Consider the following 57,671-nt stretch of genomic DNA (forward strand, 5'->3'; position numbering starts at 1 on the left):
CTATAAAGCAGAGAACAATGCCGCCCAATACGGACTAATCGCTAGTCAAAAGATCGCCGATAAGACGACGTTATATGGTCTGGCTGGTTTCGGATCAGGCTATCGGAACTATGAAGTGGGGTTAGGCTATGCATTGACTCCAAAATTGGACTTCAATCTGCTGTATCGGGATATGAAAGCCGATGAGCTTGGTAGCCCTTCAATCGCTGCACGTGTGAAAGGTCTTGGAGCTGGCTTGACCTATACTTTTTAAACAAAAGAAAAATCGCTAAGGCGATCTTGGTACGGGAGTAATGTTTTAGCGCAAAGCGCGCAATGAGCGCTAGCGGCGCGAAGGTGTTTCCGCTTTGTGTCGCTAGCGCGCTTCGCGTTCTTAGCGCTAACGTACTCCAAAATTATAGTTTCTAAACAAATAAATGCGGCTTCCATCTTTAGATGGAAGCCGCTTCATCATAACTATGTTACTTGCTAATAGCGTTAACTTTGCGCGCCAGGCGGGATTTTTTCCTCGCCGCGGCGTTTTTATGAAGAACGCCTTTGGAGGCCGCTTTGTCAATGACACTGGACGCTTTCTTAAGGAGGTCTTGTGCGTCAGTTGTGGAAGGGTTTGCAGTTGCTTCGTTCACTTTACGGGCGGCGGTGCGAACCGCAGACTTCACAGACGTATTCTGAGCCTTCCGCAGGGCGTCGGTAATTACGCTGCGTTCAGATGATTTAATATTCGGCAAGTATTTCACCTCCTTAGAAGATGTTACCTAAAATATTTTAGCACGCGATAACGTAAATTGCAAGCTTGTTTTCTCCATTCTACTAGAGTTATCGCTGAAGACGCAAGCAGGAAATTTTTGCTGGTCATGGAATTGTCAAACTAATAGCCTATTACGCCTGAAAGTGACAAGTATAGACAACTAAGGAAGGGAGAGGAACGCATTGCGTTATCTAAAGTTAATTCTTTGTATTTGGACGGTGCTTTTCTGCCTAACCGGCTTTGCCCATGCGTCAGATGTCTATCGACAGGGCGACAAAGCGCCGGAAATTGCCACTGTTCAGTTGAAACTGCGGGGAATGGGTTATCATGTCGGTAATCCTGACGGTTTTTTCTCATGGAGATTCGCTCAGGCAGTGAAGGCGTATCAACGCAGTCAAGGCATTAAGGCAGACGGTGTGATTGACGCTTTGACCTATTACCGGATCATGGACAAGCCGTTTCCGAAGCCCTCGGTTGAGCCGCCAGACAAACAGGCAGCAGCGATTATTGCTACAGCCAAGCGCTATATCGGCGTCCCATACCGCTTCGGCGGGGTTACTCCTAAGGGCTTTGACTGTTCAGGCTATATACAGTTCGTATTTAATCAGCATGACAAAAAACTGCCGCGGGCGGCTGATGTGCAATATAAAGCCGGTAAGTTCGTGTTGCGCAGCCAACTACAGCCCGGAGACCTGGTTTTCTTTACTACCTATGAGGCAGGTCCCTCGCACAACGGTATCTATGTAGGTAATGGGCAGTTCATCCACGCCTCGTCCAGTCGCGGCGTCATGATTAGCAAACTAGACGATTCATATTGGAAACCGCGCTATCACGGGTCGCGCCGCGTGCTGTAACGCGTATTGGCGCTTGTGCGCGGGTTAGTATAGGCGGCTGTCTTGCCGGACAAGCTAGAGGTAATCATAACGGCAGGAGTTGAAGCAGTTTGCAAAAAGTACTGGCCCCACGCACTGACTTAGCGCTTGAAGCTAGAGAGATGCTTTCCCGCCAAACGCGAGAAGATATCCCTGGTGTCAAAGTAGAGACCATTGATGATGACGATATTGTCATCACCCGCGTGCATATAACAACCCCTGAGGCGGAACAGATTATGGGCAAGCGGCAAGGACGCTATGTGACCATCGAAGCCCCCGGGCTCCGCTACAAGAATACGCCATTGCAAGAAGACGTGATGCAGCATCTGGCTGAAGAATTTGCCGAATTGACTGGCTTGGCGCAGAATGCCACGATCTTAATCGTAGGACTGGGCAACTGGAATGTGACACCTGATGCGCTGGGGCCAAAGGTTGTTGATAAGGTGGTAGTGACTCGCCATCTGCAATCGATGATCTCGCCAGAGTTAAAAGGCGGCGTGCGTTCCGTTTGCGCTATCTCGCCTGGCGTGCTCGGTATTACCGGCATGGAAACGTCTGATATCATTGCAGGCATTACCGCAAGAATTAAGCCAGACTTAGTGGTCGCCATTGATGCGCTGGCTGCAGCGTCGACACAACGGGTCGTGACCACGATTCAATTATCCAATACGGGTATCAATCCTGGCTCAGGAGTGGGCAATAAACGGTTTGGCTTAAATCAAGAGTCGTTGGGTGTGCCGGTGGTGGCTATCGGGATTCCGACCGTGGTTCACGCTTCGACAATTGCTATGGATACCATCGACACCCTGCACCAGCACGCCGCCTTCGCTCGTTATTTTAAGAGCATGGAAAACCTAACCGACAGCGACAGACAAACCATTATCCGGCAAGTGTTGCCTGATACGCTGGGTGATTTGATGGTCACCCCCAAGGAAGTGGATCGCTTGATTGATGACATGTCCATTGTCGTCGCCGGCGGCATCAATCAAGCGCTGCACCCGAATATCGACTACGAAAATATTCACATGTACATACATTAATAAAACCATCTCATATGCCGGTCCAAGTGACCGGCATACTTTATGTAAAAAACCTATTCCCGACCGTTCAGACCGTTGAGAAATGTCCAGATGCTAGGCGAGACGAGCACGTGACTGGCCGCGTACTGGAAGTACGCAGAAGGAACGCACAGGAACAACAACGCAGATGGGCGTTTATCAACGGTCTGATACCGGCATAACTTTATGACTCCCCTCATATACATTCTATTGCAAAGAATGGACGGCCGTACTAACGGTCTGACGGGAGGCAGCAAATGATACCGACGCGCTGGCAGCGTCTGATGAAACAGCAGATAATTACCAGGCTGAGCCCAGGAGTAGCCGTTTTTCTGGCGGCCGTGCTGCTGACAGCAGCAATTTGGGTCGGGGTAAGCAGCCGAGAGGTTGTACCGGTAAGTGTTCCTGTTGCATCAGACAAGCCTGTTTTTTCACTATTTTTCCCGAAATGGAGCGATGTGTTAGTTGGTGGAATACCTCGTCTGACACAAGTGGTTAACGGCCAGCAGCCTGCGAAGCCTGTGGCAACGTTTTCTTGGCAGCAATGGCTGCGGGCGGCGATAAAAAGCTTAACTCATGTAGATGTTGGGGACATGCGCAGTGTTTTACGCAACCAAATTCCGTTGTTATCGGCGGTCAAAGCACCTGGGATAAAGGGGAGCAGCCAAATCAAGCGACCGATCCTGCAGTTTAAGCCGAAAACGGTATCGCCAGTCACTAAACCACTGGTGGCGATTTATCATACCCATACCTCTGAATCATTTGTGCCTACCACCGGAGTCACTCACCGACGCGGTGGGCAAGTTGGCGAAATTGTTGCCGTCGGTGAGGCGCTAGTTCAGCAACTCAACAAATATCAGGTGCAGGCGGTTCATAGCAAGCAGGTTCATGACTTTCCGAGTTTCATGAAAGCCTATGGTCCCTCAGAACTGACTGCCAAGAAATTGCTGGCAGATCATCCAAGCGTTCAAATTGTTCTCGATATTCACCGCGATGCGGAAACACGCGAGAACTCACTGGCTGAGGTCAATGGAGTATCGGTCGCGAGAATCGCCGCCATTGTCGCGGTTGGCCAAGAAGATTTGGTTCAGCCGCATTGGCAGAAGAATCTTGCCTTTGCCAAGCAAATTGATGACAAGATGAATGCCTACTTTCCCGGCTTATCACGGGGTATTCAGACTGTTGAGTGGCGTTACAACCAGCACCTGCACGAGCGGGCGTTGTTGTTTGAGGTTGGCAGCCAGGAAACCAGTCAGGAAGAAGCAGAGCGAGCGATGGAAATTCTCGGCGGTATCTTGGTAGAAATATTATCAGAGAACAAAAATTTTGGCGTCCAATGAATGAATAGCCGCGTTTGTCAGCCATACTAGTAGGTACAGAATACGTACTATGTGGAGGCAAGATGCTGGTCCGTCTAGAACCTCGCGAGTGGCTGATGATTGGCCACGGTGTGTTAGCCTTGTTTGCCTGTATTGTGGCAGGATCAATTATTGTAGAAATCCAGCTCAACCAACTGACCTATTGGCTGGATTTTGTGCAAGTTTTTAACTTGAGGCGAGTGGCTGAGGGAGCCTATCTTGCCTATGTGCTGGGGACAGAATACTATATAAAGGCAGCTTGGCAGGTCGGGACGATCGCTGCTACCAGCAGGTCGCTTGATGTGACTCTGCTGGGCTTTGGCGTGAACTTGCCGACACAGGTGAGCTTTGACGCCTCGCTAGCGCTAGATTTCGTCCAAACCGCCTGGAAACAGGGGCTTGAATATGCTTATGTCGGCAAACGGTATTTGTCTGAATGCTGGGCAGACTATAGGCCGTATTTACGGTTGTTATTGCAGCAGGTTAAGTAGAATTACCAGCCTTCGACAACTGTCGTCAGTGATAAAGCTTGCGAGTCTGGAGCGGCAAGTGATATAATAAATAAATACGAATTATTCTTGCTGTGACGGAGGTCTCTAGTGGATACGTCTCGAATTCGAAATTTTTCTATCATTGCTCATATTGACCATGGCAAATCGACGCTTGCCGACAGGCTGTTAGAATACACAGGCACGCTATCTGCTCGCGAGATGGACGAACAGGTTCTCGATAAGATGGACCTTGAGCGCGAACGCGGTATTACGATCAAAGCCAAAGCGGTTCGCCTGACCTACACAGCCAAAGATGGCGAGACATATATGCTCAACCTCATTGACACACCAGGACACGTTGACTTTACCTATGAAGTATCGCGTAGCCTGGCTGCTTGTGAGGGTGCTTTGCTTGTCATTGACGCAGCGCAAGGCATTGAGGCGCAGACACTGGCGAACGTGTATCTGGCGCTCGAACATAATCTGGAGATTATCCCGGTCATTAATAAGATCGACTTACCCAGCGCCGATCCGGAAAAGGTTAAACATGAGGTTGAAGAAGTCATTGGCCTCGATGCGTCTGATGCTGTGCTGGTCAGCGCCAAATCCGGCTTCGGAATCGAAGATGTGCTGGAGGCTATTGTCAAAAAAGTCCCGCCGCCTCAGGGCAAGGCTGATGCGCCGCTAAAAGCGCTGATTTTTGATTCCCATTTTGATGCCTACAAAGGTGTCATTGTCTATGTGCGGGTGATGCAGGGCCGGCTTACGCAGGGCTCGCTGATCCGGATGATGGCAACTGAGAAAAAATTTGATGTGACAGAGGTCGGTATTTTCCGGCCCTATATGGCGAGCATTGATGAGCTATTACCAGGTGAAGTCGGCTTTATTGCCGCCAGCATCAAAAATGTAAAAGACACCCAAGTTGGCGATACTGTTACCGACCTGAACAATCCGGCTGCTGAACCGCTGCCTGGTTATCGGAAAGTCACGCCAATGGTGTATTGCGGTCTCTATCCGGTCGAAAGTGTTGATTATGAAACTTTGCGCGATGCGCTGGATAAATTGAAACTCAACGATGGGTCACTAAGCTATGAGCCAGAGACCTCTGTGGCGTTAGGCTTCGGCTTCCGTTGCGGCTTTTTGGGTTTATTGCATATGGATATTGTGCAGGAACGGCTGGAGCGGGAATATAACCTAAGTTTGATCACCACCGCCCCGAACGTAATCTATCGTATCCACAAAACAGATGGCACTGTTTTTGATATCGAGAACCCGTCGAAGATGCCGACACCGCAGGAAATTGATCATGTGGAAGAACCATATGTCAAGGCCACAGTGATCGTTCCTAATGAATATGTCGGCGCGGTCATGGAACTGTCGCAAGAGAAGCGCGGCGAGTACAAAGATATGAAATATCTTGATGTCACGCGGGTGATGCTGGTCTACAACCTGCCGTTAAGTGAGATCATCTATGATTATTTCGATAAACTCAAATCTTCGACTCGCGGCTATGCTTCACTCGATTATGAGTTGATTGGCTACCGCGAGTCCAGCCTAGTCAAGCTTGATATTTTGTTGAATGGCGAAGCTGTTGACGCACTCAGTGTCATTGTACACCGTGATCGCGCTGCATTCCGGGGTCGTCAATTAGCGGAAAAGCTGAGAGGCATCATCCCCCGGCAAATGTTTGAAATTCCGATTCAAGCGGCAATCGGTAACAAAGTCATTGCTCGCGAAACTGTCCGCGCCATGCGCAAAGACGTTTTAGCCAAATGTTATGGCGGTGACATCACTCGTAAACGTAAACTGCTCGAAAAGCAAAAAGAGGGCAAGAAACGTATGAAACAAGTGGGTAATGTTGAATTGCCGCAGGAAGCGTTCATGGCTGTCCTGAAAATGGATTGAGCGCGGAGGCTGTATGAAGATTGCCGTGTATATCCATATCCCCTTTTGCCAGCAGAAATGCTGCTATTGTGATTTTGTGTCTTATGCCGGTGCTCAAGCCTTGCAGCAACCATACATCGCCGCTCTCTGCCGTGAAATTGCCGGCAGGGGCGGCGTTTTCGCGAAAATCGGCATAACCATCAACAGTATTTTTGTCGGCGGCGGCACGCCGACTTGCTTGTCAGCAACTTTGCTGTCCGAGCTATTTACCTGTATAAAACAAAGCCTACCATTAACTGCGACCGCAGAATGGAGTGTCGAAGCTAACCCAGGAACAGTAGACGAACGCAAGCTTACTATTTTGTTGGAGGCTGGCGTTAATCGGCTGAGTCTTGGCGTGCAGGCCTTTGATGACCGTCTGCTGCATACAATCGGTAGAATTCATCGCTCAGTTGAGGCCGTGCAGGCAGTTCGCCTGGCGCGGCAAGTCGGCTTCACCAATCTAAATCTTGACCTAATGCATGGTCTGCCCGGACAAACATTGGCCGCGTATCAGGAAAGTCTGGCAACTGCTGTCGAGCTCGGCGTAGAGCATATCTCAGCTTATAGCCTGATTGTTGAAGAGGACACTCCGCTGGCTGGACAACTGGAGCGTGGGGAACTTCGCCTGCCTGACGAGGAAACCGATTCTGCCATGTTTGAGCTCAGCCACGATTACCTGCCGGCGCACGGCTATGAACACTACGAAATATCAAACTACGCACGCGCTAGCAAGCGCTGTCAGCATAATTTGGCGTATTGGCAATACCAACCGTATGTTGGCTTCGGCGCCGCCGCCTGCTCGTTTGACGGCAAGGTGCGTGCTACCAACACAGCAGATGTTCAGCAGTATATCGAACAGATTGCTGGCGGCCAGTCTCCGGTGGCTGATTCAGAAGAGCTTAGCCGGGAGACGATGCTGGCAGAGTATACGTTTTTGGCACTTCGAACAACCGACGGTGTGAATGAAACCGACTTTGCGACAAGGTTTTCAATTGATTTTCGCGCATATTACCGCAATATCCTGACGAATCTAATGGAAGAAGGGCTAATTGCTGACACCGCTAAAGGAATCCGGCTGACAAGGCAAGGACTTCGCTTTGGCAACCGTGTTTTTGCGTCATTTCTGCCTTGATTTTCGCGGAAGCTTCTTGACAGCAGCATAAACTAATGGTATTTTTTTAATAGGTGTTAGCACTCAGTGTGATAGAGTGCTAACAAACAAAGAGGTGATTCGTGTGCTTGACGAACGGAAACGCAAGATACTGCAAGCGATCATTGAGGATTATATCTATACGGCGGAGCCAGTCGGCTCACGAACGATCGCTAGAAAATATGAACTTGGTATCAGTCCGGCCACGATTCGTAACGAGATGGCCGATTTGGAGTTTTCCGGCTTTCTTGAGCAGCCTCATACATCAGCTGGTCGCATACCTTCAGCTAAAGGCTATCGATTTTACGTAGATTGTCTATTATCTCCCCACCATATTTCTGAAAATGATGTGACCATGATCAATAGCTGGTTTCAGTCTAAGGCGCGTCGGTTGGAGGAAGTGTTTCAGGAAACCGCGAAAGTGCTATCCCGCATGACACGAAACATCTCACTGGTTTCCGCGCCGCAATCAGCCAATAGCATCTTTAAATATCTGCAATTTCTGCCGTTTGACTCACACCGGGTAGTGGTGGTTGTTGTCACAGATTCAGGCTTGATTGAAAATAAATTGTTAGAAATTCCGGAAGGCACCTCGCTGGTCGATTTGCAGCGTATCGCAGAGGTGTTAAATAATTCGCTGTCCGGCTTATCGTTTGACAAGATACACACTCCATTACTGGCGGAAATTAAACAACTGGTTGTGCCTGATCCTATTTTAGTCGGCAACGCGCTCGAGATTGTCCGCCAGGCGCTGACTACAGATAAAAATAAGAAGGTATACCTTGGCGGAACCACTCAACTGCTTAGTCAACCTGAGTTCCGCGATGTGGAAAAGGTTAAGGGTTTATTGACCGTATTGGAAGAAGAAAAAGTACTGCACGATATTCTTGACCCAGGCAGCAACGACGGTGTGCTGGTCACTATCGGCGGTGAAAATAAATATTCAGGAATTCAGGACTGCAGCATGGTGCAGGCGACCTATCGAGCTGACGGACAGGTAATCGGGACAATTGCGATTTTGGGTCCGACGCGCATGGAATACGCACGGATCATGTCTGTGCTTGACTTTATGCATGGTCACTTGGGAGAGATACTGAAAAAGTATCAAACATGATGGGGAGGAACCAGGATGAATCTAAAACAGGCAGGCAGTGGCTCGGAAGTCGATGAACGACTAGCGGCGCTGCTGACCAATGCAAATGCTGTGCGAGCGATCACGGCAGCGGTTGAGGGCACAATCGGCCCGAAGGGCCTTGATACGATGCTAGTGGACCGCTTCGGCGAAGTCGTCATCACCAATGACGGTGTTACGATATTAGATAAAATGGATGTTAATCACCCGGCGGCCAAAATGTTGATCAATGCGGCCAAAGCACAGCAGTCTGAAATCGGCGATGGTACGACGACCACTACGATTATGGCTGGCGCATTGATGGCAGAAGGAGTCGCTCAAGTTCTAAAAGGTGTCCCGGTTGCCAGAATTATCGAAGGCCTCAAACAAGGCATCGCGGTGACGCTTCGCTCGCTTGAACAGCATAAGCGAGTTGTCAGCGGCATTGATGACCCTGCCTTGCGCAGTGTTGCCCGCATTGCTGGCCGCGAGCATGAAGATATTGCCGATTTAGTGATCGGTGCGGCAACTCTGGTCGGCGCGGAAAAGCTGACAGATCCGACTTTTAAGCTCTCTGATACCGTGACCGCGCAAGAGGGGGCTGAGAATGAAGTCTTTCTTGGCGTGATCATTGACAAAGAGCGCATGAATAAGGAAATGCCTAAAGAAGTTAACCAAACCACGATCTTGTTAGTGGATGACGCCCTTGAACCTGAAGAAATGGAAGATGAAGCGCTCAGCACAGAGTCAGGTTTTAAGCGTTACATAGAATTAAAAGAAGAATTCAAGCAAAGTGTCCGCAAAATTGTTGAATTAGGGGTTGGCGTCGTTCTCGTCGACCGCGGCGTCCACGATATGGCTGAGGAAATCTTGACAGATGCCGGCGTACTGGTTGTACAGCGGGTTTCATCTAAAGACATGCGGCGAGTTGCTGACCACACTGGTGCTAGAATGATGAAACGCACCGGTCTAAAGAAAGAAATTGCTGATATTAGCAAATATCTTGGTCAGACTGAGCGTGTCTATGAGGATGAAAAACTGGAGCAAATTCGCGTGATGGGCGGGCGGGGCAAGCCGATGGCCACCATCTTGGTGGGGGCTGCGACCGAAGAAATTGTTGGTGAGCGGGAACGTATTGCCAAAGATGCCGCCTCAAGCGTGCAAGCGGCGATAAAAGGCGGTTATGTGCCTGGTGGCGGTGCGGTAGAGCTCGCCCTGGCACGTGATTTGGAAAAGTCTCGTGACAGTGTCAAAGGAATGGCGTCATACGGCTTGGAATGTGTGCTGAACGCTCTGAAACGCCCGCTATCGCAAATCGTACATAATGCCGGCTTTAATCCGCTGGAAAAGGTGGAAGAAGCCAATGCCGCTCAATTGGCTGCAGGCAGTGATTCGCTAGGCGTTGATTGCGACACCGGACATGTCTGTGATATGCTGACTCTCGGAGTCATTGATCCGACGCCGGTTAAACTCCACGCCATTAAAGCCGCAGGCGAGGTGGCGGTTGCGATTTTGCGCATTGACACGATTATTAAGAAAAAGGATGATGGCGCCGCCGCTAAACCCAGCGCAGGCGACGCCGGTATGCCTGACTTTTAGGATGTGAGGTGAACTTAATGCAAAAAAAGCGAAAAGCCGAAGAACAAGTTGCCGTAGAGGCAGAAGTCATGGAGCAAGCTGCAGACGCAAACCAGGAGATTTGCTTCAACCCAGAAGAAATACAGCGTATGATGAAATTGGTTGAAGATAAGAATCAACTGCTGGAAGAGCAGACAGACCGCTATAAACGCTTACAAGCAGATTTTGATAACTTTCGCCGCCGAACTAAGACTGAGAAAGAAGAGCTGGCGCAAGTTGTTACCGAAGCGATCGTCGTGAAGCTGCTACCAGTAATTGATAACTTTGAACGCGCCTGCTCTGCTGGCGCAACGCAGGATGCTGCCGCTATACTGGATGGTGTAGTGCTGACTTACAAGCAGTTCATGACAACGCTGGAGAAGCTGGATATTCGCCCGATTGATGCAGTCGGCGCAGCGTTTGACCCCAATTTGCACGAAGCTGTTATGACCGCGCCTGACGAGAATAGCCCAGAAGGGACCGTGCTCGCAGAGTTCCAGCGCGGCTATACGCTAGGTGCCAAAGCAATTAGACCCAGCATGGTCAAAGTGTCAACCCATTAGCAATAATCAATAACAGAACAGATATGAGGAGGAAGATTGTATATGGCTAAAGTAATTGGTATAGACCTTGGAACCACAAATTCGGTTGTCGCAGTCATGGAAGGCGGCGAACCTCTCGTTATTGCCAACGCGGAAGGCAGTCGCTTAACCCCGTCTATCGTCGGCTTTGCAAAAAACGGTGAGCGGCTGGTTGGACAGATTGCTAAGCGTCAGGCTGTTGCCAATCCGGATCGCACCATTAGTTCGATCAAACGGCACATGGGAACAGGCTATAAAGTCCGTATAGATGATAAAGACTTCACCCCGCAAGAAATCTCTGCTCAGATCCTGCAAAAACTCAAGCAGGATGCCGAAGCGTACTTAGGTCAACCTATCAAACAGGCAGTCATCACTGTTCCGGCCTACTTCACCGATAGTCAGCGTCAGGCAACCAAAGATGCCGGCGCAATCGCCGGTCTCGAGGTGCTGCGGATCATTAACGAACCGACGGCTGCCGCGCTGGCCTATGGTCTCGATAAAGGTGAAGATCACACGATTTTGGTATTTGACCTCGGCGGCGGCACGTTCGACGTATCAATTCTCGAACTGGGTGACGGCGTATTTGAAGTCAAGGCCACTCACGGTAACAACCGCCTGGGCGGCGATGACTTCGACGAGCGAGTGATGAATTGGCTGGTCAGCGAATTCCGTAAAGAATCGGGCGTTGACCTCTCGAATGACCGTATGGCTATGCAACGGTTGAAAGAAGCGGCTGAAAAAGCGAAAATTGAGTTGTCAGGCGTGTTAACTTCAAATGTCAACCTGCCGTTTATCACGGCTGACCAAACAGGACCGAAGCATCTTGACATCAACCTAACCCGGGCGAAATTTGATGAACTGACTTCCGATCTTGTTGAATCGACGATGGGACCAACCCGTCAGGCGATGCGTGACGCAGGTCTTGACCCGAAAGACATCAACAAAGTCATACTTGTTGGCGGCTCTACCCGGATTCCTGCTGTGCAAGAAGCAATAAAAAAATTCCTTGGGAAAGAACCGTTCAAAGGCGTCAATCCAGACGAATGCGTCGCCGTCGGTGCTGCTATTCAGGCAGGCGTATTGGTTGGCGAAGTAAAAGATGTCCTTTTGCTTGATGTTACTCCGCTTTCTCTTGGCATTGAAACTCTTGGCGGCGTGTTCACCAAAATCATTGACCGCAATACCACCATTCCTAGCTCGAAAAAGCAGACCTTCTCGACTGCGTCTGATAATCAGCCGTCTGTTGATATTCACGTGCTGCAGGGCGAGCGGGAAATGGCCAGAGATAATAAGACCCTCGGTCGCTTCGAACTATCGGGAATTCCGCCCGCACCGCGCGGCGTGCCCAAAATTGAGGTAGCCTTTGACATTGACGCCAACGGTATTGTCCATGTGTCTGCCAAAGACCTCGGCACAGGCAAAGAGCAGAAGATCACCATCACTTCCTCCGGCGGCTTGAACAAAGACGAAGTGGAACGTATGGTTAAGGAAGCCGAAGCCAACGCCGCAGAGGACAAAAAACGCAAAGAAGAAGTCGAAGTGCGTAACAATGCTGATTCGCTTGTCTACAATGCCGAAAAAACCATCAAAGAAATGGGCGACAAAGCCGATAAAGCACTCGCCGACAATGTGCAAAAAGCTGCCGATAAGCTCAAAGAAACGCTGAAAGGCTCCGATGTCGAGGCGATCAAAAAAGACACTGAGGAGCTGCAAAAGCCGCTATATGAGCTGGCATCTGAAGTATATAAAAATGCTGGTCCGCAAGAAGGGGCCGCAGGATTTGACCCAGGCGCAGCCGCCGGTGCAGGCGCACAAGACGCGCCAAAAGGTGAAAAAGTGGTTGATGCTGAATACAAAGTGGTAGATGACGAAAAGAAATAACCCGGTTGGGACGGTGTTAGAGTGAGCAAACGAGATTTTTACGAAGTGCTCGGCGTGCCAAAGACGGCTACGGAGGATGAACTAAAAAAGGCGTACCGGAAGTTGGCCCGCAAATATCATCCTGACCTCAATCCGGACAATAAAGAAGAGGCCGAGCGCAATATAAAAGAAGTTAATGAAGCCTATGAGGTGTTGTCTGATTCGCAAAAGCGCACCCAATATGATCAATTCGGCCACGACGCTTTCCAAGCCGGACAAAGCGGCGCCGGAGGGTATAATCCCTTCGGCGGCGGCGCCGGCGGCTTCTCTGACATTTTCGATATGTTTTTCGGTCAGTCAGGGTTTGGTGGCAGTGGTGGTCAGCGAAACGGCCCGGAAAAAGGCGCCGATCTTCGCTTTGATATGGAAATCAGTTTTGAACAAGCAGCGTTCGGTGTAGAAACAGAAGTCCAAATACCGCGCACAGAAGAATGCACAACCTGTCATGGCTCAGGCGCAGCTGCTGGCACGCATCCGGAGACTTGCCCGCAGTGCAAAGGTTCAGGCCAGACCCAGGTGATTCAGAATACGCCCTTTGGCCGCATGGTCAATGTCCGGGCCTGTGAACGCTGTCACGGTGAAGGCAAGATCATCCATACTCCTTGCCGCGATTGTAAGGGGCAAGGCCGCGTGCGGCGCAACCGCAAAATCAAGGTCAAAATTCCAGCCGGTGTCGATACTGGTTCGCGGCTGCGTGTCGCGCACGAGGGAGAAGCTGGCTTGCGTGGCGGCCCACAGGGCGACCTGTATGTGTATATCTTTGTAAAACAACATAAATTGTTTTCTAGGGAAGGCAATGATGTGTTGTGTGAAGTTCCCGTCAGCTTCGTGCAGGCTGCACTAGGTGACGAAATTGATGTGCCTACCCTGGATGGCAAGGTGAAGATGCGGGTGCCGGAAGGCACGCAGTCTGGCACTGTGCTCCGGTTAAAAGACAAGGGCATTCCTTATCTGCGCGGCAATGGCCGCGGCGATCAGAATGTCCGCATTAAAGTAGTAACCCCCCATAAGCTCAGCGAAAAACAGAAACAGCTATTGCAGGATTTTGCCCGCGCTAGCGGTGAAAATATCAACCCTGAGGAAAAAGGTTTCTTCAAAAAAATGAAGGACGCTCTAGGCGGCACCATCTGAAACGGCAGGAAGCGGGGGGCGATTTGGCATGAAATGGGCAGAAATCAGTATTCAGACCTCGCATGAGGCGACGGAAGCAGTGGCCGAGCTTTTTCATGAGCTTGGCGCCAGCGGTGTGGTGATCGAAGATCCGGAGCTTGTGAATTCCTATCGGCGCTCGGGAACCTGGGACTATTGTGACATTCCTGAAGACCTTAATCCGGAAGTTGTCACCATCAAAGCTTACCTGCCAGTTGACGAGCAACTTGATGACAAGCTTCGTCTATTTGAAGGCCAAGTCAATGATCTAGCTTTGCATGATCTTGATAAAGGCCGCGGCTCTATTGCTTGCCGTGAAGTGCAAGATGAAGACTGGGCTATGTCCTGGAAGGCCTATTACCATCCGGTTAAGGTTGGCGAAACGATCGTCATCAAACCGTCCTGGGAAGAGTATACCGAGCTGCCGGGGGATGTTGTCATTGAACTCGATCCTGGCATGGCTTTTGGAACCGGCACTCACCATACCACCGTTCTGTGTCTTCGCTGTCTGGAAGACGTAATTAGGACGGGAAGTGTCGTGTTTGATATCGGTACTGGCACCGGCGTGCTGGCGATTGCTGCCGCTAAGCTGGGCGCTGGCCGCGTGACGGCGGTTGATTTTGATCCGGTCGCGGTAAACGTGGCTGAAGAAAATATCAACAATAATCGAGTCGCTGCGATTGTTAGTGTCCGGCAAGGCGATTTATTGACCGGTGTAGAAGGCCAGGCAGATGTGATTGTTGCCAATATTGTCGCTGATGTGATCATTCGGATGCTGCCGCAAGTTCCTGACCGACTGACGCAGGGCGGGTACATCTGTGCGTCAGGAATTATTGCTGACCGCATAGCTGATGTGACCGCAGCTATGCTAGAACAAGGACTGCTGATTGAAAAAGTCGTTGAGGAAGGTGGCTGGGCGGCTATGGTCGCCAGCAAGGGAAGTGTGTAAATGCGTCGTTTTTTTCTTGCTGATGCAATTGAAGCCAGCAGCCTGATACAACTATCAGGTCAAGATGCTCGTCATATCAGTCAGGTACTTCGGCTGGGACCAGGTGATGTCATTGAGGTTGCCGGGCTTTCCGGCCGAGTTGGCGTAGCCAGAATAGAGCATGTCGATAATGACCACGTGACTGCCTATGTAGAATCACTAAAAACCGGCGGCGCAGAGCCGCCGGTTTCCCTAATTTTAGCGCAGGGTTTACCAAAAGCCGACAAAATGGAATTTATCATCCAAAAAGCAGTCGAGTTGGGGGTGTGCGCAATTGCCCCCATGGTCTGCGAACATTCAGTGGTTCGCTATGATGCGAAAAAGGCCGCTAACCGTGTAGAACGCTGGCAAAGCATCGCCCGCGAAGCAGCCAAGCAATCCAAACGGGACAGTATTCCGACTGTTGCACCGATTCGTGAGCTAAAACAGGTGCTGCAAGAGTGTCCTGACGATACCGTAATTCTTATGCTATATGAAGGAAAAACTCCGGTCTGCCTGCGGGAGGTACTGCGCCAGCCGTCGGCAGCTTCCTACCTGTTGCTGATCGGCCCGGAGGGCGGTTTCAGCCAGGCCGAAGTGGAGCTTTGCCAGCAATTTGGCGGCCAGAGTGTGACCTTGGGGCCGCGTATACTTAGGACCGAAACAGCTTCTTTGGCCGCTGTTTCTATTGTTCTTTATGAATTAGGAGATTTGGGGGGCTTGCCATGCCGCGAGTAGCTTTTATTACCCTCGGCTGTAAAGTCAATCAATTCGAGACAGAAGTCATTGAAGGCCTGTTTGCCCAGCAAGGCTACCAAGCTGTCGATTCTGATGAGCCAGCCGATATCTATGTCATTAATACCTGTTCTGTCACCCATGTTGGCGAAAAAAAGTCACGCCAACTCATCCGACGTGCTTCAAGATTGAATCCAGAGGCAATGATTGTCGTAACAGGCTGCTACGCGCAGATTTCGCCTGATCAGGTTGCCGCGATTCCGGGCGTCGATCTCATCATCGGCACGCAAGACAGACGGCGCATTGTTGAACTGGTCGAAGCGGCACGCGACCAACGCCAGCAAGTAAATGCTGTTAGCGACATCATGCAGGCCTGGGAATTTGAAGATATCCCCTTGTTTTCACGCCAGGGTCGAACCAGGGCATTTCTCAAAATCCAAGAAGGCTGCGATAATTACTGCACCTATTGTATCATTCCCTACACCCGGGGCCATTTGCGCTCCCGACCGCTAGCAAGCGTGATTGCTGAAGCCGAAAAACTGATCACAGCTGGCTTTCAGGAGATTGTCTTAACCGGTATCCATCTTGGCGCCTACGGCCGGGATCTCGGCGGTATCAGTCTGGAAGATGCAGTCGCTGCTCTGTTAGCCCTGCCAACACTGCAACGCGTTCGATTGAGCTCGCTCGAGTCGATCGAGGTGTCAGACGGCCTTGTCCGGTTAATGGAGCAGGATGAACGCTTCTGCCGCCATCTCCATCTGCCTTTGCAGGCTGGCAGCGATCCTGTATTACAAGCCATGAACCGACATTACACGACTGCAGACTTCCGGCGTCAGCTCGACGCACTGTTAGCGCGTTTGCCCGATTTGGCTGTTTCTACCGACATTATTGTTGGCTTTCCTGGCGAAACGGAGGAACTGTTTGAGCAAGCACTTGCCTTTGTTGCCACATTGCCGCTGGCCAGGATTCATGTGTTTCCCTATTCACCGCGGGCAGGTACACCGGCGGCAACCTATTCCGGACAAATCAGCGAAGCAGAAAAAAAACGTCGAACTCATGCGATGCAGGAAGTCGGCGATATACTGGCTAAAGAATATCGGCGCCGCTATGTCGGCAACCAGGGCACAGTTCTTTTTGAACATGCAAAACCCGGACTGGCAGAAGGCCTCACCAGCAATTATCTACGCGTCTATGTAAAAGAAACCAGCGATTTAGCGGGTCAAATCCACTGTGTCAGGTTGGACTCTCTCTATAAAGACGGTCTGCTAGGAACTCTGCTTAGCTCGCGCTCATCAAATGAAACTTGATTCTGGTGGAGTTTAAACTCCATCGGAATCTTTAGTTGAATTTATCAAGGGACTTAGCCGCTCTTAACTCTTGCTTGAAGAGTATGGGAGTCTTAGAGCGGCTTGGTCATCGGATAAAATCTTTCGGGCTGGCTATCCTATTTGGAAGGATATGCCCTTGATTTAGCAGAATACACCATAATGACCGTTGGTAGCGAGAGGAGGTGCTGTATGCAAACCGATTGTATTTTTTGCAAGCTTGCCGCGAAGGAAATCCCTGTCCAAGCTATCTATGAAGATGAGCATGTGATCGCCTTTCCCGATATCAACCCAGCGGCTCCGACCCACGTCTTAATCATTCCCAAACAACATGTTGCCAATTTGTTGGAGGTCTCGCCAGAGTCACCGCTGATGGCTCAGCTTATGGGTGTGATTCCCCGTATCGCCGCTCAACTCGGCTTAGCTGAGGAGGGCTTTCGTGTTGTCATCAATACCAAAGAACATGCTGGGCAGACTGTCCATCACCTGCACCTTCATCTGCTTGGTGGTAGGATTATGACTTGGCCTCCAGGTTGAGGTTGACATTCGCTTATACTATCATGTATAATTTTTAGGAGTATATTAATGGTGAATATACTTCCCTAGGACAATGTGGAGGGAGGGATATTGCATGTCAGAAGTAAAAGTCGGTAAAAATGAGACCCTAGATAGCGCGCTCCGCCGTTTTAAACGCACCTGCCAAAAGGCTGGTGTTCTTTCCGAAGTGAGAAAACGCGAGCACTATGAGAAGCCCAGCGTTAAACGCAAGAAGAAGTCCGAAGCCGCTCGCAAACGGAAGTTCAAAGCCTAAGACACGCCATCGAAACCGAGTTTCGGAGGTTATACAGCAATGACGATCAAGGAAAAACTGGTTGAAGACATGAAGCAGGCCATGAAAGATAAAGAAGCAGGAAAGCTACGGCTATCTGTCGTTCGTATGGTTCGGGCCAGCATCAAGAACGTCGAAATTGACCGGCGGCATGAGCTGTCTGAGGATGAAACGCTTGAGGTGCTGGCGCGTGAAGTTAAAATGCGCCGTGATGCGTCCGAGGAATTCGCTAAAGCCAATCGTCCCGATCTGGTGGAGAATTTGCGTAAAGAGCTCGAAATCTTGATGGATTATTTACCTCAACAACTCAGCGAAGACGCAGTCCGTTCACTGGTTCAGGAAGCCGTCCAGGTGACAAACGCAGCCGGACCGAAAGACATGGGCAAAGTAATGGCAGCGCTCATGCCGAAGGTTAAGGGCCGCGCTGACGGAAAAATTGTCAATCAGTTTGTGCGCGAAGCACTGAATAGTTAAAAAAGATCCGGCGTAATGCGCCGGATCTTTTTGCTCCTAAAAAGAGAAAGGAGACAAGCTTGTGCTTGTCTCCTAAAAGGTGGTATAAGTGAAGAGAAAATGATCAGTACTGCGACGCTTGCAAATAAAAAGAACAAAGATTGCTGCATAGAAGTAGTACAAAGAATGAAGAGATTAGATAGTACAAAAGTAATTACGGCAGATAGTGCTGCGAATAGAGTGCGTATGCTAAAAGTTGCTGCTACAAATACTGGTTAATGTGTAGAGGCGAAGCCTAGGACGGAAGTTGCTACGAATATTGCTGTGTAACATTCTTCACTTAACTCTAAATTAGACAATATCATACATTGTTTGACAGGTCAAGCCTTTCAGTCATATTGGTAATATTCAGAATATACATAAAGAAGGATTGCAGTCTGAGTCGGGCGAATAGTATAAAGAAGGCTGGATTCAAGAAGAGTTTTATTCTCACTACATATTGGGAGTGTCTGTTATATGCTGCGAAAACTTTACCTGCTCCTAGTTTTGTTCGTGTTGCCATGGAATATTGCCGCCGCTGCCGCCAATCAGCCGGTTGTGGTGGTCAGCGTAAAGGGCGAAATCGATGCTGGTCAAACTGCGTTGATCCACCGCGCGCTGTTAGAGGCCGAAAGTCAAAACGCGCAGGCCTTGATCATGGAAATTGACACCTTTGGCGGTTTGGTTGATGCTGCAGTCAGTATTCGTGATCGGATCAGCGATTCACCACTAAAAACCATCTGCTTTGTTAAAAATCGCGCTTGGTCTGCCGGCGCGCTGATTGCAATAGCTCATAAGCATATTGCAATTGTTCCTGGCGGCAGCATTGGCGCAGCTGAGCCGATTCCGGCCACCGAGAAGACGATTGCTGCGCTCAAGGCGGAGTTTTCGGCTACAGCCGGTAAATCGGGCCGTGATCCACGGGTTGCCGAGGCCATGGTTGACAAGACACTAGGATTGCCTGGCTATGCTGCACCAGGGCAAATACTGGCCTTGACCGACAATCAGGCAAAGGCAACCGGCTACGCCGATCTGGTGGCCACAGATCGCGCGGCAGTATTGAATCATTTTGGCCTGAACGGCGCGCCGGTTGTCGAATATCAGCAGGAATGGCCGGAGAAGCTAACAGGCTTCCTGTCTAATCCTACAGTGAAATCCTTGTTGCTTTCGGTTATATTCTTAGCGGTGATGGCCGAGATTAAGACTGCTGGCATGGGCGTGGCCGCTCTGATCGGACTGGTTGCGGCAGCGTTGTTTTTTGGTAGCCAATGGCTGTCCGGCGTGGCCGGTTGGTTGGAAATCCTGCTATTTATGGGTGGCGTTTTGCTGATTATCATTGAATTATACACACCGGGAATGGGCTTTTTTGGCATTGCCGGTATCGCCTCTATATTTTCCAGCATTTTCCTAACCTTGGGTGGAGGAGTGGCGGCGTTAAACATACTTGCTGTCAGCTTAGTGATTGCGATTGCTGTGTTTCTCGTCATCCTGCGCCGGCTTCCCTCCAGCAAGCTGTGGTCGCGGCTAGTGCTCAAAGACAGTGAACATACGCAGCAGGGCTATGTCAGCAGCCAAGATTATAGTGCCTTTCTTAACAAGACCGGCATTGTGACGAGTTTGCTGCGACCGGCAGGAATTGTTGAAATTGAAGGAAATTGGCTGGATGTGGTATCTGAAGGCCAATTTATTAAACCTGGAGTCCGCGTAAAGGTGGTGAGTGTGACCGGCAATCGAATTGTAGTCAGGCCAATTAGCTCGGAGCAACAGTAACCGAAAATAAGGGAGGTTAATAATGATAACAGCATTGGTAAGTAGTGTTTTCGCGTTGTTTGTATTCTTTATTGCAGTCGCATTATTTCTGCATTTTGTTCCAATCGGCCTATGGATTTCTGCCATTGCCGCCGGTGTCAATGTCGGTATTTTTACTCTTGTCGGCATGCGGCTGCGGCGCGTGGCGCCCGCCCAGATCGTTCTACCGCTGATTAAAGCCAACAAAGCTGGTCTTGACGTGAATGTCAATCAACTAGAAGCACATTTCCTGGCCGGTGGTAACGTCGACCGCGTGGTTGACGCGTTGATTGCTGCTCATCGCGCCGAGATTCCTTTGCCCTTTGCGCGCTCAGCCGCGATTGATCTGGCAGGCCGCGATGTGCTCGAAGCCGTGCAGATGAGCGTAAATCCTCGCGTCATCGAAACTCCGATGGTCTCGGCTGTCGCCAAAAACGGCATTGAGTTAAAAGTCAAGGCTCGTGTGACTGTCCGCGCCAATATCGACCGTCTGGTTGGCGGCGCCGGTGAAGCAACCATTATTGCCCGCGTTGGTGAAGGAATTGTTACCAGCGTAGGTTCATCAGACGATCATAAAGCAGTGCTTGAAAATCCGGATCACATATCTCGGACTGTGTTGGGAAAAGGCTTGGACGCTGGAACTGCATTTGAAATTTTGTCCATCGATATTGCTGACATCGATGTGGGCCGTAATATTGGCGCAGAATTATTAACCGATCAAGCTGAGGCGGATAAGCGTATCGCCCAGGCTAAGGCGGAGGAACGCCGGGCAATGGCTGTTGCCACAGAGCAAGAAATGAAAGCCTATACGCAAGAGATGCAGGCCAAAGTCGTCGAGGCTCAGGCTGATGTGCCACACGCACTCGCCGAAGCGTTACGCAACGGCCGCATGGGTGTCATGGATTATTACAACATGAATAATATGCTGGCCGATACGCAAATGCGCGAAACCATTGCCAAATCAGGTCCACCGCAACCGGCCAAGTAAGCTGTTATGGATATTTTAGTTCTGCTCTTGTTGTTTGCGCTCTACGTGATCCCTGAGGTACTGCGCCGTACGCGTAAACCAAAAAAGTATGAATATCCGCAGTTCCCGACAACAGATCCAAAAGCCGAAAATCCGCCAGCCACCAGTCAGGGACGAAAACCCCAACCATTCAAGCCTCAGCCTTTTGCCACGACTGCGCCGAACGTTGTCGCGGCAGCTCAACCGACAGCTCAATCGACAACTGTGACGCAGCCACTGCCTGCTGATGAACCAGTTGCCCTTAGTAATCTGGCTTATGGCTTGGTCATGGCCGAAATTCTAGGTCCGCCTCGTTCTCTGAATAAGCTAGGCTGGAAGCGGCAGTAAACAGGCACAACGACTTATAACATTATAATATGGTAATTGTTAACTTTACGACAGGGGAAAATAGCCCCTGTTTTTTTTTGCGCTCATTGAAGCACAATATCCAAGAGAACTTTATTTTTGAATTGAAAATAGGGAGGGAAGCGAATGAATGGCTACAAAGGACGCTTGACGTTTGCCAAAGGAACATATGTCGAATTTGTTGTCGCTCCTAATCAGGAAGTCGACTTCGGCGATATCTTGGTGGTCGAAGGACATAATGGCGAGCGATTTTACATTCGCACCTATGACTTTTCGGTAAAATCGCGTTGGTCAGGTATTAACAATGTCGGCTATTTGATGAACAAGCTCGATGACCAGGGCCAGGTGGTTAATCAGGAAGAGCTGGATTTTTATTTAGGCGGCAATCATACCGTCAAAATCGCTAAAGCAGAACAACTCTGTTATTCTGACGCGGCAGGCAGCTTGTGGAACCCCAAGACCTGTCCGGATTTCTTCTCTGAGATCCGGGCGCTGACAGCTGATGATACGGCTCTACTATCTGAGCTGAAAGGTGATATTGAATTCGGTTTCTTAAAAAGCGGCCGCGGTGTGCTGGATTTGCCTGTCGGCATCTATGGAACCAAGGCAATTCCTGAGCATATCGGCATTTTTGGTACAACCGGCTCCGGGAAGAGTAATCTCGTGAAAGTGCTGGCCAGTTCAATACTGGGAAGCGCCCAATACGGTCTGCTGATCTTTGACGTACATGACGAATATTATCGAGACCTGGCCCAACACCCGATGGCCAGTCAAAATCTAAAAGTATTCAGCGTCAAGCCTAATTCTGAACATGAGAACAAGCTCAACATTGCCTATGCGGATGTTGATCCTGAGGATGTCACAGCCTGTGCAACCTTTACTGAACCGCAGCTCGATGCTCTCTACAAGCTCTCGTCAGTTTGGCAAGAACAGTGGCTGCCCTATATGCTGCGCTATGAGATTCCTGATATTGCCGACGAATTGGCAGGAGCGACAGGTCAAAAGTTCCAGTCCCGGACACTGAGCAAGATCAAGAGCATCTGTTGGAATCTGCAACAGGAATTAGGTTTAGCTGAAGAATCCTGTGTAGCCGAAATCCTGGATAGTCTGCGTCAAGGCAAGGTTGCGTTGATTCAGCTGAAAAATGTGTCTCCAGTTGGTGAACAGGCACTATCAACCTTGTTGTCGAAAAAACTGTTGCAACGCTGTGCTGATAATAAACGCAGCGCTGAGGATAAGTCGGTCATGATCGTCATCGAAGAAGCCCACCGCTTTCTCGGTAAAAAAGAATATACGTCAAATAACGTGTTTGCTCGTCTTGTTAGTGAGGCGCGCAAGTTTAACCTGGGGTTGTGCGTAGTGGACCAGCAGCCACGGCTGTTAGCTGATAAGGTACTATCACAATTGAATACCTTGTTCATCCTCGGTCTGGCTTCAAAGAGTGACCGCACTAAGCTAGAGACCATGTGCCGCAAGGATATTTTACAACAACGAAACGAAATCAAGAATCTCGATTGCGGCGAAATGATTGTGGCCACTAACTACATGCGCTTTGCAGCGCCGGTGAGGGTGCACAAATTGGAGGATTATCTGGTCACTCGTTTTGATGCCAAGCTGTCTGGCAGCCAGCTCGTGGCTCTGGCTCCCAGCGTAATCGCGTAATCTTTAATACAATTTTCCCGGGCGTTCAGAAAGGTCCAGATGCTAGGCAGCCTCGCCGACCCAGCCGCGACGCGTACAAATGGTACGCTAGCAATGGGTTGGCGAGGCTATTGCGCAACTCTCGGCGCTTTAGCGCTCTAGAGTTGGCGGCATACCCCTTGCGGGTGCCAACGCAGATGGGCCTTTATCTTCGCACAACCTATAATCCCGCTCCTAGGATCGAGAACAGGCTGTAAGCTCGAACTAAGTTCGCTCTAAGGCTTCGGTCTACCGAAGACAAGGCTCACTTATATCAACGCCCGAGAGTGCTGAAAGATTCTGGGAGCGCATATCTTGATGTAAAAGGAGGGACGCTATGCATGTCAAAAAAAGGAAGGATGCAACGCTTGGCTGGACTGCTTGAGCTCCCCCAGGACATCGTTTTAGACTTACCGAGAATGACGATGTTGGGTAACATTCAAATGCTAGTTGAAAACCACAAGGGTATTATCGAATACACTCCTGAATTGGTACGCATACGGCTGAAACAGGGTGAACTCGTAATTAATGGCTCAGACCTCGTCCTGGGCAACCTGCAGGTAGAACAAATACTGGTCGAGGGAACGATGAGCGAGATTCGATTCAATCCTTGAGGGGGGACTAGCGGTGTTACTGCGAACAATCGGCAAATTTGTCCACGGGGTAGTGAAAATCGAGATAAGCGGTGCAGCACCGGAAAAACTGATCAATCTGTGTATGCTGCAAGGGATTTTTTTATGGGGTATAATCAAACGTGGTGATAAGATGCAGGCTTGCATTTTTTTGCACGACTTCTTTGACCTCCGTCCCTTAGTCCGTAAGAGTAAATGTCGCATACGGGTTGTAAACTATGACGGGCTGCCGTTTTTATGGAAGCGGCTGCAGAGAAGGAAAATGCTATGGGTAGGAATTGCCGCGTTTTTTATTTTGCTGAATTACCTGGCCTCTTATGTCTGGTTTATTGACATTATCGGGACAAAGACAATGGCGAAAGAACGCGTATTGGCAGTTGCCTACGAACAGGGACTTCGGCCCGGAATGCCCAAGGAGCGGCTACAGGAAAAATCCCTTGAAAGCCGTATGCGGCTGGAAATGCCTGAATTGGCTTGGGTTGGTATCAATTCGCAGGGGACCCGGGTTGTCATTGAAGTGGTGGAAAAAACGGTAGCAAAAGAAGAAGATAAAGCACCTGCGCATATTGTGGCCGCAAAGGATGGAATTATAGTAGAAGCGATAGCATTAGCTGGTGAGGTCATTGTAGCGCGAGGAGCGACAGTAAAGCGTGGTGATGTCTTAATAAAAGGAGTTATCAGCGAACCCGCTGTCGTTCAGAGTAAACCAGACGAAAAAAATCAATCACCGAAGAGTCTGCAGATCAGAGCTAAGGGCATTATCAAGGCCAGGGTGTGGTATGAGGGCTATGGCGAAGCGCTGACTGAAGAGACCATCTGGGAACGTACCGGCAATTATTCGTCGTCAGTGACAGCCCGTGTTGGCCCTTGGCAGGCGCTCTTGACTCGCCCGGTTAATCAGCCCTTTCCGCAGTATGAAACCGTGACAGTACAGAAAAAATTCCCAAATTGGAGGAATGGCGAGCTTACTGTCGAATCTACTATCAATACTTATCATGAGCTGCAAGCAAGAGTTGTGACACGGAGAGAGCCAGAAGCCAGAGAACTTGCCCGCGAAAGAGCGCTAGCTGCTGTCAGACAAAAAATTCCCGAGACAGCACAAATTCTTGCCAATGACATTGCAGTTATTAAGCAGACCGAACCTAAGCTTGTTAGGGTAACAGCACATGTCGAAACCATTGAAGATATTGGCGAACCCCAACCCATCAATCCGTAAACAGGAGGTCTTTGCATTGCAGCAATCTACGGAGAAAAAAATCGTACTAGCCGATTCGCAGGAAGCCCTCGCTCTGTTCGGCAGACAGGATGAACATTTACGGCTGATCAGTGACCAGTTTGGTTGCCGGATCGTCGCACGCGGCGATGAGATTACAATTACAGGCGAGGCCGTCGAAGTGGACCTAGCCTATAATCTGCTTAATGAGATGCTATACTTGTTCCGCGAGGGGAATACCATCACCTCGCACGATATACGCTATAGCATTAGAGTATTAAAGGAAGGCAAAGGAGACAGCTTGCATCAGATGCTTGCAGACACCGTGCTGGTGACCGCCAGAGGCAGGCATATCAAGCCCAAAACGCTTGGACAACGAATTTACCTGGAATCGATCAGGCAGAACTATATCACGTTTGGCATCGGGCCAGCTGGCACTGGGAAAACGTACCTTGCTGTGGCCATGGCCGTACATTCCTTAAAGAACAAAGAAGTGGAACGGATTATTTTGACTAGACCGGCAGTCGAAGCTGGAGAAAAACTGGGTTTTTTGCCAGGAGATTTGCAAGATAAGGTGGACCCCTATTTGCGCCCCTTGTATGACGCACTGTATGATATATTGGGCATGGATACCTTCCAAAAATACATGACAAAAAATATCATCGAAGTTGCGCCATTGGCCTACATGCGAGGCCGCACTCTTGACGATGCCTTTATCATTCTTGATGAGGCGCAAAATACGACACCTGAGCAAATGAAGATGTTTCTTACCCGAATGGGCTTTGGTTCTAAAATGGTAATAACCGGTGACATTACACAAGTTGATCTACCACGATCTAACAAATCGGGACTCGAAACTGCCACTCGTATTGTGAAGAATATTGATGGCATCGGCGCGATTTATCTCAATGACAGTGATGTTGTTAGGCACGAAATCGTCGCCCGAATCATCAAGGCATATGAACAGTTTGAGCAGACGTAATGTGGCTTGCTGCCCAGTCACTGGAGACGGGTGCTTTTGACGACGTTTTTTCCCAATGAAATTTTCTTGACTGATACCGTTTGTCTGTGATAGGACAAGTTTTCGACATATCAGACTTTTTAGGCTTAGCAGTAGTGGAGAGGAGTAAGAATAAACATGCAAGTTGTACTAAGTAGCCAGCCCGAATCGCTGGTTGTACCAGACGGCCTCGAGTCAGTCATTCGTACTGTTCTCAATAAAACTGCCGAAGTCTATGACTTATCACCACAAACTGAGGTTAGTATATTGTTTACTGATAATGCCACAATCCACTCGCTTAATCGCGATTATCGGGGCAAAGACATGCCGACCGACGTACTTTCCTTTGCACTCAATGAAGGTGATGAGCCCACGATCATTGATGGTCCGCCTGAGAACTTATTGGGCGATATCATCATTTCGCTGGAGAAAGCTGCAGAACAAGCTGCAGAGTACGGGCACAGCCTGGAACGCGAAGTCGCATTCTTAACCTTGCACGGGTTGTTACACTTGCTTGGCTATGACCATGAAACAGAAGATGATAGGGCAGAGATGCGCCAGGAAGAAGAAGCTGTCCTCGGCCTTCTGGGCATCGGGCGCTAGCAGCATGCGCCGCACATTTTTCCATTCCTTTCAATATGCCTGGCAAGGAGTGGTATACTGTCTCAAAACCCAGCGCAATATGCGGATTCATCTGCTGATGGCGATCAGCGCCTGTGGCTTGGGTTGGCGGCTGGGCTTACCTGCTGGCGAAATGGCTGTGCTGCTGCTGACAATAGGCTTGGTCATTGTGGCGGAACTGCTGAACACAGCTGTGGAAAAACTAGTCGATTTAACCTGCCCACATTATCATCCGCTTGCTAAAGCCGCAAAAGACACCGCTGCTGGCGCTGTGTTGGCCGCAGCGATTATCGCATTGGCGGTGGGGTATTATTTATTTGTTCCACGATTATTTTGAGAGGAGAGCGCCATGACAGATCTGCTTCAAGCTGCCTGTGAGGCACGGAAACTTGCCTATGTTCCGTACTCCCATTTCCCTGTTGGCGCTGCCGTATTGACAGACAGCGGGCGAATCTATACCGGTTGCAATATCGAGAACGCCTCCTACGGCTTAACAGTTTGCGCTGAGCGCACCGCCATCTTCCAGGCGATTGCCGCTGGCGAAAAACGCCTCACTGCCTTAGCCGTTATCGCCGATACACCTGGGCCTACCGCGCCCTGTGGCGCTTGCCGCCAAGTGATGGCAGAATTTCACGTCGAGACTGTCACGATGGCTAATATCAGCGGTGAAAGCCATACCATCAAATTTAACGAACTGCTGCCGTACGCATTTAGCAGCAACGATATGGGGAGTTGAACCACATGAAATCTGATTCATATACATCTGGATTTGTTAGCGTCATCGGTAGACCAAATGTCGGTAAATCCACTCTGGTCAATAGCCTGATTGGTCAAAAAATTGCCATTATGTCGGACAAGCCGCAGACTACCCGCAACAAAATACTGTGCGTGCTGACTTTAAGCGACTCACAGATTCTGTTTATTGATACCCCGGGTATTCATAAACCCAAGCACAAACTTGGTGAATACATGGTCAAGCAAGCTGAAACTACACTGAAAGAGGTTGATGTCATCCTCTTTGTTGTCGATGCGACAGAAGAAATGGGAGCAGGCGAAAAATATATTCTGGAACGCTTGGCTGCTGTTAAAACTCCGGTTATCCTCGCTGTCAATAAAATCGATCTGGTCCAAAAAGAAAAGCTGTTGCCGATTATTGACAATTATCGGGCTCACTATCAATTTGCCGCGGTTGTCCCGATCTCGGCGATGCGCAAGGATAACCTTGCCGCTCTTGTGCAAGAGATAAAAAGCCGCCTGTCGCCTGGACCGCAATACTATCCTGACGACATGGTAACAGACCAACCCGAACGCTTGATTGTCGCTGAATTGGTCAGAGAAAAAGTCCTCACCCTTACTAGGGAAGAAATTCCGCACGCCATCGCAGTTGATATTGAAGAAATTGCTCAACGTGCCAACGAAGATGTGTACATCAGAGCAGTGGTCTATGTCGAACGCGAATCACAAAAAGGCATCGTTATCGGAGCAGGCGGCGCTTTGCTGAAAGAAATCGGCCGTTTAGCCCGCGCCGACATCGAAAACTTGCTCGGTTCAAAAGTTTTTCTTGACCTCTGGGTTAAAGTGAAAAAAGATTGGCGTAATCGGGATGGCGTTCTGCGCTCATTTGGTTATGAATAGTTTCGGGCGTAATCTGCGTGCTGCCTGCCTTCTATCAATCTATTGACCGCTATACAGCGCAATGATATGATTGGTTAAAGAGTGAAGGAAAGGAAGACGTATGAAGTCAATCTCAAAATATTTTTTAAACGGTCTTATCATTATTGTGCCGATTGCGATCACGATTTTCGTGGTTGCCCAGATTTTTTCGTTTGCTGAAAACATTCTGGGACGCCATTTGCCGCAATCCATTCATTTCCCAGGTATCGGGTTGCTGGCAGTCGTGATATTGCTGGTGCTGACTGGCTGGTTGTCGTCCCATTGGCTACTCAAAGAGGTGTTGCAATGGGGTGAGCGCTTAGCTGGATCGATTCCGGTAGTCAAATTCATTTACAATAGTGTCAAAAAGATTTCCACCGCTCTGTTTGAGTCCCAGCAACTGTTAAAAAATGCGGTTTTGGTTCCCTATCCACATCAGGGAGTTAAGGCATTGGGCTTTTTGATGCCAGAGCTATCAGTACCGCTGGCACAGCATTTTAATGAGGAACATGTATGTGTGTTTGTGCCGCTAAGTCTCAACATGACTGCCGGGGTCAATATACTTGTTGCCAAGCAGGACGTCATCGCGTTAGATGTGACTAGCGAAAGTGCCCTGCAATATGTTTTGACAGCGGGCGCCATTATGCCGGATACCGGCAAGGCGACCAACATATAGGGGAGATGCTCTATCGACTCTGTTTCGTATAGTATAGTGAAGATATTTATTGCGTTATTGCTAGTATTAGTCAACGGCTTTTTTGTGTTGGCTGAGTTTGCGTTTGTCAAAGTACGCAAGACCCGTCTGGAAGAGCTTAGTCAACAGGGAGATCGGAGAGCGATGCTTGCGTTAAAAGTCGCCTCTTCGATTGATAGCTATCTGAGTGCAGTTCAGCTAGGGATTACCCTGGCCTCGCTAGCGTTGGGCTGGATCGGCGAACCAGCGATTGTTTCGTTGATTGAGCCGTTGATGCATTACTACTTTCCTGGCAATGTGTTGTTATTGCACACAGTCAGTGTTGTCATTGGTTTTACGATTGTCACGCTGCTGCATGTTGTGTTAGGCGAGTTGATACCCAAGTCGGTCGCGATCCAGCGGGCGGAGAGTATGGCTTTGCTTGTCGTTTGGCCGCTGTACCTGTTTCACAAAATCGGTTATCCAATCATCACAATATTTGACCACACTGCCTGGGCTATTCTGAAGTTGATGGGTGTAAAACAAGCCAAAGACTCGGAGATTGCCCACTCAGAAGAAGAGCTACGGATGATTGTTAGTGCCAGCCAGCGCGGCGGAATATTAAACCAGATGGAGAGCGAACTGATCGACAACGTTTTCGACTTCGCTGATCGTTTGGCCAGAGAAGTCATGGTGCCAAGACAGGATATGATTTGTCTGTTTCTCGAGGACCCACTGGAAGAAAATCTAACAGTCGTCCGTCAATCCGGGCATACCCGTTACCCCCTATGTCACAAAGATAAAGACCATGTTCTCGGCATGGTGCATATTCGTGATTTAATGGATGCTGGTATTTTTCAACAGCAAGAAATTGATTTGCGTACTATTATGCGCGAGATTTTGGTTGTGCCTGAGGGTATGTCAGTGGCAAAACTACTGCAACTGATGCGTAGAAAGAAAACCCATTTAGCGGTGGTCGCTGACGAATATGGCGGCACCGCCGGTTTGGTAGCCTTGGAGGATATTATCGAGGAGATTGTTGGTGATATCCAGGATGAACATGATCACGAAGATACCGAGATGGAACGCTTGCCCAATGGTGTGTATGAATTCGATGGTCGCATGCTGCTTGAGGATGTGGCTGAAGTTCTTGATATCCCGCTCGAGGACCATGAGGAAGACACGATCGGCGGCTATATTTTCGCTCTGCTGGGCAGACGCCCGGAAGTGGGCGACCAGATCATAATTGGCGAGTATCAATTTACCGTCTTAAAGGCTGCCGGATTTCGCGTTATTCGCGTTCAGGCGAAGGCGGTTGACGAGAGTCAAACTAGCCAAGTGCCAGAGACATGAAGCAATATCAGGCCGAAGCGATTGTGCTAGGCATCCGCGATTGGCAAGGTGCAGATAAAATCGTAACCCTATTTACTCGTGAATTTGGCAAAATTACGGCCTTAGCTTTTGGCTTACGACAGGCTAGAAACCAGCTGTCTGGTTGTATCCAACTGTTTTCACACATTGATGTTGTGCTTGGCACTGGGAAGAACCTCGATGTGCTCCGGCAAGCCAGTTTGAAGGAGTCTAACCGTGTATTACGAGAAGATCTTGACAGAATGGCTTACTCGGCTTTAGTGGTTGAAGCTGCGGCCGAACTGTGGCCTGAACGAGAAAGTCAGTCCGAGGCTTTTGATACGTTGTGCTCAGCCTTACACTTACTTTCAGAGCGCAACCCCCGCATCGCCGCCTTGGCAGTTTGCTGGCAACTGCTATCACTAGCTGGTTATCAACCTGAGTTTGATCATTGCGTCATTTGCGGAGATGACCAATGTCTGCTGCCGGCGTTTGACCCGGACGCAGGAGGTGTTTCCTGCCCCAGTTGCCGTCAGCTTGATCATCTCAGCTTGAGCGAGTCTTCTTGCGTTCTCCTTAAACGATTGTTTACACTAAATTTGCTCGAGCCTGAGCATTTTACTACTTCGGCGAGCGCAGTTGCTGAGGTTGAGAATTTACTGTTGCATTTCTTGGCTCATCGTTTAGATAAGCAACTGCATTCGATCTCCTTTATTCGTTCTTTGTCCAACTTGGGTTAAAATGCAGCTCTGTGGGGAAACTAAAAAGAAAACTCTGCAGGGGGGATTGATGATGGAAGAAATCACGTTGGAAAAACTGGATATTTTGCGTGAACGAACTGGCGTCACCTACAGTGAGGCAAAATCTGTTCTCGAGCGTCATAATGGCAATGTCATTGAGGCCTTGGTTGACCTGGAAAATGTAAAAAAATCCAGTTGGACTGAGGAGTTTTCGGTTCGTTCTGGCGAAGTTGTCGAGAAAGTCAAAGAGTATATTCGCGAAGGCAATGTGACCATGATCCGGGTTAAGCACGAAGATCGGACCCTAGTGGAAATTCCGGTCACTTTTGGCGCCATTGGCGCAGTCGTGCTGCCACAATTGGCCGCCTTAGGCGTGCTGGTTGCTGTATTCAAACGTTGCACCATTGAAGTTGTCCGCAAAGACGACGAAGCTGCTGAGACTGACCAGCCAGATCGAGAGCAGGATGACTCCGATAATCCGCGTTTGCCGCGTCCGCAATAAAGACCTAGAAAGCAAACTCGGCAAAAAGACTTGCTTTTGCCGAATATCCAGGCTACAATAATGTATATTATCATCAGGCAATGCGAGAAAGGTAGTACCGCCAGACACAGCGAGCCGGAGACAGTGTGAGTCCGGCAAGGCGCGAACGGCGTTCTCAAGCCGCGAGAGGAAATCCGTCAGCGGAAAGTAAACCTCGCCAGTGTAAAGAGTGGGCTGAATCAGCCAATCAGGGTGGAACCGCGGGTCACAACCCGTCCCTGTAACGCAAGTTACAGAGACGGGTTATTTATATTTTAATGGAATTTTGTATTGCATGAGGAGGCAAGAAAGCATGACATTTCAGGACATAATCCTGACACTACAGAACTTTTGGGCCAGGCAAAACTGCATTATCCAGCAGCCCTATGATGTGGAGAAAGGCGCGGGGACGATGAACCCGGCAACCTTCTTGCGTTCCTTAGGGCCTGAGCCCTGGAACGTGGCCTATGTGGAACCATCCCGTCGGCCGGCTGACGGCCGCTATGGAGACAACCCCAACCGCCTGTTCCAGCATCACCAGTACCAAGTCATTATGAAACCGTCGCCGGCGAATATTCAGGAATTGTATCTCGAGAGCTTGGCAGAACTCGGCATTGATCCGCAAAAACATGACATTCGTTTTGTGGAAGACAATTGGGAATCGCCTACTCTTGGCGCTTGGGGTCTTGGTTGGGAAGTTTGGCTCGATGGTATGGAGATCACCCAGTTCACCTATTTCCAACAGGTTGGCAGTATTGATGTTAAGCCAGTGTCGGTGGAAATCACCTATGGACTGGAGCGACTCGCCATGTACATACAGGGAGTGGAAAACGTATTTGATCTCGAGTGGGTCAATGGTATCACCTATGGTGATGTGTTCCACCGCAATGAAGTCGAACAGTCAACCTACAACTTTGAAATCGCCGACATCGATATGCTGTTCCATTTATTTGATACCTATGAAAAAGAGGCTGTACGCGTCGCCGGTATGGGTTATGTGCTGCCAGCCTACGATTATGTGCTGAAATGTTCACACACCTTCAATCTTCTCGATGCGAGGGGTGCAATCAGCGTTAGCGAACGCACAGCCTATATTGGCAGAGTCCGCAATCTGGCCCGCGTCTGCGCTCAAGGCTACCTCGATCAACGGGAAAAACTCGGCTATCCGCTGCTCAAGGGGGAAAAAGCATGACAAAGCATGTACTGCTGGAAATCGGCACAGAGGAAATACCAGCTCATTTTATGCCAGGCGCATTACGTCAGCTCGAAGCTGCCGCCACCGCGCTGTTTAAGGACCAGCGAATTCAGTGCGGCTCAGTCCGCGCGCTCGGTACGCCCCGGCGTCTGACTTTGATTGTTCGCGATGTGGTAGCTAGTCAAGCAGATAAGCAAAGTAAAAATAAGGGACCTTCAGTCAAGATTGCCTTTGATGCTGACGGTCAACCGACCAAAGCGGCTGCAGGTTTTGCCCGTGGCCAAGGAGTTACGGCTGACCAGCTTGTCGTCGAAGACGGCTATGTCTATGCCGTCGTTGAGGAAAAAGGCGGCCCGGTTGCTGAACTGCTGCCAAAGCTGTTGACTGATCTGATTAGTGGGCTGAGCTTTCCTAAAACGATGCGCTGGGCAGCGATGGATATCCGTTTTGTCCGACCGGTGCGTTGGCTTGTCGCACTATTCGGCGATGCGGTGATTCCGCTCAGTTTTGCAGGTGTGACGGCTGATCGCATTACCTTTGGTCATCGCTTCCTCAGCCAAGGCTTGATCGCTATCGAGTCAATAGAAGACTATTTGGCTAAGATGGCCTCCCACTTCGTCATGGTTGATCCTGAGGAGAGAAGAAGTGTTATCCGCCAGCAGATTGAAGCTCTAGCTGCGGAAAATGGCGGATCGGTCGCGATTGATGAAGACCTGCTGGAAGAAGTTATTTTTCTGGTCGAGTATCCGACCGCTCTCTGCGGCGAATTCGATCCGGCGTATTTGGCATTGCCGCCAGAAGCGGTTATCACTCCCATGCGTGAGCACCAGCGTTATTTCCCTGTTCTGGGAGCAGACGGCAAACTACTAGCCAAATTTATTACCGTTCGCAATGGCGGTAAAGAGCATTTGGAGATCGTCCGTCATGGCAATGAACGGGTGCTACGGGCCCGTTTAGCTGACGCCAAATTCTTCTATGAAGAAGACAAGAAAACCCCACTGGCTGAACGGGTGGATAAACTCAAAACCATCGTCTTCCAGGAGGGACTGGGCACACTCTACGACAAATCGGTGCGTATCCAGAACTTATCAGAAAAGATTACAGCTGAGCTTGTTGACCCGGTAGATACAGCTACAGTCCGCAGGGCGGCTTATTTGGCGAAGGCCGATTTGGTTACCGGTATGGTCAATGAATTCACTGAACTGCAAGGCATCATGGGGCGAGAATATGCGCTGCTCGCCGGCGAGTCGGCAGAGGTTGCTGAAGCGGTTTTCGAACACTATTTGCCTCGTTTCGCCGGTGACACACTGCCTAAGACAACTGCCGGCCGCATAGTCAGCATCGCTGATAAGGCGGACAATATTACTGCAACATTTAGCCGGGGTCTTATCCCTACTGGTTCGCAGGATCCATACGCACTCAGACGACAAGCACTAGGCATTGCCAATATCCTGCTTGAATCTGGACTGCATCTATCACTGTCACGTCTATTTTGCGATTCGATGGAGCTGTTGGCAGTCGAGAGCACAAAGCGCACCGCGTTGTTAAATGATATTCTCGAATTTTTCCGCATTCGTTTAAAAGGTGTACTTGCCGATAAAGGTATTCGCTATGACCTTGTCGACGCGGTGATGGCTGTCGGTATTGACGACGTTTGTGATGTCCTGGCGCGGGCCAATGCGTTGACTGGCTTTGCCGAAGACTCTGAGTTGCTGCGAATTGTGCAGGCGTTTACCCGGGTCGCTAATCTGGCGAAAAACGCTAGCACTGAGGAGATTCAGCCAGAACTATTTGCGGTTGACGCAGAGAAGACGCTACACGATGCCGTATCGCAGGTGGAATTGCAGCTTGCTGCTCTCTTGTCACAACGCGACTATTTGGCGATGTTGCGTGTAATGAGTCAGTTGGTTGAGCCTATTGACTTATTCTTTAATTCGGTCATGGTCATGGCCGAAGACCCTGCTGTTAGAGCAAACCGCTTGGCGTTACTGAAAAAACTGGTCTCGCTGACTACGCCCCTGGCGGATTTAAGCAAGATTGTTGTATGAACAGGAAAGGGGGAGAGCCTGCAATGGGAAACACTGTGATTTACGCACTGTCAGACTCGATTGGTGAAACCGCCGAATCGGTCGCTCGGGCGGCAGCCAGTCAGTTTGATGCTGATACATTGGAAATCGTCCGCATTCCCTATATTCATTCTGTGAAACAGTTGGAGAGCGTGCTCTCTGATGCAGCCAGGCAGCCGTCGATCATCTGCCACACGATTGTTTCGTCCGATTTGCGCCAGGCGTTAACCGAGAAAGCTGCCAGTGCAGGCATCCTGACTATTGATATTATGGGGCCGATGATCCAGGCTACCCAGAAGGTTTCAGGATTGTCGCCGAAATTGACACCAGGTCTGATTCACAAACTGGACCAGGAGTATTTCCGCCGCGTCGAAGCGGTGGAATTTGCAGTCAAATATGATGATGGCAAAAATTCGGGCGGACTGCTGAAAGCGGATATTGTGATTGTTGGTGTGTCGCGTACTTCGAAGACACCGCTCAGTATGTATCTGGCACATAAAAAGTGGAAGGTCGCTAATGTGCCGTTAGTCCCGGAGATACCGCCGCCGCATGAGCTATTTCAGGTGCCGCCCGCGCGTATCATCGGCTTGGTGATTGATCCACACAAACTAAACGAAATCCGGGCAGAACGGCTGAAAGTGATGGGCCTAGCTCCGGACGCCAGCTACGCCGCCGTCGATCGGATTGAGGAAGAACTAGAATATGCTAAGGTTGTCATGGGCAAATTGAATTGCCCGGTGATTGACGTATCCAATAAAGCGATTGAAGAGACCGCCAACCGGATACTGGAGTTAATCGTCGAAAACAGGGAAGCCTAACCACCGAAAGAACAAAAAGAGGGGAAGATTGCCTCGCTTGGCCCGCAAATGACAATTCTGTCATCGCGAGCGGAGTGCGGCGATCTTCCCCAGTTTATTTTTTGAGTTCGGTTACAGCAACTGATTGGTCTTGAAACTATAGGACGCGGTATCAGCTTTCGTTGTAGCGCCATCCCGTGTGATTGCTACATTACCAGTAAATACTGCCAGTTTAGTCTTCCAATTGTATTCGGCGTGGTCGGCGACGATATCTATATTAGACCGGCTAAAACGCAAACCACCATCAATTTTCGCCATATGATCTTTTCCGTAGACATATACGCTATCCCCAGTAAAGAAAATATCTCCCTCAGCCACAGTCACGCCGCCGGTTCCCCACACTTCGAAGGAGCCTAAGCTAACCTTGGCTTGGGAAGCGGTAAAGGTTCGCTTGCCAGCCTCAATAAGAACATTACCTTTAAGAACATATACTCCATCGCCTGGATCGAAATAGGTGGTGTCCGCTTTGATTACCGGCATCGCGGCGAAAACAACATTGGAGAGTACGAGTAATAGCAACAGCGTCAGCATCGCAACGCGTTTATTCATTTAGGTCACCTCTTACGCAAACATATTCTTAATTATAGCAAGGAATTCTGAATTTGGGTATGGAATTATCTGCCTATGTTCTCACTTGGCTATGGCATAAGCTTTTTGAAGCATGCTATACTAAAAATAGAAAGCCCAGAGAGGGAGGGGTCAGAATGACCGTCAGGGAACGCATTGAGGAACTCGAACTAAAGATTCTTTCGCCCTATGCTGCTAAAAGCCGGAATGCTGACCGAGAAAGAGAAGAACTGCCTTGTGAATTCCGCACCGCCTTTCAGCGCGACCGTGACCGAGTCATTCACAGTAAATCGTTTCGCCGTCTCAAGCATAAAACCCAAGTTTATATTTCTCCTGGCGATCATTACCGGATGCGCATGACGCACAGCCTTGAGGTGGCGCAGATCTCACGGACAATTGCGCGCGGGCTGATGCTAAACGAAGACCTAACTGAAGCCATCGCACTAGCGCATGACGTCGGACATACGCCGTTTGGTCATTCCGGTGAGTATGCGTTGCAGGACATCCTCGGGCAATTTCGTCATAATGAACAAAGTTTGCGGGTTGTTGAGTACTTGGAAAAGGAAGGGCGCGGTCTCAATCTGACGCTGGAAGTGAAAGATGGGATCCTCAATCATACTGGCGATCAAGAGCCGATTACACTAGAGGGCTGTATCGTTCGCGCCGGTGACCGCATTGCCTATCTTTGTCACGATTATGACGACGGCTTGCGGGCGGGTATGCTCAAATGCGCAGATTTACCGACCGGCGTCAGCAAGGTTCTTGGTCACAATCCTTCAGAGATGATTACAGTTATGGTGGCAGATATTATCACTCAGTCGGCTGATAAAAGCGAAGTTCGCATGTCGCCTGCGGTTAGACAGGCGATGGACGAATTTCGGCAATTTATGTTTGCAAAAATCTATCACTCACAAGATCTCGAGCATGATCGGAAAAAAGCGAAATATGTTATTCACAAGCTCTATGAGTACTTCCTAGCCAACCCCGAGGAACTGCCGACCGATTATCGAGAACGGGAAGATCGTTGGGGATTGAGCACGACGGTTGTTGATTATATTGCTGGACTGACTGATCAGTATGCGATTCATCTATTTCACCATTTGTTTATTCCGTCCACTTGGGGTGGCAGCGGATCTGAACGTTGGAAAAAAGAATGCATTTAACGAGATCCATTTACTGACAACGTATACGAAGGTGGAGATACCTGCGTGTACTTTGCACTACATTAACCGTCCATTAACTCCGTTTATTTCACAGACCGCCTAGGCGGTCTGTTTTTCATTGCAAAGAAATGTCAACTTGTCAAGAGGTAAAAGAGGATATTTTACTAGTGGTATTGAAATATATAGATCGACAAACAAATACAACACGCAAAATGATTGGAAATGGAAAAGCAGGATTAACGAGAAAAATGTAGAATACAGTCATTTCTGGAAGAATGCAATACATTCCAGTTTAGTAAGGATGAACGATGAAAGATACAGTTTACGATGACTTTATTGATCGGTTGCGCTCGGAAAGCGACATTGTAGCTGTTGTATCTGATTATGTGCCGCTAGCCAAGAAAGGGCGAAATTACTGGGGTTGCTGTCCCTTCCACCGGGAAAAAACGCCATCGTTTTCCGTTGCGCCGGATAAAGGTTTTTTTTATTGTTTTGGCTGCCAGGCAGGAGGCAATGTTTTTAACTTTTTGATGAAAGTTGAAAACCTTCCTTTTATGGAAGCGGTTAAACTGCTGGCTCGGAAACTGAACATACCGATACCGGAGAAAACAAAATCAGAAGACGACCTTCGGCGTGAACAGGAAGCTACACAATTATATAAGGCGAACCAACTGGCTAAAGACTTTTTTCACGCTTGTTTAACGAAGGCAGCGTTTGGCTCTGAGGCACGCCAATATTTGGCTTCCCGCCAAATCACCCCAGAAATCATCGATCAATTTCAATTGGGATTTGCGCCGCCATTTTGGGACAAACTGATTCGAACGCTTGCTGACCGCAACGTTCCTGTCGATTCATTAATTAAGGCAGGTCTTGCCATCTCCCGTGAGCAGGGAGGCGCTTATGACCGCTTTCGCAACCGAATTATGTATCCAATTATCGATTTGCATGGACAAGTTGTCGGTTTCGGCGGCAGGGTGCTGGATCAGACTCAGCCTAAATATTTAAACAGCCCGGAAACGCCGATTTTTAATAAACGGCATGTATTGTATGGACTGAATTTAGCCGCTCGCAGTATCAAAGAAACCAATCAGGCAATTATAGTTGAAGGCTATATGGATATGATTGCCTGCCATGCTGCCGGTATAACCAATGTAGTTGCTTCTTTGGGCACGGCGTTTACTCAGGAACAGGCGAAAAGCTTACTCCGCATGACCAAAGAACTAGTATTTGCCTATGACAATGATGCTGCCGGACAAAACGCTACCCTTCGCGCCTTATCGATGGCTCGCTCTCTTGGCGCGTCTGTTCGGGTGGTCATGCTCAAAGGCGGCAAAGATCCGGATGAGTGCATTCAACGTAATGGGACTGACGCCTTCGTTACCCTAATTCGAGAGGCGCCCGCATTGATAGATTATCAGATTCAGACTGCCTTAGCCAATGAGAATCTAAATACTCTTGAAGGAAAGGTCAGGGCTGTCGATAAAGCGGTGACTGCGCTTGCTCTATCCGATAATGCGGTAGAAGTCAATTCGTATGTGGCGCGCTTGGCGCAAACCTTAGCATTGGATGAAGCGGCTGTTCGCAGCGAATTGCGGAAACATGTTCGTATGAGTCAAAAGGATAAATCTGTAAATCGTGGACAGAATATCAGTACAGCGATGATGGAAAATCGATCAAATATGGCAACAATAATGGCAGAACGGCATATTATACGGTTGCTACTTGACGATCCGGAGCTTGGTACAGAACTTTCTTCGCATCTTGTAGACGAGGATCTGCAAGATCCCAATCGACGTGAGATAATGAATTCAATTCTACTTGCGTATAATATGGGAAAACCGATATCAACTGCAACGGTTGGCGCTAATCTTAGCGAATCGGCCTGTGCAGAACTTTCTAGCATTGCCGTCATGGAAAGTGATTATAACGATGTGTCGCGGACAGCGGCTGACTGCGTCAGGATACTACGGCTGGCGCGGCTCAAAGACTTATATGAAAACCACCGGCTGCAGGCTGATGAATACGAACGTATGGGGGATAGCCGCTTTCTGCAGGAATTAGCGGAAAGCCAGCGAATTAAAGATGAGATTATTAAATTGCATCAATAGGACAGATTTAGTACAAGAAAAATGTGTTTTGCCACGGGAGGGGGGAAATAATGTCTGAGAAGAAGAACGTCCAAACCGAACAAGTGACCGAACTGTTGCACAAAGGCAAGAAACGCGGCGGCGTACTCACCTATTCGGAAATCATGGACACTTTGCAAAGTGAAGATCTCTCTCCAGATGAAATAGACGATATGTATGAAATGTTCACAACCAAAGGCATTGAAATTGTTGATGAGATTCCGGATGTTGAAGATGGGGCAGATACGCAAGAGGTAGAGACTGCGCCGGAAGAAGTCGACATCGATCTCAGCATTCCAGAAGGTATCAGCATTGATGATCCGGTTCGTATGTATCTTAAAGAAATCGGACGAGTGTCTCTGTTGACCGGCTCTGATGAAATTAAACTAGCAAAACGCATGGGTAAAGGCAATGAAGCCATTCGCCTGGTTCAGGAGCGACAACAGCGGGTAGAAACCGGCGATGTCGAATGGCTGATCGAATTTCTTGTTCGCCAGGCTAAAGACCGCGGCGGCATCAGTGGCCGTGAATTTCGCAATTATGTTCGCCTTTCAAAACTTGAGGGAGAAGATATCGAACGAGTAGAAGCTGGGTTGCGTCTAGCTAATATCGAGCCATCTGAGACTGATCCGCTGGAAGCGATGATCAATCGGGCCAAAACTATGGGTGGAGTTATTCGCGAAGGCGATATTAAGGTTGCCTGTTATTTTGCTGAGCTTAATTCGGAGCAAATGATGGACGCCTTACAGGCCAACGGCATTGTTGTCGAAATGGGACTTTCTGCAGCAGACTTTTATGAACGCCTGGAATATATCAAACAATATGTTGCACAAGAAGAGTTATTGTCCATTGCTCGTGATACGTCTATTGTCTACCGAAAGCTGGCTCAGACTGCTAAGGAGCAGGGCAAGCTAACCGGTCAAGACTTTCAACATATTTGCCGTGAGCTGACGCAAGAGGAAGTAAAATCGATGTTGCGTCTGCTGGCTAGTGATAAAATTGAACTCATTGATCCTGTACGCCCCTCAGATATGCGGGACAATATTGGTGATTTAGACAGTCGTAAGCTACTTGACAAAGCGGTAGAAATAGCACTATCCTCCAGTTCCGATATCCTATCTGGTCTGCTTGAATTTGCATCTGTACGCTTGTACAAGTTGACTTCAGAGGAATTTGAAGAAGTCGCGCGCAAGGCACAATTGCCGACAAAAGGCATTGCTGACCTGGCTAAGGAGCTCGAGAGGGCTGGAGTCGATATCATTGAGGGAAGCTACCTGTCACTGGCGCATCATCTGTTAACAGAAGTAGATGTCCTACTCCGCAATGCTGATAGTGCGCCTAGCGATGTTACCGAAGTGTTGGCCGCTTGTTCGAATCATCTCAGCCCGGTAATCCGTCGATTTAAAGAGCAGGGCGATGTCGCAAAACGGGCGCTATCTGAGGCCAACCTTCGCTTGGTAGTCAGTATTGCCAAACGGTATGTTGGACGTGGCATGCTATTTTTAGATTTGATTCAAGAAGGCAATTTAGGCCTAATTAAAGCTGTCGAGAAATTCGACTATAATAAAGGCTATAAATTTAGTACGTACGCCACTTGGTGGATTCGTCAAGCCATTACCCGAGCTATCGCTGATCAGGCCCGCACCATTCGTATTCCAGTGCACATGGTAGAGACAATCAACAAACTCATTCGCGTATCTCGCCAGCTATTGCAAGACCTGGGCCGCGAGCCTTTGCCGGAGGAAGTGGCTAAGGAAATGGAAATTAGCGTTGAGCGAGTCCGCGAGATTATGAAGATTGCCCAGGAGCCTGTGTCCTTAGAAACACCGATTGGCGAAGAAGAAGATTCGCATTTGGGTGATTTTATCGAAGACCAGGACGCGCCAGCGCCTGCCGAGGCTGCCTCCTTTATGTTGCTGAAAGAACAACTGGAAGAGGTACTGGAAACGTTGACCGAACGGGAAGAGAAAGTTCTCAGACTCCGCTTTGGGCTTGATGACGGCAGATCGCGCACTCTAGAAGAAGTCGGTCAGCATTTTGGCGTTACGCGCGAGCGTATCCGTCAGATTGAGGCTAAGGCTCTGCGTAAACTGCGTCATCCCAGCCGCAGTAAGAAGTTGAAAGACTTCCTCGAGTAGTCAAGGTCGGGTTCTAGTTGTTTGTTTGCAAAAAACATGACAGAATATCTTGACGTTAAGGCATGATTGGTTTATAATCGATTATGTTCACGGCATTCCTCGATAGCTCAATGGTAGAGCACGCGGCTGTTAACCGCGGGGTTGTAGGTTCGAGTCCTACTCGAGGAGCCAACTTTAACAAGCGGTGACAGGCTTTCTTCGGAAAACCTGTTTTAGTTTCTTGATGGGCCTATAGCTCAGCGGTAGAGCAGCCGGCTCATAACCGGCCGGTCCCTGGTTCGATCCCAGGTGGGCCCACCATTTTTTCAATTCTCAACTCATCGGCCCGTTGGTCAAGCGGTTAAGACACCGCCCTTTCACGGCGATTACGGGGGTTCGAATCCCCCACGGGTCACCAGCAAAAAATGATGCAAAGCCGGCAAACGCTGCTTTGCATTTTTTATTTTACTTTTCACTATTGAACAGATGGAGGAATAATAATGAAGCTCGGCGATCGCCTCAGCGCGTTAGCGGCTATGGTTCCACCTGGCAGCCGAATGGCTGATGTGGGCACAGATCATGCCTATTTACCGCTATATCTGGCAGAAATCGGTCACATTGAGAGGGCGGTGGCGATTGATGTGAACCCCGGCCCTTTTGCCTCGGCCCGTGATGCAGTCTTGCGCGCAAGCATGGCTGATAAAATCGATGTGAGGCTAGGTAATGGCTTGCAGGTCGTCACTCCTAACGAGGTGGATGTGGCAGTCATGGCAGGCATGGGTGGCATGACGATGATTCAGATCATGGAGACAAGTCCCGATGTCCTACAGAGTCTCTCGCGCTTGGTGCTGCAGCCGATGGTAGGTGCGCCACAGGTACGGCGATGGCTACAAACAAATGGCTGGCGCATTATTGATGAAACAATTGTGCAAGATGAGGGTCGCTTATATGAGGTACTTGCCGCTGAACCGGGGCAAATGGAGGCTAACGAACTGCTAGAGATCGGGCCGATTCTCTGGCAACAGCGTCACCCCTTGCTGGCAGATTTACTAAAACAACGATTGTATTCTCTGTGTTTTGTTCTTAGCCAAATGGAAAAAAGCGCAGCGGCGCAAACTAACCCTAAATACCAAGAACAGAAGGCAATCATTTCGATATTGGAGGCGAAACTAGCATGTCTTTAACCTGCCAAACCGTAATGAACGCACTGGAAGAACTGGCCCCAGCTCGTCTGGCGGAAAACTGGGATAATGTTGGCCTGCTAGTTGGCTATCCAGAGCAGCCGGTTAGAGCGATTGTCATTGCCCTTGATGTGGATTCCGATGTTGTGGAATTCGCACTGGCGCATGGGGCAAACCTGATTGTTGCTCATCACCCCGTTATTTTCAAAGGAATCACCACTCTGCGCCAAGATACGCCGCAAGGAGACTTGTTATGCCGTCTGATTCAAAATCAAATCGCCGTCATTGCCGCTCATACCAACCTGGATGCCGCGCAAGGAGGGGTAAATGATGCATTGGCTGCAGCCCTTGGCTTGAAGCAGGCGACCCCTTTACTGCATACCCACGCTGAGAGGCTGTACAAACTGGCAGTCTTTGTACCTGAACAGCAATTGGAGGCTGTGCGGACTGCCATGGGAGACGCGGGCGCCGGTCATATTGGTGTGTATAGTCATTGTTCGTTTAGCGTAAAAGGTGAAGGAGTCTTTTTACCTTTATCCGGCGCTACGCCGTTTATTGGCGAGGAAGGGCGCTTGGAGCGGGTTGCCGAATATAAACTGGAGACTTGTGTAACTGAAAACGTCCGTCAGCAAGTACTTGACGCGATGCTGTCCGCCCACCCCTATGAAGAAGTTGCCTATGACCTGTATGCTCTTGAGAATACGGGGCCTGCCTTTGGTATGGGGCGAATCGGCATTTTAGACCAGTCCATGAGCTTGCGCCAATTCACGGCAATGGTCAAAGATCGTTTGGCTGTCAGTGCAATAAAAGTGGCTGGTAGGCCAGATGCTTTAATCCGCTCGGTAGCAGTATGCGGCGGCAGCGGGGCAAGCTTTGCAGCCCAGGCAAAACAAGCGGGGGCCGATGTCTTTGTCACCGGTGATCTCAAGTACCATGAAGCGCAGCAAGCTATAGCCCAAGAGTTGGCTATGGTTGACGCGGGACACTTTGCGACAGAGTATCCGGTTATACCCTATTTGGCAAAGTACTTGGCCACCTATTCCGAAAAGCAAGAATGGAATGTACCAATAATTTCTTCGCCTTCGAAAGACATTTTTTGGTCTCTATAGAAAAGAATACCAAAATAATTCTCCAATATGGAGGATTATTTTTATTTTAAACTAATGAATAAAAGCGTAAAGGAGAGTAGAACCTGGCGTAGAGTCTTGCCCTGGATGAGAGTCAAGAGAAAGAGGAGGCGTTAAGATGGTACAAGGTCCGTTACTGCTAGTTCTTCTCGCTATCGCCATCGCACTGATTGTCGCCCTAATCTCTCGCTATAAGGTTCATGCATTTCTTTCATCGAAGAAGTATCAGGCGCATTCGTTTTGGATGCGCCTTTTTGTATTCTCTTGCAGGAATCTCGCAACTAGCGGGCGAACCCTATAATTCAGTTTACAGAATAGGGGTTGTTACATTTGTTGGCGCAATTTCGGGTTGGGGATGAAATCCGGCATAGTGTGCTCATGCGTTTGCAGAAGGCAGGGCAGTCGTCAAATGGCGGTGTATTTGCCCGTGGCACAGTAGAAGATAACAGTGGGACGCTGAGTTTTATTTGCTTTGAACGAGAAACAGTTGAGCTGCTTAAGGAAGTCAATGGAGCCACGCCCATGGTCATCTTTGGTGTCGTCCAGGCTGACCGCTATAGTACTGACGGAGCTGTGCAAGTTCTTGTGCGCCGGGCTGAGCCGGTGAACGACGACGATGACTTGAGTCATCTCTTGCCCTATACACCAAAAGATATTGAGGAATATAAGGGACGACTCGAAGGCTTGATAGCAGGAGTATCAAAAATCCATTTGCAGGAATTGTTGAGAGCAATTTTATCAGGCAAAACCTACGCGTCGTATGTAAAGCACACTGCTGCGATGAGATTGCATCACGCCTATATCGGCGGCTTGCTGGAACACTCGGTTGATGTCGCTCGGCTTGCAAAAGGTATGGCGATTGAAACCGGCAATGTAGATGTCGATTTAGTGGTTACCGGCGCACTGTTACATGACATCGGTAAACTGGAAGAGTTGTCAAGTGGCATGGGGTTTGAATATACTAATATTGGCAGGATGATCGGTCATGTTTCCTTAGGGGCTATGCTTGTGGAACGTACGATTTCCAATCAAAAGGATTTCCCGCCAGATGATGCCCAAGCGCTATTGCATATCCTGCTGTCACATCATGGGAAAGTGGAGAATGGCGCGCCAGTCGCTTGTGTGACAAAGGAAAGTTTCATTGTTCACTATGCGGATGAGCTCAACTCTGTTCTTAGCCAATTTGCAGATAACGAAGGTAAGACAGACTGGCGTTATGCCAAGATGCTGAATCGCTATATCCGCGTCAGTCAAGAGGGTTGATCAACTGAAAAATGGGTACAATCTAAGTCGAATGGTACTTGCCATTTTTTTAGAACACAAGGCAGGATTTTGCAAGCCAGAATCGAATTTAAAATGATTAGAGCATGATAAAGCCGAATCCAGCTCAGGTACGGGGGAACCGCAAACCAGGGGTGAAATTCCGGAAACGGAATAGGGGTCCTCTAACCCTAACCCGTCAGCTAACCTCGGAGGCTTCGAGAGGGGCAGACATTTGAAAAAGGTAGTCTTTTTGTTGTGCGTTTTGTTCAGTTTGACGTTTCTAAACGTCGCGTCGGCCTCGAATTTTTATGAGGAAGGCGACCAAGGGCAGGAAATTGTTTTGATTCAGAAGCGGTTGTTGTCACTGGGGTATGAGATTGGTAGCGCTGATGGTGACTTCGGCCCTGCCACCGAGACTGCAGTGAAGGCTTACCAAAAGGACAAAGGTCTGACGCCAGACGGCGTGGTTGGCCCGACAACTTATCAAATGCTGCTTGGACGCGATATACCGGCAGTAAGCCGCGATTCGTCCACTGTAGCAGTCAGACGAGTCATTCAATTTTCCATGCGGTATTTGGGTGTTCCGTATGTATTTGGCGGCACAACTGCAGATGGTTTTGACTGCTCCGGCTTTACCCGCCATGTGTATCGCACAGTTGGCGTGGCTCTGCCGAGAACGGCTGATGACCAGTTTGAAGTTGGCCGCGCAGTCTCGCTAAGCAGGCTGCAGCCGGGGGATATGGTGTTTTTTACGACATATGCTTCTGGAGCGTCGCATAGCGGTATCTACATTGGCGACGGCAATTTTATCAGCGCGACTTCCAGTCGCGGCGTCGCCATTGATCGGTTAAACAGTTCGTACTGGGGCCCGCGTTATGTTGGTGCAAGGCGCGTACTGTAAGAAGACTGGTAAAGGCCATACGGCACACGAAGGGAAGGCGGGCAAACGCCTTCCTGGTTTTCTTTTCCTTTTCTATTTTGATTCAGCAGAATCGCGAGGGCTCTTATGTATACATTCTATTGGCAAAAGTTCATCCTGCCCTTTTGGCCAAAAGTAGTTATTGCTTTGGCTAGTTTCCTTATGGCCAGTGTGGCAGGACTGGCAGCGCCAATTATTATTAAACTGCTGATTGACAATGTCCTGGCTGATGGAGACTTGTACCAACTGCACTTTATCACAGCTGGCATTGTCGTATTATATTTGCTGCGCGGCATTTTTTCTTATGTGTATGGGTATTTGATGGCCAAGGTCGGTAATCGACTGATTGAGCGCATGCGTCAAGAAATGTTCGTTAAACTTCAGTCCAAGGATTATGCCTATTTTGTCAACAACCAGACAGGCGAAGTGATTTCGTTGTTCTCCAATGACCTGACATTGATTCAACAGGCCGTGTCTGTGAGTATACCTGAATTTTTTATCGAAACCTTGAACGTACTTGCCATTCTTTCAATTATGATCTACTTTGACTGGCAATTATCACTGGTGACCTTTGCAACCTTGCCTTTCATCTTTCTTGTTGTCGGCTATTTCAATAAGAAAACAGCCAAAATTGGTATGCTGATGGAAGACTCTTTGGCTAAAGTAGCCAGTTTTTTGCATCAAACGTTGCTGTCTGCCACCATTGTTAAAAGTTATAGTCGTGAAGAGTACGAATACCGTAAATTCAGTCAGAGAATTCACCAAGCAGCTGAGGAATTTTTAAAGATGCAACGCCTAAACGCCGTCCTGGTGCCGCTCGTCGAGTTCTTAGCTGCGATTGGCCTGACAGTGATTATTTGGTTTGGCGGCAGGGAAGTTATTGATGGAGAGTTAACCATTGGCGGCATGTTCGCCTTTTTAGTATATATTATTAATGTACCCGCCCCCATGCGAAAGATCGCGCAAGCCGCAACAAGTTTACGCATGGGAACAGTTGCCTGGGAACGCATTCAACAATTCGAATCCCAACCGCGAACTATTTTTGACGGTGGGATGGAGGCGCCAAAAGGTCATGGGTTGGTTGAATTCCGCGATGTGTCGTTCTGCTATAGTCAGAATACCGGCATTTTGCACCATATTAATCTCTGCGCCAGGCCAGGCGAAATTATTGCTATTGTTGGTCCCAGTGGCGCAGGGAAGTCTTCTGTTGCCAATCTATTATTGCGGTTATACGATCCTACTAGTGGCGGTATTTATGTCGATGGGGTGGATATCCGGGAACTGAACCTAGCGTCCCACCGCAAACGAATCGGCTTTATCCAACAAGAGCCCATTTTATTTCACGGCACAGTACGAGAAAATATTCGTTATGGCTTTCCGGGAGCCTCAGATGCGAAGGTGGAGTGGGCGGCCCGCATGGCTGATGCACACGACTTTATCCTTGCTTTGCCGAATGGCTATGAAACGCCAGTCGGCGAGTTAGGTGGTTTATTGTCCGGCGGGCAGAGACAGAGAATTGCGATAGCCAGAGCACTGATACTGGAACCAGCCATCTTATTGTTGGACGAGCCCACAGCCGCCCTAGATTCTCAGTCCGAACGGCAGGTAATGGAGTCGATTCGGCGAGCCAGTGGCGGCAGAACAACCTTCATTATCACCCATCGATTGTCGACCTTAATGGCTTCTGACCGAGTCGTATATTTGGCCAATGGCTGTATTGTCGAAACCGGCACTCATGGCGAATTGTTGCAGCGTGGTGGCTTATACGCTAAGGCTGTAGCATTAGAAGCGCTTGGCGCTTAGAAACACTAGAAGTCTGTTGCAGAAGCAACAGACTTCCTTAAAAAACAAGAGACTAGTTGAAAAAGCTCCAGCTGCTAGGAACAGCGAGGCTTGCGCTACGTTGTTACCTATGCGACGTAACAGCAATTGTTGCCACCTAGCTTGTTAGCATCACCGCGTACATAAAGGTACGCAAGCAAGCAAACGTAGTCGTGATTGCGCAACTCTTGGCGCTTTAGCGCCTTAGCGTTGGCGGCATACCCCTTGCGGGTGCAACGCAGATGGACTTTTGCAACGGTCTCCAAGAAGGGAGATCAAAAATGGTAAACGACAGAGCTTATGCTTGGCAAGTATTAAAGCAGCACGTAACCAGCGATGTCCTGCTGCGTCATTGTTTAGCGGTTGAAGTCGCCATGCGTGCCTATGGCGCAAAATTCGGCCAAGATCAGGAGTATTGGGGCGCGGTTGGCCTATTGCATGATGTAGACTTTGACAAATTTCCCAATGACCATCCGAATCATGCCCGTGATCTATTGAGCCAAGCCGGCTATAGCAGCCAATTCATTACCGATGTAGAGTCCCATGCCCGCAATTGGGAAACAGAAAGAACGCTGTTGCAGAAAACCTTATTGGCTCTTGACGAATTGACAGGATTTATCATTGCCTGCGCTTTGGTTCGCCCTGATCGCAGCCTCGCGAATCTCGAAGTTAAATCTGTGGTCAAAAAAATGAAAGATAAAGCCTTTGCCCGCGCTGTCAACCGTGACACATTAACTGAAGGCGCTGCGTCAATGGGCGTCGATATGAAAGACCACATCGAATTCGTCACCCGTGCCTTGGCAGAAGCGGTAAACAAGCCCGAATATCAAGAAGTACCGTTATTATAAAACGAAGAGCGACCGATCAACTGATCTGTCGCTCTTACTCCGTGCCCTTAGGCAATTTGTATTTTATTCCTCGTAACCCTCTGCGAACTCTGCGTACTCCGCGGTTAGCGTACCCCTTATCCTACAGCCGTTGAATAAATCGATCCCACAGCATATATATAATTACCAGCGTTGCGGCAAACAGAATGCCGATATCACCAAGATATTGTTCCAAAATTTCGTCACTCCCATTGTTATCCCTCTGTTGCGATTATACGTCATGCTTGACGGAGACGCAAGCAGAGGGAAACTTTTTTCATTGACAAACACGCGAAAGCGAGAGCCAACATATAATGAACCAATGGATTTGCCGGAGGTGATTGTTTGCTTTCTTTTTTTGCTGTATTGTCTGTATTTGCTGCTAAATGTATTCAAATGTTGGTTGCCTATGTCAGCAACAATGCGTTCCCTATGCCGCTTTCGGAAAAAGAAGAACAAATTTATTTGGATCGACTACAAAATGGCGACGAGCAGGCTAAGGCGGTGCTCGTAGAACGCAATCTTCGTCTGGTAGCGCACATCGTGAAAAAATTTGACAACTCCGGCGAGGAGATGGATGACCTCATCTCGATTGGGACAATAGGCTTAATTAAAGCAATCAACACCTTTGATCAAAACAAAAAAACGCGTTTGGCGACCTATGCCGCCCGCTGTATTGAAAATGAAATTTTGATGTATTTCCGTAGTACTCGCCGCATCCGGGCTGAAGTCAGTCTCTATGATCCGATAGGGGTCGATAAGGAAGGAAACGAGTTCCCTTCATCGGTTTATCTGTTTTAACCCGCCAGCCCAGTCACTGCGGCAGTTTCGGGTGCAAAACAAGAGCGAATTCTTCACCCTTCTGATCTGGCTCTTTTCGATAATCAGCATACTCTAACACGGATTTAAGCAATTCATTTTTTCGCGCCGGGTCAGTTAGTTTGGGGTAGATCGTTAATAGCTGCTTAACTTTCGGTATAATCTCCTTACGCGCTTTTTCCCGCTTGATTTCACCTGCCAAGGTAGATTCTATCTCCGTTATAGCTTGCCCTGCCTCAGCGAGTCTCTCAGAGAGTTTTCGGGAGCGTTCAAGGTATGTTTCCTCATCGTAAATGCGCTTTTCCAACAGTTCATGCAAACGCTCTTTTTGCTGCTCCAGGTCAATAACTTCCTTTCGCATATTGCGAAGGGCTTTTTCTTTTATACTGATGAGATTACCTTTTTCACTCGGCGGGCGTCTCATTTGTTCGCTATACTCTGCCAGCCAGTCGGACAGGACTTCGAGCAGCCTGGTTTCGACGAATTCAAAACGGGTGCTCTTATTGCGGCAGTGGGGGTTATAACACATTAAATGCGCCCGCTGCTTCGTGTATGGCCGGTAGATAATAGAGGCGCCACACATATCGCATTTTATCAACCCGGCTAGCGGATTGGTCATGCCGTTAATCAGTTGATAGGGTGGATGATACTTCATGCCGATCATATCTTGAACTTCACGGTATTCTTCTTCAGTAACATACGCTTCATGCGTGTTGTAGATCCAAATTTGCTCTTCACGCGGCCGAGTACGGGTGTCTCGTCTCTTATCTGGTGATGCGGATTTTTTCTGCTCGGTCTTGCGCCAGGCCGTTATGCCAGCGTAGACAGGGTTCTTGAGAATAAAGAGAATGGAAGAGGCGTTCCATAGCTTGCCGGTATACGATCGGTAGCCGAGCCGATTTAACTCATTGGCAATTTTATTGGTGCCTATTCCAGCCGTGCGATATAGCTTCCAGATCAACTCGGTGGGAGTCGTCTGTTCCGGGTTCTTAATTAGATAACGCTTGCGGTTATTCTGTTCGATCTGATAGCCATAGGGAGGGAGAGTGCCCAGATAGTTCCCGTCCTCAACAGAGCGCAACCGACCGCCCTGCAAACGGCGGGTGATGATCTTCAATTCTTTGCGTGCCATGAACGCTTCAAATTCCGTGTATTCTTCATCGAATTCATCATTGAGATCATAGACTTTACGAGGGGTCACAATCAAGGTCTTAGCTTGCTTGAACGTCCGGAGTATAAGTCCCTGATCCTCCATGTCACCACGGCCTAGGCGGTCAATCTCCATGCAGAACACAGACTTCCATTTGCCTTCGCCGACTTCTTTAAGTAGCTGCAGCATTTCCGGCCGGTGGATTATGCTTTCCCCAGATACAACCTCTTCGAACACTTTAGTTATATTTACTCCGTAGTCTTTAGTAAGTCGGAAAAGAGCATTCTTATGTTTAGCCAGCGTTTCGCCTTCTCCTCTCGCTTCGGATTCCTGGTCCTCACGAGACTTGCGGAGATAGAAGCAGGCCGGTTCCAGATTTTTTGTGTCATACCGCTTGTTCAAGTTTCCACCTCGCTACTGATACTTACACAGTCCTATAAATATTGTGTTATATGTAGAGTAGTTTGGCAAGGGGAAAAGGGATCTTCTTATTTAATTGGTTCCATTATCTCTTCCATGCAGAAAGACACCAGACTTTCTCTGGTGCCTTTCTTAAACAGATAAAGAGCTTTGCCTATTTTACCGGATTAACTTCCGCTTTCGGCTGTAGTTCTGGTTGTTCCACTTTTGTCTGTGCTTCTGGTTGTTCTACTTTCTTAGGCTTAATAGGACTGATCACGACTTCTTTATTAAATGTTTCTATACACTTTTCTGTAGCTTTCGCAAATGCGTTTACAGAACTAGGCATACCAATAGCAGCAGAACTTTTTCCATGACCCATAATGTTCTGCCTGTATATATATTGCCCGGTTGAAACATCGACAACCTTAGCCTGCATATCTACATCTATGTTGTAGCTTGCTGCCCAAAAGTCGACACCTGCTCTTCCGTGACCCATGCCGAATAAAAGCATTACGACATAATCGTAATTACGTTTTTCACCGAACTTAGCAAGTTGCGATTTTTTGATTTGCTTTATGTCTTCGACATCTTCGTCCTCAGTAAAAACTAAAATGTCTTGGGCTAACTTACTATCTGTAATTAAGTTATATTGAGAGCTGGGGAATTTTACCGCGAGTTTTTCCTGAACAAGTTTCATTGCCTTTTCATTGCTCCGGATTGCACCTTCTCCTCCGAGGATAACAGCGATTGTCGGCTTTTCTACTTGCTGTAAAACGCTAGGAACAAACTCCGCATGTGCTGGGATGCTAAAAAATGAGATCAGGACAAAGAACAAAGCGGGTAATAAGGCTTTCATGAATACACACTCCTTAAAAATCTGTTTTGAAAGTTTACTATGTATGATTATTTCTTCAGTTAGTCCTAATGACCTGCCTAATAAACCAACTTATTGAAACATTATTACAATATTATACAGGTAAAGCGATGGCGGAGGAACTGCGGGCTCTTGTTGGAAAGTTCAAGGTGTAGAGAGTTATACCGTTTTGGCCCAAAAATTTCTAATATCAGAATAATCCTTTATAAAGACGACCGACCTCGCTGAGGTCGGTCGTCTTTATTGTAACCATCAAACAAATGGAATGAGAGCTAAGGTGCAAGTGGATCAATGGGGGCCTTTATCGCTAGCGCCTGGTTGAATGGCTGCTTCCTTAATTGTCTGCAGTTCGTTATCAATCTTCTGCATCAGCATCTCTCTCTCGACTGTCTCCAGTTGTTCGGCCGTCCGTTTCAACTCTAAATTAGACCTCTGATCCAATGATTCTTTGAATTTCTCAATGTGTTGATTGATTACTTCGGACTGATGCTGCTCATTAGGAGTTAGGGGAACTCCCTGCTTGTTTTCTTCCTCATTTGTATCTTGTGTTTTTAAAGCTTGCCTAACTGTATTCTGTCTACCTAGAATACCCAAAAGTGAACTATTTTCTTTGTCTCTTGGCATCCTAATCCCTCCAACTACGGTTATTCAGATATACCATATTATGTGATAGACCGGGATGAATCATGCAATCGGAAGTGATGGAGTAACACGCGGCAACAGGAAATCAGACTTGCCATAGAGAAAGACTACTGGATGGCTGCAAAGGGGTAATATGCAATGAGTGATACGATTTATAACAAATTAGTACGTGATAAAATACTGGATATCATTTCAGCCTCGGGCAAGCAATATACCTTCCACATTGCAGAAGAAAAAGAGTATGTTGCTAAGCTAAGAGAAAAAGTTGCTGAAGAGCTAGAAGAGTTTTCGCATACTCCGAATCTGGAGGAGGCAGCGGATATTCTAGAGGTTTTGTATGCGATTTTCAAACATCATAACCTTGCCATTGAGGACGTAGAACGAATCCGGCTTGCGAAAGTAATAGAGCGTGGAGGCTTTGCAGATAAGGTTATTCTTGAAAAAGTAATAAAAGAATAGCTGGCAGTCTTGGTAATGGGGGAGTTATCACATGCTTTCACTTTTCTTCGAGTATCCAATTGTTACTGGGATATCATTTGTATTGGCATTGATCCTTGCGTCAGTTGTAGGGGATGTTGACTCTAAACTTGGCGAAATTCTTGGTATGAATATGGTATTCCCTATTGTGGTATTTTGCTTTATGGCGGTTTTGGAGGCTATATTTTTCGTCGTCAAAGCATTTCAAACGGGCGAAGTTAAAAAGAGAAAGAACCGGGCGAGAGCCTTTAAAGCTCGGAATAGTAAAGATTGATTTTTAAAGGATATCGACAATAAATACGAATACAACCAAAAAAAATGACGGAGGTAATACAATGGGATTACTAGATAACCTGTTAGGCAATGCGTCTGAGGTGAATATCTCAGAAATTCAGTCTGAGTATGAACAAATACTTGCTGCCAACGAAAGAATAGAAAAAGCATACCGGCTAACCCGTGATATGTACATTTTTACTGACAAGCGGCTAATACTGGTTGATAAGCAAGGGATGACCGGTAAGAAAGTGGAGTACCATTCCATACCTTACAGAAGCATAACTCACTTTTCTATTGAGACAGCCGGGAACTTTGATTTAGATGCTGAATTGAAGATATGGGTATCCGGATCTTCAACTCCCATTGAAAGAAAGTTTAATAAGAGCCTTAATATCTATCAGTTACAGAGCGTATTAGCTCAATATGTATTGAAATAGAGATCAGGTGCCGTTAGAATGATGTTTTAAAGTGAGCCAGCGGCTATAGTGAAAAGTGTATTGTAGTTAGATATGGCAGGAGTGAGATTTCGTGCCAATTAAAGCTTTGCGCGTTCAAATCATTAAGCCGTTTAATACTGATTATGACTCTCAACCAATCACTTGGGATGAATTAGGGCGAACGCTGAGAGATCTTAGATATGCTGCTAGTAAAATGGCCAACTATGTTATTCAACAAAACTATATGTGGGAGTTTTTCCGGCAGCAGTATAAGCAGGAGCACGGTAGTTACCCAAGTGTAAGCGAACATAAAGATAAATTGTATTGCTATCCCAGGTTAACGGCAATGTTTCCTTTAGCGGCAGGGCAAATGGTTAATCAAATTGAGCGACATGCCAAAACGGTTTGGAGTGCACGTAAATCTGAAGTATTGAAGCTGCATCAGTCAGTTCCGTCTTTTAAGCTGAACTTTCCTATTATTGTTCATCACGATAGTTACAGAATAAGCGAAGTTCCAGAAGACGGTAAAAGCAGTACTCATGTTTTTTTGCTTCAAGCTAATCTATTGTCACGAGAAGCAGCAACTCGAACAAGATATTCCTTTTTAATAAATGCTGGTGAAAAATCAAAACAGACCATAGTTGAGCGAATTATTTCTGGCGAATACCGACAAGGTGCACTTCAGATTGTTGGTGATAGAAAGAATAAATGGTATTGCATAATACCTTACGAGTTTAAAACTGAAGAGAATAATACACTAGATCCACAGTGTATTATGGGGATTGACCTCGGAATTAGCAAAGCCGTTTATTGGGCAATTATTGGCTCGCACAAGCGAGGCTGGATAGATGGACATGAAATTGAGGAATTCAGGCGACGCGTACAAGCACGGCGTAAGAGTATTCAAGAGCAAGGCAAGTATTGTGGGGATGGCCGTATTGGTCATGGTCGCAAACGAAGATTATTGCCTATAGAGGTCTTAGAAAATAGGGAATCTAATTTCAAAAATACAACAAACCATCGTTATTCTCGTTTTATCATTGAGGCCGCTATAAAAAATCAATGCGGTGTTATTCAGATGGAAGACCTAAGCGGTATCAATGAGCGTAGTACTTTTTTAAGGAACTGGACCTATTATGACCTACAGATGAAGATAAAAGCAAAGGCCGAAGAAGTCGGTATTGAAGTGCGGATCGTCAATCCTCAATACACTTCTCAACGTTGTAGTCAGTGCGGTCATATTGATCGTGATAATCGTTCCAATCAAGCAACCTTTGTATGCACACACTGTGGTTATGGGGGATTATATCATTGCTTTGCTTGCGGTAAATCTCAAGTAGAAGCAGGTGTATGCCATTTATGTGGCGGCGAAACTAAAATCATGAAGATAAACGCAGATTATAATGCCGCAAGAAATTTAGCTATTTGTGGAATTGACCAGATTATAGTACAAACTTTAGAGGGGGAAGGGGTTAGGTAAAGAAAAACACAATGCGAACCATAAGCAGACACGAAAATGCTAGCAGGTTCGCACACATAATTTTTAGGGCGACTTGGCGTCCTTAAAGCGAGAAGTTCCTTGATTTTCATTGATTGGAAACGCTCGCTAACTTCTTTATTATAAAGAAGGCCCCTGTCGGAATGACAGGCAATTTACGGATGCATGTGGTGGTTAGCGATTTTGAAAATTTGATATTACGTATTACGATGTATTTTTTGACGGCCGTCGCAGCCCGCACGTATGCTTTAGATTGTAGCTCCGGGAGATTGCCAGCTTCATATAGCCAGTCTGGTCGCAGCCCGCACGCATGCGTAAATTGAAGCGCTATGTCAGTACGGTAGCCCAGGTCGTCGGTCGTCGCATCCCGCACGCATGCGTAGATTGAAGCCTTGGGAAGATTATAGTTTCATAATCCTATGGACGTCGCATCCCGCACGCATGCGTAGAGTGAAGCAAGTATTTTACATATCATAGAGTGTTTGGTTGGCTCAGCGCGCGCATGATGATGTTTACGACAAAAAAACACGATTCATATTGCTGTGAATCGTGTTTTTCATTTTTTATTTAGAAGCTGCTTCATCATCCCTAACAATGCACTAAACTGCTTGGACTAATTCCATTGGCAATAACCTCAATAACGGCGTTTTCCACTTTTGGTTGATTAGTTTCTGTAGTGATAAGCAGCCGCTATAGTCGCTCAAAACTGGCGTACCATCTCGGATAAGGCCGGTCATAACTCCAAAACAGCATGCTTCTCAGAAAAAGGAATATCAGCATATTCAGGATTGGCCGACCGGTAATTTTTGTCCTTGATGGATGTGCAGAGGGCTGATTAGTAGCAGGAGTCCTCATTGCGAATATCAGCTTCCTAAGTAAGCGTCTACGTCTTTCTTCTTAATCCTAACGCTGTTGCCAATAGTAGTGCTTTTGATTGCGCCAGTTTTTAATAAATCGTCTACTGCCGTCCGATCAATTTGCAGGTACTCGGCGAGTTGTTCAACCGTCATGATCTCAGGGAAAGCTTTAGCAGTCTGTATGGCATTATCTGCAGCCTTTTTGGCGGTTTGTTCACGAACCTGCGAAACAGTCATCGTGTTTTGACTGGCGACTACTTGCTCTAATTCTTCCTTGGTCCCACCTAAATCGGTATCAGTGGAGACGATAACCTGGAATGGGGTGCTTGCGGGTATCTTTTGATTGCTGCCCTGGATAAATCCAGCAAAGACGGAGACAAGAAGAAATGAAGGTACAACCCATCCGCTTTTACTTCCACCGGATTCATTCATTTTAAAAGTTGCCGGGACTTCGACGTTGTTAATTGCTTTAATATGTTTGGCTTGAAACTCGACGGCGCCGCCAGATCCAAAGCCACCAGCCTTCTTAACTTTAGTTACAACACCTTCTCCCATAGATCCGCGAGGGATGACGGTAAGGTTATTCACGATAATGTTGTCAGACGTTTTGAACAAAATTCTCTCACCTGTTTTGGTTTTTCCTGAGTCCATCGGAGTAATAAGTTCGCAATTGACTACTGTGCCAGCGGGTATGTACATATACCCAGCGATGCGATTAGATACCGTTGGCTTACCGGGCATTTCGTTAGGATCGGCCGCGTAAACGGGAATCTGAGAAAATAGGAACATGATCACGAGTGCGCAAGAAAGAGCTTTTTTAAACAAAGTAATCGCCTCCATTAATTTATCTTGGATGATTAATCCCGATAGTGGAATAAGAAAAATTCATATTCGACAAAAAACAACAACACGGCTCACTGCATAGTGACCGTGTTGTATTAATTGATATAGGTATATTGATAGCTCTGGCGGCATTTTATCACCTTCAGAAAAATAACTAGTATGACTATTTCTTCAGTTAAGCTAAAACTCCTGCATAATGGTAATAATTGTTTAGATATTATGGCAATAATGGGAGAAAAGGGAATTGGAGTATGTTGGCGAATTGAAGAGTTACAATACAATGGTGGAGGTAATACAATGGGGTTGCTAGATAGCCTGTTAGGCAATGCGTCTGAGGTAAATATCTCAGAGATTCAGTCAGAGTATGAGCAAATACTTGCAGCCAATGAAAGAATAGAAAAAGCATATCGGCTTACCCGTGACATGTACATATTTACTGACAAGAGGCTGATACTAGTTGATAAGCAAGGGATGACCGGAAAGAAAGTCGAGTACCACTCCATACCTTACAGAAGTATAACTCACTTTTCTATTGAGACCGCCGGAAACTTTGACCT

At 48.2% G+C, this 57,671-nt stretch carries 57 protein-coding genes, 3 tRNA genes, 2 pseudogenes and 1 riboswitch (2 of these 63 running past the window's edge); of the genes and pseudogenes, 56 read left to right on the forward strand and 6 right to left on the reverse strand.

Annotation, left to right across the window (positions count from 1 at the left end; genetic code table 11):
* Nucleotides 1-253, forward strand: the final stretch of a protein-coding gene (locus AXX12_RS04080) for a porin family protein (protein WP_066238534.1). It extends 395 nt beyond the left edge of the window; the window shows 253 of its 648 coding nt (coding positions 396-648); the start codon falls outside the window, past its left edge; the stop codon is at nt 251-253.
* Nucleotides 254-461: 208 nt separating this feature from the next.
* Here the strand turns inward: AXX12_RS04080 and rpsT are convergent, their stop codons facing one another.
* Nucleotides 462-728: a 30S ribosomal protein S20 gene (rpsT, locus tag AXX12_RS04085; RefSeq protein WP_066238537.1), complete on the reverse strand. Its 267-nt coding sequence runs from the start codon at nt 726-728 to the stop codon at nt 462-464.
* 202 nt (nt 729-930) lie between these two features.
* Between rpsT and AXX12_RS04090 the strand changes: the two genes are divergently transcribed.
* The 35 genes from AXX12_RS04090 (at nt 931) to AXX12_RS04265 (ending at nt 35,650) form a co-directional block, all read left to right on the forward strand.
* Nucleotides 931-1,602, forward strand: coding sequence for a C40 family peptidase (locus AXX12_RS04090; RefSeq protein ID WP_066238540.1), 672 nt, complete (start codon nt 931-933; stop codon nt 1,600-1,602).
* Nucleotides 1,603-1,691: 89 nt separating this feature from the next.
* Nucleotides 1,692-2,660, forward strand: a complete 969-nt coding sequence (gene gpr / locus AXX12_RS04095; protein ID WP_231881788.1) for a GPR endopeptidase — start codon at nt 1,692-1,694, stop codon at nt 2,658-2,660.
* 275 nt (nt 2,661-2,935) lie between these two features.
* Nucleotides 2,936-4,018, forward strand: coding sequence for a stage II sporulation protein P (spoIIP, locus tag AXX12_RS04100; RefSeq protein ID WP_082816704.1), 1,083 nt, complete (start codon nt 2,936-2,938; stop codon nt 4,016-4,018).
* Nucleotides 4,019-4,080: 62 nt separating this feature from the next.
* Nucleotides 4,081-4,527 (forward strand): hypothetical protein, encoded by a 447-nt coding sequence (locus tag AXX12_RS04105; protein WP_066238542.1) that lies wholly within the window; start codon nt 4,081-4,083, stop codon nt 4,525-4,527.
* A 108-nt stretch (nt 4,528-4,635) separates the two neighbouring features.
* Nucleotides 4,636-6,432 carry a translation elongation factor 4 gene (gene lepA, locus AXX12_RS04110; RefSeq protein ID WP_066238545.1) on the forward strand — a complete coding sequence of 599 codons (1,797 nt, stop codon included), beginning with the start codon at nt 4,636-4,638 and terminating at the stop codon, nt 6,430-6,432.
* A 13-nt stretch (nt 6,433-6,445) separates the two neighbouring features.
* Nucleotides 6,446-7,585: a radical SAM family heme chaperone HemW gene (gene hemW / locus AXX12_RS04115; protein ID WP_066238547.1), complete on the forward strand. Its 1,140-nt coding sequence runs from the start codon at nt 6,446-6,448 to the stop codon at nt 7,583-7,585.
* A gap of 103 nt (nt 7,586-7,688) precedes the next feature.
* On the forward strand, nt 7,689-8,717 hold the full coding sequence (gene hrcA, locus AXX12_RS04120; protein ID WP_066238549.1) for a heat-inducible transcriptional repressor HrcA: 1,029 nt from the start codon (nt 7,689-7,691) through the stop codon (nt 8,715-8,717).
* A 15-nt stretch (nt 8,718-8,732) separates the two neighbouring features.
* On the forward strand, nt 8,733-10,313 hold the full coding sequence (locus AXX12_RS04125) for a TCP-1/cpn60 chaperonin family protein (RefSeq protein WP_066238552.1): 1,581 nt from the start codon (nt 8,733-8,735) through the stop codon (nt 10,311-10,313).
* A 17-nt stretch (nt 10,314-10,330) separates the two neighbouring features.
* Nucleotides 10,331-10,894 carry a nucleotide exchange factor GrpE gene (grpE, locus tag AXX12_RS04130; RefSeq protein WP_066238555.1) on the forward strand — a complete coding sequence of 188 codons (564 nt, stop codon included), beginning with the start codon at nt 10,331-10,333 and terminating at the stop codon, nt 10,892-10,894.
* Nucleotides 10,895-10,936: 42 nt separating this feature from the next.
* On the forward strand, nt 10,937-12,793 hold the full coding sequence (gene dnaK, locus AXX12_RS04135) for a molecular chaperone DnaK (RefSeq protein ID WP_066238558.1): 1,857 nt from the start codon (nt 10,937-10,939) through the stop codon (nt 12,791-12,793).
* A gap of 21 nt (nt 12,794-12,814) precedes the next feature.
* The gene (dnaJ, locus tag AXX12_RS04140; RefSeq protein ID WP_066238561.1) at nt 12,815-13,963 is read left to right on the forward strand and encodes a molecular chaperone DnaJ; all 1,149 of its coding nucleotides are present in this window, start codon (nt 12,815-12,817) and stop codon (nt 13,961-13,963) included.
* A gap of 28 nt (nt 13,964-13,991) precedes the next feature.
* Entirely contained in the window at nt 13,992-14,930 is a 939-nt protein-coding gene (prmA, locus tag AXX12_RS04145) for a 50S ribosomal protein L11 methyltransferase (protein WP_066238564.1), read from the forward strand.
* On the forward strand, nt 14,931-15,686 hold the full coding sequence (locus tag AXX12_RS04150; RefSeq protein WP_066238566.1) for a 16S rRNA (uracil(1498)-N(3))-methyltransferase: 756 nt from the start codon (nt 14,931-14,933) through the stop codon (nt 15,684-15,686).
* Nucleotides 15,674-16,990, forward strand: coding sequence for a tRNA (N(6)-L-threonylcarbamoyladenosine(37)-C(2))-methylthiotransferase MtaB (mtaB, locus tag AXX12_RS04155; protein WP_066238569.1), 1,317 nt, complete (start codon nt 15,674-15,676; stop codon nt 16,988-16,990). The genes AXX12_RS04150 and mtaB overlap by 13 nt, the downstream gene beginning before the upstream one ends.
* A gap of 210 nt (nt 16,991-17,200) precedes the next feature.
* Complete coding sequence (locus AXX12_RS04160; protein ID WP_066238572.1) at nt 17,201-17,545, forward strand: histidine triad nucleotide-binding protein; 345 nt, start codon at nt 17,201-17,203, stop codon at nt 17,543-17,545.
* 94 nt (nt 17,546-17,639) lie between these two features.
* Entirely contained in the window at nt 17,640-17,819 is a 180-nt protein-coding gene (gene rpsU / locus AXX12_RS04165) for a 30S ribosomal protein S21 (protein WP_066238575.1), read from the forward strand.
* A 39-nt stretch (nt 17,820-17,858) separates the two neighbouring features.
* On the forward strand, nt 17,859-18,311 hold the full coding sequence (locus AXX12_RS04170) for a GatB/YqeY domain-containing protein (protein WP_066238578.1): 453 nt from the start codon (nt 17,859-17,861) through the stop codon (nt 18,309-18,311).
* A gap of 495 nt (nt 18,312-18,806) precedes the next feature.
* Nucleotides 18,807-20,099 carry an NfeD family protein gene (locus tag AXX12_RS04180; protein WP_066238583.1) on the forward strand — a complete coding sequence of 431 codons (1,293 nt, stop codon included), beginning with the start codon at nt 18,807-18,809 and terminating at the stop codon, nt 20,097-20,099.
* A 22-nt stretch (nt 20,100-20,121) separates the two neighbouring features.
* Nucleotides 20,122-21,105, forward strand: coding sequence for a flotillin-like protein FloA (gene floA, locus AXX12_RS04185; protein WP_197470637.1), 984 nt, complete (start codon nt 20,122-20,124; stop codon nt 21,103-21,105).
* 6 nt (nt 21,106-21,111) lie between these two features.
* On the forward strand, nt 21,112-21,471 hold the full coding sequence (locus tag AXX12_RS04190) for a hypothetical protein (protein ID WP_066238589.1): 360 nt from the start codon (nt 21,112-21,114) through the stop codon (nt 21,469-21,471).
* Nucleotides 21,472-21,615: 144 nt separating this feature from the next.
* Nucleotides 21,616-23,151 (forward strand): ATP-binding protein, encoded by a 1,536-nt coding sequence (locus AXX12_RS04195; RefSeq protein ID WP_066238592.1) that lies wholly within the window; start codon nt 21,616-21,618, stop codon nt 23,149-23,151.
* Between the two features lie 359 nt (nt 23,152-23,510).
* Complete coding sequence (yqfC, locus tag AXX12_RS04200) at nt 23,511-23,783, forward strand: sporulation protein YqfC (RefSeq protein ID WP_082816705.1); 273 nt, start codon at nt 23,511-23,513, stop codon at nt 23,781-23,783.
* A gap of 13 nt (nt 23,784-23,796) precedes the next feature.
* The gene (gene yqfD, locus AXX12_RS04205; protein ID WP_066238595.1) at nt 23,797-25,017 is read left to right on the forward strand and encodes a sporulation protein YqfD; all 1,221 of its coding nucleotides are present in this window, start codon (nt 23,797-23,799) and stop codon (nt 25,015-25,017) included.
* A gap of 16 nt (nt 25,018-25,033) precedes the next feature.
* Nucleotides 25,034-25,996 (forward strand): PhoH family protein, encoded by a 963-nt coding sequence (locus AXX12_RS04210; RefSeq protein ID WP_066238598.1) that lies wholly within the window; start codon nt 25,034-25,036, stop codon nt 25,994-25,996.
* A gap of 156 nt (nt 25,997-26,152) precedes the next feature.
* Nucleotides 26,153-26,617 (forward strand): rRNA maturation RNase YbeY, encoded by a 465-nt coding sequence (gene ybeY / locus AXX12_RS04215; RefSeq protein WP_074431333.1) that lies wholly within the window; start codon nt 26,153-26,155, stop codon nt 26,615-26,617.
* A 4-nt stretch (nt 26,618-26,621) separates the two neighbouring features.
* The gene (locus AXX12_RS04220) at nt 26,622-26,972 is read left to right on the forward strand and encodes a diacylglycerol kinase family protein (RefSeq protein ID WP_066238603.1); all 351 of its coding nucleotides are present in this window, start codon (nt 26,622-26,624) and stop codon (nt 26,970-26,972) included.
* Between the two features lie 12 nt (nt 26,973-26,984).
* Nucleotides 26,985-27,371, forward strand: coding sequence for a cytidine deaminase (locus AXX12_RS04225; protein ID WP_066238606.1), 387 nt, complete (start codon nt 26,985-26,987; stop codon nt 27,369-27,371).
* Between the two features lie 5 nt (nt 27,372-27,376).
* Nucleotides 27,377-28,270: a GTPase Era gene (era, locus tag AXX12_RS04230; RefSeq protein ID WP_066238610.1), complete on the forward strand. Its 894-nt coding sequence runs from the start codon at nt 27,377-27,379 to the stop codon at nt 28,268-28,270.
* 100 nt (nt 28,271-28,370) lie between these two features.
* On the forward strand, nt 28,371-28,964 hold the full coding sequence (locus tag AXX12_RS04235; protein ID WP_066238613.1) for a DUF502 domain-containing protein: 594 nt from the start codon (nt 28,371-28,373) through the stop codon (nt 28,962-28,964).
* Nucleotides 28,965-29,012: 48 nt separating this feature from the next.
* Nucleotides 29,013-30,314 carry a hemolysin family protein gene (locus AXX12_RS04240; RefSeq protein WP_461781728.1) on the forward strand — a complete coding sequence of 434 codons (1,302 nt, stop codon included), beginning with the start codon at nt 29,013-29,015 and terminating at the stop codon, nt 30,312-30,314.
* Nucleotides 30,311-31,051, forward strand: coding sequence for a DNA repair protein RecO (gene recO, locus AXX12_RS04245; protein ID WP_066238619.1), 741 nt, complete (start codon nt 30,311-30,313; stop codon nt 31,049-31,051). The genes AXX12_RS04240 and recO overlap by 4 nt, the downstream gene beginning before the upstream one ends.
* A gap of 49 nt (nt 31,052-31,100) precedes the next feature.
* Entirely contained in the window at nt 31,101-31,553 is a 453-nt protein-coding gene (locus tag AXX12_RS04250) for a DUF4342 domain-containing protein (protein ID WP_231881791.1), read from the forward strand.
* Between the two features lie 331 nt (nt 31,554-31,884).
* Entirely contained in the window at nt 31,885-32,763 is an 879-nt protein-coding gene (gene glyQ / locus AXX12_RS04255; RefSeq protein WP_066238626.1) for a glycine--tRNA ligase subunit alpha, read from the forward strand.
* Nucleotides 32,760-34,814 (forward strand): glycine--tRNA ligase subunit beta, encoded by a 2,055-nt coding sequence (gene glyS, locus AXX12_RS04260; protein WP_066238630.1) that lies wholly within the window; start codon nt 32,760-32,762, stop codon nt 34,812-34,814. Before glyQ ends, glyS begins: the two co-directional genes overlap by 4 nt.
* 23 nt (nt 34,815-34,837) lie before the next feature.
* Nucleotides 34,838-35,650: a pyruvate, water dikinase regulatory protein gene (locus AXX12_RS04265; protein WP_066238633.1), complete on the forward strand. Its 813-nt coding sequence runs from the start codon at nt 34,838-34,840 to the stop codon at nt 35,648-35,650.
* A gap of 111 nt (nt 35,651-35,761) precedes the next feature.
* Here AXX12_RS04265 and AXX12_RS04270 read toward each other — a convergent pair whose 3' ends face one another.
* Nucleotides 35,762-36,238: an LptA/OstA family protein gene (locus AXX12_RS04270; protein WP_066238636.1), complete on the reverse strand. Its 477-nt coding sequence runs from the start codon at nt 36,236-36,238 to the stop codon at nt 35,762-35,764.
* A gap of 155 nt (nt 36,239-36,393) precedes the next feature.
* Here AXX12_RS04270 and AXX12_RS04275 point away from each other — a divergent pair, with 155 nt between their 5' ends.
* From AXX12_RS04275 to AXX12_RS04340, 15 genes and pseudogenes are all read left to right on the forward strand, one after another.
* Complete coding sequence (locus tag AXX12_RS04275; protein ID WP_066238639.1) at nt 36,394-37,419, forward strand: deoxyguanosinetriphosphate triphosphohydrolase; 1,026 nt, start codon at nt 36,394-36,396, stop codon at nt 37,417-37,419.
* A 308-nt stretch (nt 37,420-37,727) separates the two neighbouring features.
* Entirely contained in the window at nt 37,728-39,527 is a 1,800-nt protein-coding gene (dnaG, locus tag AXX12_RS04280; protein ID WP_066238641.1) for a DNA primase, read from the forward strand.
* Between the two features lie 50 nt (nt 39,528-39,577).
* Nucleotides 39,578-39,961: pseudogene (locus AXX12_RS18690) on the forward strand (RNA polymerase sigma factor region1.1 domain-containing protein); the annotation flags it as partial.
* Between the two features lie 999 nt (nt 39,962-40,960).
* Nucleotides 40,961-41,683 (forward strand): annotated as a pseudogene (rpoD, locus tag AXX12_RS20095) (RNA polymerase sigma factor RpoD); the annotation flags it as partial.
* A gap of 96 nt (nt 41,684-41,779) precedes the next feature.
* Nucleotides 41,780-41,854: transfer RNA gene (locus tag AXX12_RS04290), tRNA-Asn, on the forward strand.
* Between the two features lie 54 nt (nt 41,855-41,908).
* Nucleotides 41,909-41,983 (forward strand) — tRNA-Ile (locus tag AXX12_RS04295).
* Between the two features lie 22 nt (nt 41,984-42,005).
* Nucleotides 42,006-42,080 (forward strand) — tRNA-Glu (locus AXX12_RS04300).
* Nucleotides 42,081-42,162: 82 nt separating this feature from the next.
* A complete protein-coding gene (locus AXX12_RS04305) occupies nt 42,163-42,846 on the forward strand; it encodes a tRNA (adenine(22)-N(1))-methyltransferase (RefSeq protein ID WP_066238643.1) in 684 nt (227 codons plus the stop codon).
* On the forward strand, nt 42,837-43,952 hold the full coding sequence (locus AXX12_RS04310; RefSeq protein ID WP_066238646.1) for a Nif3-like dinuclear metal center hexameric protein: 1,116 nt from the start codon (nt 42,837-42,839) through the stop codon (nt 43,950-43,952). Before AXX12_RS04305 ends, AXX12_RS04310 begins: the two co-directional genes overlap by 10 nt.
* Nucleotides 43,953-44,088: 136 nt before the next feature.
* Nucleotides 44,089-44,271, forward strand: coding sequence for a hypothetical protein (locus AXX12_RS04315; RefSeq protein ID WP_066238649.1), 183 nt, complete (start codon nt 44,089-44,091; stop codon nt 44,269-44,271).
* Nucleotides 44,272-44,300: 29 nt separating this feature from the next.
* A complete protein-coding gene (locus tag AXX12_RS04320; RefSeq protein WP_066238653.1) occupies nt 44,301-45,233 on the forward strand; it encodes a 3'-5' exoribonuclease YhaM family protein in 933 nt (310 codons plus the stop codon).
* 101 nt (nt 45,234-45,334) lie between these two features.
* Nucleotides 45,335-45,462: riboswitch (cyclic di-AMP (ydaO/yuaA leader) on the forward strand.
* A 3-nt stretch (nt 45,463-45,465) separates the two neighbouring features.
* Nucleotides 45,466-46,134, forward strand: a complete 669-nt coding sequence (locus AXX12_RS04325; protein WP_066238656.1) for a C40 family peptidase — start codon at nt 45,466-45,468, stop codon at nt 46,132-46,134.
* A 105-nt stretch (nt 46,135-46,239) separates the two neighbouring features.
* Nucleotides 46,240-47,955: an ABC transporter ATP-binding protein gene (locus AXX12_RS04330; protein ID WP_066238659.1), complete on the forward strand. Its 1,716-nt coding sequence runs from the start codon at nt 46,240-46,242 to the stop codon at nt 47,953-47,955.
* 299 nt (nt 47,956-48,254) lie between these two features.
* Nucleotides 48,255-48,821: an HD domain-containing protein gene (locus tag AXX12_RS04335; RefSeq protein ID WP_066238663.1), complete on the forward strand. Its 567-nt coding sequence runs from the start codon at nt 48,255-48,257 to the stop codon at nt 48,819-48,821.
* 363 nt (nt 48,822-49,184) lie between these two features.
* Nucleotides 49,185-49,640, forward strand: a complete 456-nt coding sequence (locus tag AXX12_RS04340; RefSeq protein WP_231881792.1) for a sigma-70 family RNA polymerase sigma factor — start codon at nt 49,185-49,187, stop codon at nt 49,638-49,640.
* 13 nt (nt 49,641-49,653) lie between these two features.
* On the opposite strand, the gene AXX12_RS04345 is transcribed toward AXX12_RS04340, so the two are convergent.
* The 3 genes from AXX12_RS04345 to AXX12_RS04355 form a co-directional block, all read right to left on the reverse strand.
* Entirely contained in the window at nt 49,654-51,210 is a 1,557-nt protein-coding gene (locus tag AXX12_RS04345) for a recombinase family protein (protein ID WP_066238666.1), read from the reverse strand.
* Between the two features lie 172 nt (nt 51,211-51,382).
* Nucleotides 51,383-52,066, reverse strand: a complete 684-nt coding sequence (locus tag AXX12_RS04350) for a hypothetical protein (RefSeq protein WP_066238669.1) — start codon at nt 52,064-52,066, stop codon at nt 51,383-51,385.
* A gap of 306 nt (nt 52,067-52,372) precedes the next feature.
* Nucleotides 52,373-52,708, reverse strand: a complete 336-nt coding sequence (locus AXX12_RS04355; protein ID WP_066238671.1) for a hypothetical protein — start codon at nt 52,706-52,708, stop codon at nt 52,373-52,375.
* A gap of 156 nt (nt 52,709-52,864) precedes the next feature.
* Here AXX12_RS04355 and AXX12_RS04360 point away from each other — a divergent pair, with 156 nt between their 5' ends.
* The 4 genes from AXX12_RS04360 (at nt 52,865) to AXX12_RS04375 (ending at nt 55,396) form a co-directional block, all read left to right on the forward strand.
* Nucleotides 52,865-53,185: a nucleoside triphosphate pyrophosphohydrolase gene (locus AXX12_RS04360; protein WP_066238676.1), complete on the forward strand. Its 321-nt coding sequence runs from the start codon at nt 52,865-52,867 to the stop codon at nt 53,183-53,185.
* 31 nt (nt 53,186-53,216) lie between these two features.
* On the forward strand, nt 53,217-53,477 hold the full coding sequence (locus tag AXX12_RS04365) for a hypothetical protein (RefSeq protein WP_066238678.1): 261 nt from the start codon (nt 53,217-53,219) through the stop codon (nt 53,475-53,477).
* A gap of 61 nt (nt 53,478-53,538) precedes the next feature.
* Nucleotides 53,539-53,916 carry a PH domain-containing protein gene (locus AXX12_RS04370; RefSeq protein WP_066238681.1) on the forward strand — a complete coding sequence of 126 codons (378 nt, stop codon included), beginning with the start codon at nt 53,539-53,541 and terminating at the stop codon, nt 53,914-53,916.
* 91 nt (nt 53,917-54,007) lie between these two features.
* Nucleotides 54,008-55,396, forward strand: coding sequence for an RNA-guided endonuclease TnpB family protein (locus AXX12_RS04375; protein WP_066238684.1), 1,389 nt, complete (start codon nt 54,008-54,010; stop codon nt 55,394-55,396).
* Between the two features lie 881 nt (nt 55,397-56,277).
* On the opposite strand, the gene AXX12_RS04380 is transcribed toward AXX12_RS04375, so the two are convergent.
* Nucleotides 56,278-57,096, reverse strand: coding sequence for a helix-turn-helix domain-containing protein (locus AXX12_RS04380; protein WP_066238687.1), 819 nt, complete (start codon nt 57,094-57,096; stop codon nt 56,278-56,280).
* 315 nt (nt 57,097-57,411) lie between these two features.
* Here AXX12_RS04380 and AXX12_RS04385 point away from each other — a divergent pair, with 315 nt between their 5' ends.
* Nucleotides 57,412-57,671 carry the 5' portion of a PH domain-containing protein gene (locus AXX12_RS04385; RefSeq protein WP_066238690.1) on the forward strand. 118 nt of this gene lie beyond the right edge of the window, so the window shows 260 of its 378 coding nt (coding positions 1-260); it begins with the start codon at nt 57,412-57,414; the stop codon falls past the right edge of the window.

It is taken from the genome of Anaerosporomusa subterranea (assembly GCF_001611555.1).
Classification (GTDB): Bacteria; Bacillota; Negativicutes; order Sporomusales; family Acetonemataceae; genus Anaerosporomusa; species Anaerosporomusa subterranea.

Excerpts from the sequence above, each read along its gene's own strand:
- AXX12_RS04360 (WP_066238676.1), top strand. The coding sequence starts at position 52,865 with ATGAGTGATACGATTTATAACAAATTAGTACGTGATAAAATACTGGAT.
- AXX12_RS04370 (WP_066238681.1), top strand. The coding sequence starts at position 53,539 with ATGGGATTACTAGATAACCTGTTAGGCAATGCGTCTGAGGTGAATATC.
- AXX12_RS04220 (WP_066238603.1), top strand. The coding sequence starts at position 26,622 with ATGCGCCGCACATTTTTCCATTCCTTTCAATATGCCTGGCAAGGAGTG.
- AXX12_RS04190 (WP_066238589.1), top strand. The coding sequence starts at position 21,112 with ATGGATATTTTAGTTCTGCTCTTGTTGTTTGCGCTCTACGTGATCCCT.
- grpE (WP_066238555.1), top strand. The coding sequence starts at position 10,331 with ATGCAAAAAAAGCGAAAAGCCGAAGAACAAGTTGCCGTAGAGGCAGAA.
- AXX12_RS04335 (WP_066238663.1), top strand. The coding sequence starts at position 48,255 with ATGGTAAACGACAGAGCTTATGCTTGGCAAGTATTAAAGCAGCACGTA.
- AXX12_RS04355 (WP_066238671.1), bottom strand. The coding sequence starts at position 52,708 with ATGCCAAGAGACAAAGAAAATAGTTCACTTTTGGGTATTCTAGGTAGA.
- AXX12_RS04315 (WP_066238649.1), top strand. The coding sequence starts at position 44,089 with ATGGTACAAGGTCCGTTACTGCTAGTTCTTCTCGCTATCGCCATCGCA.
- AXX12_RS04270 (WP_066238636.1), bottom strand. The coding sequence starts at position 36,238 with ATGAATAAACGCGTTGCGATGCTGACGCTGTTGCTATTACTCGTACTC.
- AXX12_RS04250 (WP_231881791.1), top strand. The coding sequence starts at position 31,101 with ATGATGGAAGAAATCACGTTGGAAAAACTGGATATTTTGCGTGAACGA.
- prmA (WP_066238564.1), top strand. The coding sequence starts at position 13,992 with ATGAAATGGGCAGAAATCAGTATTCAGACCTCGCATGAGGCGACGGAA.
- AXX12_RS04310 (WP_066238646.1), top strand. The coding sequence starts at position 42,837 with ATGTCTTTAACCTGCCAAACCGTAATGAACGCACTGGAAGAACTGGCC.
- spoIIP (WP_082816704.1), top strand. The coding sequence starts at position 2,936 with ATGATACCGACGCGCTGGCAGCGTCTGATGAAACAGCAGATAATTACC.
- recO (WP_066238619.1), top strand. The coding sequence starts at position 30,311 with ATGAAGCAATATCAGGCCGAAGCGATTGTGCTAGGCATCCGCGATTGG.
- AXX12_RS04265 (WP_066238633.1), top strand. The coding sequence starts at position 34,838 with ATGGGAAACACTGTGATTTACGCACTGTCAGACTCGATTGGTGAAACC.
- AXX12_RS04350 (WP_066238669.1), bottom strand. The coding sequence starts at position 52,066 with ATGAAAGCCTTATTACCCGCTTTGTTCTTTGTCCTGATCTCATTTTTT.
- AXX12_RS04150 (WP_066238566.1), top strand. The coding sequence starts at position 14,931 with ATGCGTCGTTTTTTTCTTGCTGATGCAATTGAAGCCAGCAGCCTGATA.
- floA (WP_197470637.1), top strand. The coding sequence starts at position 20,122 with ATGATAACAGCATTGGTAAGTAGTGTTTTCGCGTTGTTTGTATTCTTT.
- hemW (WP_066238547.1), top strand. The coding sequence starts at position 6,446 with ATGAAGATTGCCGTGTATATCCATATCCCCTTTTGCCAGCAGAAATGC.
- ybeY (WP_074431333.1), top strand. The coding sequence starts at position 26,153 with ATGCAAGTTGTACTAAGTAGCCAGCCCGAATCGCTGGTTGTACCAGAC.
- AXX12_RS04235 (WP_066238613.1), top strand. The coding sequence starts at position 28,371 with ATGAAGTCAATCTCAAAATATTTTTTAAACGGTCTTATCATTATTGTG.
- dnaK (WP_066238558.1), top strand. The coding sequence starts at position 10,937 with ATGGCTAAAGTAATTGGTATAGACCTTGGAACCACAAATTCGGTTGTC.
- AXX12_RS04170 (WP_066238578.1), top strand. The coding sequence starts at position 17,859 with ATGACGATCAAGGAAAAACTGGTTGAAGACATGAAGCAGGCCATGAAA.
- AXX12_RS04365 (WP_066238678.1), top strand. The coding sequence starts at position 53,217 with ATGCTTTCACTTTTCTTCGAGTATCCAATTGTTACTGGGATATCATTT.
- AXX12_RS04160 (WP_066238572.1), top strand. The coding sequence starts at position 17,201 with ATGCAAACCGATTGTATTTTTTGCAAGCTTGCCGCGAAGGAAATCCCT.
- yqfC (WP_082816705.1), top strand. The coding sequence starts at position 23,511 with ATGTCAAAAAAAGGAAGGATGCAACGCTTGGCTGGACTGCTTGAGCTC.
- AXX12_RS04105 (WP_066238542.1), top strand. The coding sequence starts at position 4,081 with ATGCTGGTCCGTCTAGAACCTCGCGAGTGGCTGATGATTGGCCACGGT.
- AXX12_RS04225 (WP_066238606.1), top strand. The coding sequence starts at position 26,985 with ATGACAGATCTGCTTCAAGCTGCCTGTGAGGCACGGAAACTTGCCTAT.
- glyQ (WP_066238626.1), top strand. The coding sequence starts at position 31,885 with ATGACATTTCAGGACATAATCCTGACACTACAGAACTTTTGGGCCAGG.
- rpsU (WP_066238575.1), top strand. The coding sequence starts at position 17,640 with ATGTCAGAAGTAAAAGTCGGTAAAAATGAGACCCTAGATAGCGCGCTC.
- AXX12_RS04330 (WP_066238659.1), top strand. The coding sequence starts at position 46,240 with ATGTATACATTCTATTGGCAAAAGTTCATCCTGCCCTTTTGGCCAAAA.
- dnaG (WP_066238641.1), top strand. The coding sequence starts at position 37,728 with ATGAAAGATACAGTTTACGATGACTTTATTGATCGGTTGCGCTCGGAA.
- AXX12_RS04305 (WP_066238643.1), top strand. The coding sequence starts at position 42,163 with ATGAAGCTCGGCGATCGCCTCAGCGCGTTAGCGGCTATGGTTCCACCT.
- AXX12_RS04125 (WP_066238552.1), top strand. The coding sequence starts at position 8,733 with ATGAATCTAAAACAGGCAGGCAGTGGCTCGGAAGTCGATGAACGACTA.
- AXX12_RS04180 (WP_066238583.1), top strand. The coding sequence starts at position 18,807 with ATGCTGCGAAAACTTTACCTGCTCCTAGTTTTGTTCGTGTTGCCATGG.
- AXX12_RS04275 (WP_066238639.1), top strand. The coding sequence starts at position 36,394 with ATGACCGTCAGGGAACGCATTGAGGAACTCGAACTAAAGATTCTTTCG.
- AXX12_RS04195 (WP_066238592.1), top strand. The coding sequence starts at position 21,616 with ATGAATGGCTACAAAGGACGCTTGACGTTTGCCAAAGGAACATATGTC.
- glyS (WP_066238630.1), top strand. The coding sequence starts at position 32,760 with ATGACAAAGCATGTACTGCTGGAAATCGGCACAGAGGAAATACCAGCT.
- mtaB (WP_066238569.1), top strand. The coding sequence starts at position 15,674 with ATGCCGCGAGTAGCTTTTATTACCCTCGGCTGTAAAGTCAATCAATTC.
- era (WP_066238610.1), top strand. The coding sequence starts at position 27,377 with ATGAAATCTGATTCATATACATCTGGATTTGTTAGCGTCATCGGTAGA.